The organism is Palleronia marisminoris, from assembly GCF_900172315.1.
Classification (GTDB): domain Bacteria; phylum Pseudomonadota; class Alphaproteobacteria; order Rhodobacterales; family Rhodobacteraceae; genus Palleronia; species Palleronia marisminoris.
Genome location: NZ_FWFV01000002.1, coordinates 56715 through 112925, shown reverse-complemented (window position 1 = coordinate 112925; position 56211 = coordinate 56715). Strand labels below are relative to the sequence as shown.

Sequence of the window (56211 nt, the reverse complement as noted above, 5' to 3'; positions counted from 1 at the left end):
ATCCTCTACCGCTCCGAACTCGGTGACGCTGGCAAGATCGCCGAGCGCACAGCGGATTACGAGGCGAACTTCGCCAACCCCTTCAAGGCGGCTGAGCGTGGCTTCATCGACGAGGTCATCCTGCCCCAATCCACCCGCCGCCGGGTCTGCCGCGCCTTCGCCAGCTTGCGCGGAAAGCGCGTCGAGAATCCCTGGAAGAAGCACGACAACATCCCCCTCTGACGCGTTAGGGACAATTCGATCGGGCGACTTGTCGGGCGGGGACCGCGATGCCTATGGTGGAATCCGAAGCTCGATCCGGTACGGGGACATTCGGATGTTGCGCCTAGCCATCGCCACGGTCGTGCTGTCTGCCGGACACGGCCACGCCGCCGGAGAGCGGATTCCTCTGCCCTCGGGCCTTGAGGTCGCGTTCATCGAGGTCGTGGGCGACGATCCCGGCTACGGGTACGGTTACGCCTACCAGTTCCGCTTCGTCGCGGCCGATCTGAACCCGGCGCAGGACTATGTTACGACCGAGGCGGACCTTGCGCATCTGTGCCTGTCTTACGCCCTGCCGCGAGTCGCCGATGCCGATCCGCCGGCCCGGTCGATCGTCATTTCGCTGGCCGACCGCGAGGTGCCGTTCGGCGCCTCCGATCCGGACGCGGTCCAGTTCTTCGGGGCCTACACGCCTGAAGGCAGCGAGTGTGTCTGGCAGGCCTTCTAGACGCAATATCGGTGACTTATCGTTCACGAGCCCGCTACCAAGCCGGTATCGGCTCGTGTAACGTGCCGCGGAGTCGCGAACGCGATTCATTTCATCAACGGAGAATTTCATGTCGAAGAGCGTCAAGATCATCATGGGCCTCGCCCTCCTGACCGTCGTCTCGGCCTGCGGCCAGCGTAACGACGAGGTCGTCTACGCCGATCCGGCGCCGGTTGCCCCGATCGTCGCCGAGCCCACCTACTCGAAGTACTGAACACCTGTCGCGGGCGCATCCGACAGGGTCGCCCGCGATACCCCCGGAAGGACGGCGAAGATGTTGAAACATCGGGGATTTCCCGGCCGACTGCCCGGCACCGATTTCCAGTTCACCATCCGCCGCGGTTCGCCGAACGGCGCTACCAAGCTGGTCGCGCGCGAGCGCTACCGCGATCGCAGGCCCGCCGACCGCCTGGCGGACGAAGGGTTTCTCTGGGCGCTCTGGCAGCATTTCGGCGACGCCCCGTTCGAGCGTGGAAACCTGGACGCAGGCCGCCTGTCCTGGTTGTTCGGGCGCGAGGTCGTGCCGGCCGAGGATCCGTTCGACCCCGAAAGCTACGAAGCCCTTCTGCGCATCGACGAGGCGCGCGCACGGGCGAGCTTTCCGGACGCTTTCGAGGATTAGCATCCAGCGGCCGAAGGCGGTTTATCGCCACTGCGATTCGGAAACCGGCGGAAAGGGACCGACTGAAGGGCTGCCGAACTGGAAGCTATCGCCTTTTTCCTTCGAATCGATATCGTTTCAAGTGTCCCCAGTTCCCTGAACTGTTGGATATTATACCCCTTCCCCCTCCGGCCCGGTCTTTTTTTAGTCCGGGCCGTTTTTCATGGGCGGGAACCGCGGGTCATCGTTCGGGTTCCCGGTTCATTAGCTTGTGAAATGAAGGGAACACCCAATGAATCACGTCTTCCGCGCCTCTGTCGCTCTGGCCGCCCTCGCTGTCCTGACGGCTTGCGGCAACACGGATCTGGAGCGGGCCGGTACCGGCGCCTTGGGCGGTGCAGTCGTTGGCACCGCCGTCAATGAGCCGGTCGCAGGAGCGGCGATCGGTGCCGTTGGCGGCGCCCTCATCGACGATTTCTGATAGTCCTTCGCAACACGGAAACGGACGCAGCTCGTTTCCGTGAGGGGGGCGGCTCAGGGCCGCCCGTTGCGGATCAGGTCAAGCACCTTCGCCGCCGCTTCGGGAATGTTCGTGCCGGGTCCGAAGATCGCCGCGACGCCGGCCTCTTTCAAGGCCGTATAGTCGCGGGCGGGGATGACCCCCCCGCAGATCACCAGGATGTCGCCCGCGTTGCGCGCGCGCAATGCATCGATCAGCTTGGGCGCGTTGGTCATGTGCCCCGCGGCCTGGCTCGACAGCCCCACGACGTGTACATCGTTGTCGATGGCGTCCTGGGCGGCCTCTTCCGGCGTCTGGAATAGCGGTCCCACATCGACGTCGAAGCCGATATCGGCGAAGGCTGTCGCGATCACCTTGGCGCCCCGGTCGTGCCCGTCCTGGCCGACCTTCACCACCAGCATCCGGGGCCTGCGGCCTTCTTCTTCGGCGAAGGCCTCGACGTCCTTCCGAATCTTCTCGTAACCCGCATCGCCCTCGTAGGCCGCGCCATAGACGCCCGAGAGGGTGCGCACCTCGGCCCGATGGCGGCCGAACACCTCCTCCAGCGCCATGCTGATCTCGCCCACGGTTGCCCGCGCGCGCGCCGCCTCGACCGCCAGCCCCAGCAGGTTGCCGTCGCCCCGCGCGCCCTCAGCCAGCACTGCAAGCGCGGCATCGCAGGCAGCTTGATCGCGAGTGTTCCTTAGGTCATCCAGTCGCTCGATCTGGCTCTGCCGCACGCCGGCATTGTCCACCACGCGGATATCGAGCTCCTCTTCCTGCGGCAGGCGGAACCTGTTGACGCCGACGATGACCTCTTCGCCCCTGTCGATGCGCGCCTGCTTGGCGGCGGCGGCTTCCTCGATCCGGAGCTTCGGCATCCCCGACTCGACGGCCTTCGTCATGCCGCCCAGTTCGTCCACCTCGGCCATCAGCGTGCGCGCCTGCGCGATCAGGTCGGCGGTCAGCTTCTCGACGTAGTAAGAGCCCGCCAGCGGATCGACCACGTTCGTCACGCCGGTCTCATGCTGCAGGATCAGCTGCGTGTTCCGCGCGATCCGGGCCGAGAAGTCGGTGGGCAGGGCGATCGCCTCGTCGAAGCTGTTCGTGTGCAGCGACTGGGTTCCGCCGAGGACCGCGCTCATCGCCTCGTAGGCGGTGCGGACGATGTTGTTGTAGGGGTCCTGTTCGGCCAGGCTGACGCCGCTTGTCTGGCAGTGGGTGCGCAGCATCTTCGACCGCTCGTCCCTGGCGCCGAGCTCGGTCATGATATCGTGCCAGAGGAAGCGGGCGGCGCGCAGCTTTGCGGCCTCCATGAAGAAGTTCATGCCGATGGCGAAGAAGAACGACAGGCGCGGCGCGAAGGCGTCCACGTCCATGCCGCGGGCCATCGCCGTCTTCACGTATTCCTTGCCGTCGGCGAGGGTGAAGGCCAGCTCCTGCACCAGGTTCGCCCCGGCTTCCTGCATGTGGTAGCCCGAGATCGAGATCGAGTTGAAGCGCGGCATCTCTTGCGCCGTGTAGTCGATGATGTCCGCCACGATCCGCATCGAGGGTTCGGGTGGATAGATATACGTGTTGCGGACCATGAACTCCTTCAGGATGTCGTTCTGGATGGTCCCCGACAGCTGCGCGCGGTCCACGCCCTGTTCCTCGCCCGCGACGATGAAGCTCGCCAGCACCGGGATAACCGCTCCGTTCATCGTCATCGAGACGCTGACGTCCTGAAGCGGGATGCCGTCGAAGAGCACCTTCATGTCCTCGACCGAGTCGATGGCCACGCCGGCCTTGCCCACGTCGCCCTCGACCCGCTCGTGATCGCTGTCATAGCCGCGGTGGGTGGCTAGGTCGAAGGCGACGCTGACACCCTGCTGCCCTGCCGAGAGGGCACTCCGGTAGAAGGCGTTTGACTCCTCTGCGGTCGAGAAGCCCGCATATTGGCGGATGGTCCAGGGCCTTCCAGCATACATCGTGGCCTTCACACCGCGGGTGAAGGGCGGCTCGCCGGGCATGGAGCCCATGTGCTCGTGATCCTGCGCAGGTCCATGGACGGGGGCGATGTCGATCCCCTCGGCGGTGCGCCAGGTCAGCTCGTCGAGTGAGCGGCCGCGCAGCTCTTTTTCGGCCCGGGTCTTCCAGTCGCTCATCGGCTTGGCTCCTCCTCGTTGCGCAGCTCGACGCATCTTTCACGCGCAGCGGGGCCAGCCGCAAGCCGCTGGTCGATTGCAGGGCGAGGACAGAGCGCCTATATTGACAGGCAGGAGGGTCCACCCATGGCCAATCGCGACATTCCCTACACGCCGATCCCGGTCACCGGCCGCTCGGGTCCGCGTCCCGGCTACTGAGCCGCGCGGCGGTCTTTTCAGCCGCCGACTTCCCGCCTTCCGCGAAGGAGGCGATCAGGTGCAGCGCGTAATCTCCGTAGAGGAACGCCTGCGTCTTCATCCCGATATAGTCCCGATAGATCGCGATGCGCCGTTCTGCCGACAAGCTTGCGAAGGCCGGACCCCGCATGTCCTGCACCAGCGCCGTGACCGCCTGCATCTGGCTGTAATAGGCCACGATGGGGTCGATCGTTACCCGCGGCAGGATGTGGACGTGCTCGACCAGCCCTTCGAAGACCGGCATCGGGCGCTCGCTGGGGACGAAGGGCACGAAGTCGGGTTCGGACTCCATCCTCGCAACCATGGTCGTTTCGTGCGCCTCCAACACATCGGGACCGCCGAGCGCGTCGAGGTTCGTCCCGATCTCGGCATAGAGCGCGCGGTGGCTGTCGCGCAGGCGTTCATGGCGGCGCCGGGCGGCTTCGCGCCTGTTCTGCCAGCCGTTGACGATCCAGCCGAGCGCAAGAAACGCACCGGCCACGATGGCCTGCCAGATCCGGGGGTCGATGCCCAAGGGGCCGGGCTCCATCGTTGCCTCGCTGGTTGTGGGGCGGATCGCTCTATTCGAACTCCAGGATCACTTCGTCCACGGCAAGGCTGTCGCCCTCGGCCGCGTTGATCTTCGAAATCTTGCCCTTCTTCTCGGCGCGCAGGATGTTCTCCATCTTCATCGCCTCGATGGTGCAGAGCGCCTGACCCTCCTGCACCTCGGCGCCTTCCTCGACATGCAGCTTCACGACGAGGCCCGGCATCGGGCACAGGAGCATCTTCGACGTGTCGGCCTCGGCCTTCTCGGGCATCAGGCGGGCAAGCTCGGCCTGCCGGGGGGTGAGGACCTTCACCACCAGGTCGGCGCCGCGGGTGCGGACCCGGTAACCCCCGGTGATGCGGTTCACCTTCAGGACCAGAGGCGCGCCGTCCACCTGCAGGATCGCCAACGGCTCGCCCGGGCGCCAGTCCGAGGTGACCCGGTGGGCGCTGCCATCGTCGAACCTAACGGTCGCGCCATCGCGGTCCGCTTCAACGATGGCGGCCGTCTCGTGTCCGCCGATCACGACGACCCACTCGTTGCCGATGCGCCGCTCGTGATTGTCCATCCGCCCCGAGATGCGCGTGCGACGGATGTCGACCACGCGGTTCATAGCCGCGGTCGCCGCCACGATGCGCGAGAGTTCGGCTTCGGGAAGTTCGGCCCCCGAGAAGCCGTCGGGATATTCCTCGGCAATGAAGGCGGTGGTCATGTCGCCCGAGGTGAATTTGGGGTGGTCCATGACCGCGGAAAGGAAGGGCAGGTTGTGGCCGATTCCCTCGAGCTCGAACCGGTCGAGCGCCAGCCGCATCCCTTCGATCGCCTGCGCGCGGTCACGCCCCCAGGTGCAGAGCTTCGCGATCATCGGGTCGTAATACATCGAGATCTCGCCGCCCTCGAAGACGCCGGTGTCGTTCCTGACGGCCGTTTCGCCCGCGGGCGCGTCGGCTTCGTGCCACTTGCCGGCCTCGGCCAGCGGGCCGGCGGCGACCTCCTGCGGTGGGCGGTAGCGGGTGAGGCGACCGATGGAGGGAAGAAACCCGCGATAGGGGTCCTCTGCGTACAGCCGGCTCTCCATGGCCCAGCCGGTCAGCGTCACGTCTTCCTGCGCCAGCGACAGCTTCTCGCCCGCCGCTACGCGGATCATCTGTTCGACGAGGTCCACGCCGGTGATCAGCTCGGTCACAGGGTGTTCGACCTGCAGGCGGGTGTTCATCTCGAGGAAGTAGAAGTTGCGGTCGCCGTCCACGATGAACTCGACCGTTCCGGCGCTGGTGTAGCCGACGGCCTGCGCCAGCCTGACGGCCTGTTCGCCCATGGCCCGCCGCGTCGCCTCGTCGAGGAAGGGCGACGGTGCCTCTTCGATGACCTTCTGGTTGCGCCGCTGGATCGAGCATTCGCGCTCGCCCAGGTAAATGCAGTTGCCGTGCTGGTCGGCCAGGACCTGGATCTCGATATGGCGCGGCTGGGTGACGAACTTCTCGATGAAGATGCGGTCGTCGCCGAAGCTGTTGGCGGCCTCGTTCTTCGAGGACTGGAACCCCTCGCGCGCCTCGTCGTCATTCCAGGCGATCCGCATCCCCTTGCCGCCGCCGCCCGCGCTGGCCTTGATCATCACCGGGTAGCCGATCTCGGTCGCGATGCGCGCGGCCTCGTCGGCATCCTCGATCAGGCCCATGTGGCCGGGGACGGTGGACACCCCCGCCTCGTCGGCCAGCTTCTTCGAGGTGATCTTGTCCCCCATCGCCTCGATCGCACCCTGGGGCGGCCCGACGAAGACGACCCCTTCCTTCGCCAGCGCGGCGGCGAATTTCGGGTTCTCGGACAGGAAGCCGTAGCCGGGATGGACCGCCTCGGCGCCGGTGTCGCGGATCGCCTGCATGATCCTGTCGATCACGATGTAGGACTGGTTGGCCTGCGGCGGGCCGATATGGACCGCCTCGTCGGCCATGCGGACATGCAGCGCGTTGCGGTCCGCGTCGGAATAGACGGCGACGGTCTGAATACCCATCCGGCGCGCCGTCTTGATGACGCGGCAGGCAATCTCGCCCCGGTTCGCGATCAAGAGCTTCTTGAACATCGGGTCCTCAATATGCGCAGAGCTGCGGCACCACGCCCTTGCAGGGATCGTCCGGGGCGTATTGCGGGCCGCCGGTAGTCCCGAAGATTCCGCCATCCTGGGGGATGGGCTGGCAGGCGGCGCCAAGCAGCGCCAGGCAGAGCGCTGCGGCGATGCGGGCCGGAAGTTGCGTCATCGGGGTCCCTCCGTTTCCATCCATTGGATGCCATCATATTGCTTCACGATACAGCCCTTTATGCAAGATCTTGCGTCTTCGTGGATGGGATCTTCGGACGGCGCGATGCCGAGGGGGAACGCAGCCGAACGGGTCCCGTGGACGGAGTCGTCACCGCCGCGCGCGCCGTTGGAGCCATCCGTCACTTGCAGCGCGCCGGTGCCCGGCCGCTCGATCCGGGCGACATTCCACATGTCCTGCCCCGCCATCAGCCGGCGTCCGGTCGACCGGTTCGGTCATTCCCTTGCCCCCGTCTGTTCCCCACGGGGTCACAGGATAGGTGGAAACACGGCAAGGTCACGCGCCGGCAGGCGCTATCGTCACGACAGGCGGGCGTGGTGATCCAGAATGGCCGCGGCAACGGCTGCCGGAGCCTCGATCATCGGCAGATGGCCGACCCCCTCGATGTCGCGGCAGGTGGCGCCGGGGATCGCATCGGCGAGGCCGTGGACCACATCGGGCGGGCTCGCGAGATCTTCGGTTCCGGCGAGGCACAGCGTGGGGACGTCGATCTCGCCGACCCGGTCGCGCAGGTCGGTGTCGCGGATGGCGGCGCAGGCGGTGGCGTAGCCATCGGCCGGGGTGCGGGTCAGCATGGCGCGGTAGCCTTCCAGATCGACCGGGTGCTCGGTGCGGAAGCGATCGGAGAACCAGCGTTCGAGCACCGCATTCGCCATGCCGGCGAGGCCGATGCGGTCGAGCGTATCCAGCCGATCCTGCCAGCTTTGCGTGTCGCCGAGCCTGGCCGCGGTGTTCGACAGGATCAGGCCGGCGACCAGGTCAGGCCGAGACAGCGCGAGTGACTGAGCGATCATCCCGCCGATCGACACGCCGCAGATCAGCGCGCGCTCGATCCCGCACAGCGCCATCAGGCCGGCGGCGCATCGGGCGTAGCCCTCCATCGTCGTCGCGGCCGCCTGGCTGAGACCGTGGCCCGGCTTGTCCATCAGCAGAAGCGGCAGCTCGGCGGGCAGGCGGTCGATCACCCCCTCCCAGATGCGGAAATCGGTGCCGAGGGAGTTCAGAAATACCACTGGCAGCCCCACGCCCTCGCGGTGGCGGTAGTGGATCACCGTCCCGTCGATCCGCGCGAAGCTCATCCTAGCCCCAGAATTCGCCGCGCCTCGTCCGGCGCCGCAACGCTGCGGCCGTGGCTGCGGACGATCTTCGCGGCCCGCTCGACCAGCGCGGCGTTCGAGGGGGCAAGCGTGTTCCGGTCGAGGCGGATATTGTCCTCGAGCCCGGTGCGCAGGTGCCCGCCCGCTTCCGCGGCCCACTCGTTGATCTCGGCCTGGTGACGCCCGATCCCGGCGGCGCACCACGGCGCGTCCGGACCGAAGAGCGTCCTCACCGTCTCGACATAGAAATCGAAGACCCGCTTGTCGGCGGGCATGGCGTTCTTCACGCCCATGACGAACTGCACGTAGGGGCGCGAGGTCAGCTCTCCCCGGTCGTGCATCGCCTTCGCCTGGTAGATGTGGCTGAGGTCGAAGGCCTCGATCTCGGGCACGACGCCGTGCTCGCGCATTTCTGCGGCGAGCCATTCCACCAGGTCGGGCGGGTTCTCGTAGACGCGCGTCGGGAAGTTGTTCGACCCGACCGAGAGGGACGCCATGTCCGGCGCCAGCGACAGCATCCCGCCCCGCGCCTTGCCCGCGCCGGAGCGGCCGCCGGTCGAGAGCTGGACGATCATGCCCGGGCAGGCCTCTTCGATTCCGGCCTTGAGGTCGGCGAAGCGGGCGGGGTCGCTGGTCGGCTTCCCCTCGTCGTCGCGGACGTGGCAGTGGGCGATGGTCGCGCCCGCCTCGAACGCTTCGCGGGTCGAGGCGACCTGCTCGTCGATCGTCACCGGCACGGCCGGGTTGTCGGCCTTGGTCGGAACCGAACCGGTGATCGCGACGCAGATGATGGCGGGGTTGGGCATCAAGGTCCTCGGGCGTCAGATGTCGAGAAAGACGGTTTCCTGCGGGCCCTGCAGGTGGATGTCGAAGCGGTAAGCGTTCTCGCCCGTGGCCGAGGCGACCAGGGTGGCGCGGCGGTGAAGGTGTTCCACCATGCCAAGCAGCGGGTCGTCGTCATTCTCTTCGTCGGGGAAATACATCCGGGTGTGGAGGCCGATATTGATGCCCCGCGCCACGATCCAGATGTTCAGGTGCGGCGCCTGCGGCCTTGCATGGCGCCCGGGGATCACGCCGGGCTTGATCGTCTCGATGGTGAAGGTGCCGGTGTCGAGATCGGTGTGGCAGCGTCCGAACCCGGTGAAACCCTCATGCACCTCGTTCACGCGCGGATCCTCGGGATGGGCGTAGCGGCCTTCCGCATCGGCATGCCAGATCTCGAGCAGCGCGTCCTTGATCGGCGTGCCGGTCCCGTCGAGCACGCGACCCTCGATTGTGATGCGCGTGCCGGGCACGCCCTCGGCCGCGGGCACTTGTCCCAGCTCGGTCTCGAACACCTCGAAGCCGGCGACGCGGGGCATCATACCGATATGGACGAAGGGGCCGGCGGTCTGGGAAGGCGTTTCCTTGGGATATTCCAGCGGCATCACGCGCCCTCCAGCTTGTTTTCGAACATGGTCTGCCGGCGTCCCCGCAGCACGATGTCGAAGCGGTAGGCCAGGCTGTCGAGCGGCACCGACGCCTCGAGGTCCAGGGGCGCCACCAGCCGGTCGATGGCGGCCTGGTCGGGCACCGTGTTGGCGATGGGATCCTGGGCGCGCAGGGGGTCGCCCTCGAAATACATCTGGGTGATGAGGCGCTGGGTCATGCCGGCGCCGAAGATCGAGAAGTGGATATGCGCCATCCGCCACGAGTTCGAGAAACTGCGGAACGGGTAGGCGCCCGGCTTGACCGTGCGAAAGAAGTAGTAGCCGTCCTCGTCCGTGAGGCACCGCCCGCAGCCGCCGAAATTCGGGTCGACCGGGGCGAGGTAGCCGTCCTTCTTGTGCCGGTAGCGCCCGCCCGCGTTGGCCTGCCAGACCTCCAGAAGCGCACCCTTCACGGGGCGACCGTTCTGGTCCAGCACGCGGCCATGGACGATCGTGCGCTCGCCGATCGCTTCCTCGCCGGTGAAGTTGCGGATCAGGTCGTGGTCAAGCGGCCCCAAACCCGCGTGGGAGAAGGTCGGGCCGGTGATTTCGGACAGCGAGTTCTCGACCGACAGGAGCGGCAGGTTCGGGCTGCGCGCCACGGTCGTCTTGTAGTCGGGCGTGTAGGCGGGCGGGTGCCAGCGACGGTCGCGCTGGAAATACTCGGCAGTCATGGCTGCTCCTTCATCTCGGCGAACGTCTCGCGGGCGATCTTCAGCGCGTGGTTCGCGCGCGGCACTCCAGCGTAGATGGCGACATGCTGCAATGCCTCGGCGATGTCCTGCGGGCTTGCCCCGGTGCGGGCGGTGGCGCGGACATGCATGGCGATCTCTTCGAAATTGCCGGTGGCGGCAAGCAGGGCGATGGTCAGCATCGACCGCTCGCGCCGGCTGATTGCGTCCGAGGCCCACACCGTCCCCCACGCGCTTTCGGTGATGAGGTCCTGAAACGCGCTGTCGAACTCGGTCCGTTTCGCCTCGGCCCGGTCCACGTGGTCGTCGCCCAGAACGGAACGGCGCACGGCCATTCCCTGCGCGTGACGGTCTGTCATGTCCGGCGCCTCCATCTTTTTACCTCGCGGCTATATTGGCGCGTAGGAAACGGCATGGAAAGTGCGGTTTCGCGCCCTGGTCCATAGCCTGCGAGGTATGCTTCAGAAGGGGAGGCCCACGTAGTTCATCGCCATGGCGCGACGGGCGGCGTCGAGGTCGCGGAGGTTTTCAAGCTCCATTTCCTGCATTTTCTGGTCGAAATCGTCCTGATCCGGGAAGCGGTGCAGGATCGACGTCATCCACCACGAAAAGCGGATCGCCCGCCACACGCGCGTGAGCGCACGGTTTGAATAGCCGTCGAGTCCGCTGCCATCCCCCCGCTTGTAATGCGCGATCAACCCTTCGCTCAGGTAGTGCACGTCCGACATCGCCAGGTTCAGCCCCTTGGCGCCCGTGGGCGGCACGATATGGGCGGCGTCGCCGGCGAGGAACATCTTGCCGAACCGCATCGGCGCGCAGACGTAGCTGCGCAGCGGGGCGAGGGATTTCTCGATCGAGGGACCGGTCTCGAGGCCCTCGGCCACGTCATCGGGCAGACGCAACTTCAACTCCGTCCAGAAGGCGTCGTCGGACCAGTTGTCCGGCGAGTCGTCCATCGGGACCTGGATATAGTAGCGCGACAGCTGCGGGTTGCGCATCGAGGCAAGCGCGAAGCCGCGCGGGTGGTTGGCGTAGATCAGCTCTTCGGCGGCGGGGGCGGTGCGGGACAGGATGCCCAACCAGCCGAAGGGGTAGATGCGCTCCAGCTCGCGCTTCTTGTCGCCGGGAATCGCCTTGCGCGAGGCGCCGTGGAACCCGTCGCAGCCGGCGATGAAGTCGCAATCGATCCGGTGGGTCTCACCGTCCTTTTCGTAGGTGACATAGGGGTCGCCGTCGATGTCATGGGGTCTGACGTCCAGCGCCTCGTGGATTGCGTGCGCCCCGAGCGCGTCCTGCCCCGCATAGAGGTCCTGCGTCACCTCGGTCTGGCCATAGACCATGACGCTGTGGCCGCATTGCTCCTGGAAATCGACACGGAACTTGCCGCGTTCGGTGGACAGGTAGCAGCCCGCGTGGGGGTGACCCTCGCGCTCCATACGTTCGGCGATGCCGGCCCGGTGCATCATCTCGACCGTGCCGTGTTCGAGGACACCGGCGCGGATGCGCGACAGCACGTATTCACGGCTGCGCCGTTCCAGCACCACGGTCGCAATGCCCGCCCGGTTGAGCAGTTGCGACAGCATGAGGCCGGCGGGCCCGCCGCCAATGATCGCGACACTCGTGCGCATGGACTCCTCCCTCGTTCTCACCGCAAGGGTAGCGCCCCGCGGGTGCGACAGAATGGACGGGGCCGCCGAACTCTTGTACTTTCCCGGCATGAGCCAAGCTTCGGACTCCATTCCGGCCTATGATCTCTATGGCGAGACGCGGCTCTTTCCCGACATCATGCATTGCGAGCGGATCGTGGACCGTGCCAGCGGGCTCGGCTGGACGATCGCGCCGCACCGGCACGGCATCCTCCACCAGTTCTTCCACCTGGACGGGGCAGGGGCCGAGGTTTCCCTGGATGGCCACCGGATTCGGATCGAACGCCCGAGCCTCATCTCGGTGCCGCGTTTCGCCGTCCATGCCTTCCGCTTTCCCGGCGGGCAGGAGGGGCACGTCCTCAGCGTCCTGCCCGACACGCTGCCGGAACTGTTCGGCGATGCCCCGGAACCGTTGTCGCAGTGGCGGATGGTGCACGCGCCGGCGGGAATCGGCGCACTGTTCGACGCGATCCGCGGCGAACTGGCCGGGGCGCTGCCGCTCCGCAACGCGGTGCTGCGCGCGCGCGCGGTCGAGATCGCGGCGGCGGTCCTGCGATCCGAGGGCGAGGGCGGCGGCGACGCCCCCCCTCCTGCCCTGCGCCACATGCGGCGGTTCGAGGCGCTGATCCGCGCCGACCCGGCCGCGCGGCGCCCGGTCGGGGACTATGCTCGCGAGATCGGCGTCTCGGCCGAGCATCTGGGCCGGATCACGCGGGCCATGGCCGGCCAATCCCCAGCCCAATTCATCGATGCGCGGCGCATGCAGGAGGCGCGGCGGCACCTTGCCTATACCCGCCTCTCGGTCGCGTCGGTGGCCCATGCGCTTGGCTACGACGATCCGGCGTATTTTTCCCGCGCGTTCCGCCGGGCCGAGGGGGTCAGCCCCAGCGCCTACCGTGCCTCGCGGTCCGAGACTGCCTGACCGGGTCGGGGTGGGGCCGCGGCGCTCAGCGCGTCGTGCAGAAGGCGCAGGCCGGGGCTGTGGCGCTCGTTCGCCCGCGTTGTCATGCCGACCGCACCCGCAAGGAAAGGCGCGTCCAGCGGCCATGACACCAGCGTCCGGCGCTGCAATTCCCGTTCGACCACGCCGCGCGAGATGAACCACAGCATCTCCGACCCTTCGAGGAACCGCAGCGCGGGCGCGAGCGAGACCGTCTGCACCGAAACCTCGGGCTGCGTGACATGGATGGCGGTCAGGTAATCCTCGACCGCGCGTCGTATGATGGCGCTCTCGGGCGGCAGAATCAGCGGTGCGCGGCGCAGCGCCTCTTCGGCGGGACGCTCGCGAAGGGGGTGGTCCGGCCGGGCGACCAGGACGATTTCCTCGTCGTAGAGCCAGTGGAAGCGCAGCCCCGGCATCTCGGCCGTGTCGGGCATCCGCCCCAGCATCATGTCGATCCGGCCGGCACGCAGCTCTCCCAGAAGGTGAAGGTGCGATCCGGTGGTGATCGACAGCCGCATGTCGGGATGCTGCTTCAGGAACGGCAGCGCCACGTCGGGAAAGAAGCCGCCCGCTACGGTCGGCAGGACGCCGACCGACACCCGCCCCGGCGCGGCCCCCCGGACGGCTTCGGATCCGGCGTCGAGCGATTTGAGCGCCTGCGCGGCGTGGCGGCGGAACGTGTCGCCCCGCGTGGTCAGCGCGACCCCGCGCCCGGCCCGTTCCAGAAGCCGCGCGCCCACCATCGCCTCGAGGTCGGCCAGCGCCTTCGACACCGAGGGCTGCGCGATGCCCAACGCACGGGCTGCGGCCGAGATCGAGCCGGCCTCGGCAATTGCCAGAAAAATCCGCAGATGCCGCAGCTTCACGCCGGGATGTATAGTCATCTTGCTATGCCTCGCCGGTGGAATTTTACAGGTATGGCGGTCGAACCTGTGCAAATCTCGTCACGGGGGCCTACCGTCCCCCAAGACGAACCAGATTCTCGGGAGGATATCCATGTCGTTCAAGGCGCTCGCCCTCGGGGCTTCACTCTCCGCACTCATGGCCGGAGCGGTCAACGCGCAGGAGCATCAGTTTACGCTCCATCACTTCCTCGGGCCGCAGGCGCCCGCCCATACTCAGATGCTGGAGCCCTGGGCCCGTCAGGTCGAGGAGAACTCGGGCGGGCAGGTCGCCATCGAGATCTTCCCGTCCATGACCCTCGGCGGTCGTCCGCAAGAGCTGGTCGGCCAGGTTCGCGACGGCGTGGTCGACATGGCCTGGACGCTGAACGGCTATACGCCGGGCCTCTTCCCGCGCACCGAGGTGTTCGAGCTGCCGACGGTTTACGAGAACGACCCCGCCGCCGCCAACCTGGCGATGCGCGAGGTCTTCGACGAGCATCTGGCCGAGGAGTATCAGGGCCTCGAGGTCATGTTCCTGCATGTCCATGCGGGGCAGGGCATCCATACCGGCGACATCGAAGCCCGCGCGCCGTCGGACCTTGAAGGGACGTCGCTGCGCATCCCCTCGCGCTCGGGCTCTTGGGTGATCGAGGCGCTGGGGGCCCAGCCGGTCGCGATGCCGGTGCCGGAACTGCCGCAGGCGCTGCAGAAGGGCGTGGTCGACGGCGCGCTGATCCCGTGGGAGATCATCCCGGCGCTGAAGATCTTCGACCAGACCGAATACCAGATCGAAGGCCCGAACAAGGAGCGCCTCGGCACGTCCGTCTTCCAGGTCTCGATGAACCAGGGCCGCTGGGACGGGTTGCCCGAGGACATCAAGCAGGCCTTCCGCGATGCCAGCGGCGAGGACTTCCTGCGCGAGATGGGCGAGGTCTGGCGCCAGGCCGACGAGAACGGCATCGCGGTCGCGGTCGAGAACGGCAACACCCACATCCAGCTGACCGAAGAGGAATGGTCGGCCTTCGAAGAGGCCGTCGCCCCGGTCGTCGAGCGCTGGACCGAAGAGACGTCGGGACAGGGCATCGACGGTCAGGCATTGGCGGAAACCGCCCGCAACGCCATCGAGGCTGCGCAGACCGAATGAACGACGCCCGGAACACGCCGGCCGAGGGGATCCTCGGCCGGATCGTCATCGCCTGGGCGCTGGTCGGCTGCGGGCTTCTGGCCGTGGTCGTCGCCGTCAACGTCTGGGCGGTGATCGGCCCCCTCGTCGGCCTGCCCTTCGCCGGAGATTTCGAGCTGACCGAGATGGGCGTGGCCGTCGCCGTCTTCACCTTCCTGCCTTACTGCCAATTGACCGGCCAGAACGTGTCGGCCGACATCTTCACCGCGCGGGCCGGCAGGCGGGTCGTGGCGGTGCTGTCGGCGGGCGGGTCGCTGCTGGCGCTGGGCTTCGGCGCTGTTCTGCTCTGGCGGATGTGGGCGGGGCTTCTGGACCAGAAGGCCTATTCCTACGCGACCACGATCCTGCAGGTGCCGGTCTGGTGGGCCTTCGTGCCGATCCTGATCTCGCTTTTCATGCTGATGCTCGCCGCGATCGCCACCCTTACCCACGACCTGTCGGAGGCCCGCTGATGGATCCCGTCTTCGTCGGGATGATCGGACTGTTGGTCCTGATCGCCCTGATCGCCCTGCGGATGCCCATCGGCTACGCGATGATCCTCGTCGGGGCAGGGGGCATCATATCGCTTAACGGCCCCGGCATCCTGCTGAGCCAGCTCAAGACGCTCGCCTACGGGCAGTTCTCGATCTACGACCTGTCGGTGGTGCCAATGTTCATCCTGATGGGGGCGCTGGCGACCCGGACGGGGTTGTCGCGCGACCTGTTCCGGGCGGCGAACGCATGGTTCGGGTGGATGCGGGGCGGCACGGCCATGGCCTCGATTGCCGCCTGCGCGGGGTTTGGCGCGGTTTGCGGCTCGTCGCTGGCGACCGCCTCGACCATGGGCAAGGTCGCGCTGCCCGAGCTGCGCCGCTTCGGCTATTCGCCCGCCCTCGCCACCGGCTCCATCGCCGCCGGGGGGGTGTTGGGCATCCTGATCCCGCCCTCGGTCGCGCTGGTGGTCTACGCCATCATCGTCGAGGCCAACATCGTCTCGATGTTCGCCGCCGCCCTGTTCCCGGGCCTCATCGCGGTGCTGATGTTCCTCGTGACCATCGCGATCTACGTCCGCATCTTCCCGGAATCCGGACCGGCCCACGGGGCCGAGGACAAGGCCGCGTTCTGGGCTGCCACCCGCGGTATCGTGCCGACGCTGGTCGTGTTCGGCATCGTGATCGGCGGCATCTACGCCGGCCTCTACAACCCCACGCCGGCTGCGGCGATCGGGGTCTTCGTCGTCTTCGTCTTCGGGCTGCTGCGCGGGTCGATGTCGTGGCAGGACATGCGCGAATCCGCGCTCGAGACGGCGGCGACGAGCGGCATGATCTACCTGATCCTGCTGGGGGCAGAGCTTCTCAAGATCTTCATGTCCCGCGCCCGGGTGCCGCAGGCGGCGGCGGAGTGGGCGGTGAACTCGAACCTGACGCCGATGATGGTGCTGCTGATCCTGCTGATCGCGCTGATCCTGCTGGGCTGCCTGATGGACTCGCTGTCGATGATCCTGCTGGTGCTGCCCTTCTTCTGGCCGGTCCTGTCCGAGATCAACGGCGGCGCGCTGCAAGGCGCCGAGGGTGCCGCCTTCGGCATGTCCACTGAAGAGCTGAAGATCTGGTTCGGGATATTGGCGCTGGTGGTGGTCGAGCTTGGCCTCATCACGCCGCCCGTGGGGATGAACGTCTTCGTCATCTCGTCGCTGGCGCGGGACGTGCCGATGATGACCACGTTCCGCGGGGTCGCCCCCTTCTTCGCGTCCGAGATCGTGCGCGTCGTCATCCTGATCGCGTTCCCGACCCTGTCCCTCTGGCTGCCGAGGGTGCTTTCGGGCTAACCGTGCCTGGCGTCCCGGACCGCGCGCTCGATCTCCACCCGGCGGCGCATGTCGGTCTCGGCGATCTCGGCCAGGATCGCGCGGCGCTTCGTGCGGTCGGTCTCGGCCGAAAGCGTGGCGCGCAATGCCTCCAGTTTGCGGGCCAGGACAACCACGGGAGGCGTATAGCCGCTCTCGCGCAGGGATTTCGGCACGACCGGGTCGCCCGGCTCGAATGGCAGGCGCTCGCCCGCGTGCGGCAGGTCGTCGAACGCGCCTTCTTCCATGGCGCGTTCGATGCGCTCGAGAGCCAGTCTTTCGAAAAACAGCATGGGCGCAATGTTGTTCGGCCCATGCCGCGGTGCAAGATCAGACGCGCACGAAACCCAGGCTGTAGGGGTGGATTTCGAAGGTCGGGTGCTGCTCGGCCCCGACGATCGCGCTGTCGTAGTGCCGATAGGTCGCGCGCCAGTAGGGCTGGATGACCACGCCTTCCTCGCGCAGGATGGTCTCGAGCTGCGCCATCAGTTCGGACCGCGCGCCGGCATCCGCGATGCCCTGCGCCTCTTGCAGGATGCGGTCGAACTCCTCGTCGGAAAACGCGGTCTCGTTCCAGGTCGCGTCGGACTTGTAGGCCAGCGACAGCGTCTGGATGCCCAGCGGGCGGTGCCCCCAATCGGTGGTGGACAGGGGATACTGCAACCAATTGTTCCAGAACGTCGTGCCCGGCACCACGCTGCGCTCGACCGACATGCCCGCATCGCGCAGCATGGCCGCCGTGGCATCCGCCGTGTTCCGGCGCCAGTCATCGTCGAGCGAGATGATCTCGAACACGTGGTCGGTCTGCCCTGCCTCTTCCAGCAGCGCCATGGCGCGCTCGGGATCGTATTCCGATGGCCCGATATCGGCATAGTCGGGCTGGATCGGCGCCACATGGTGGTTCGCGGCGACCTCGCCGCGCCCGGAATAGCCGAGTTCGAGCAGCGTCGTATTGTCGGTGGCCAGTTGCAGTGCGCGGCGGACCCGCACGTCGCCATAGGGTTCGTGGTTCTGGTTCGCACGGATGACGAGGGTGCCCGAGGTGACGGCCTCGGACCGATCCCAGCCCAACGTGTCGAAGAGGTCGATGAATTCGCCCACCGTCTCGTAGACCATGTCCACCTCGCCGGCATCGGCGGCGGCGAACCACGAGGCAGGATCGGTGCCGTAGTCGATGAACTCGATCCGGTCGAGCGTCGCCGGCCCATACACCTCGGTGCCCCACCAGTCGTGATCCGTGTTCTTCTCGATCGCGCCCCGCACGCCGACCTCGTATTCGGCTGGGCGATAGGGACCCGTTCCCTTGGTTTCCAGCGGGTCGCCGCCGAAATCCTGCGGCACGATCGCGGCAGGGAAGTCCGAGAACGAGGCGATCAGCGTGACGTCGGGAAAGCTCAGGGACAGGCGGACCGTGTCATCGCCCTCGACCGTCACGGCATCGTCGCGGACCTGGTTGGTCTCTTCGTCGACCAGGGCGCTGAAGCGGGTCGCCATGGCATTCTCCGCGGCCGTGCCGTCGCACCAGCGGCGGATGTTGAAGGCGACGTCCTCGGCGGTGAAGGCGGTGCCGTCCGACCAGGTGACGCCGGGGCGGACGCGCAGGACGTAGCTGGTGGCGTCGTCGTCGATCTCCCAGCTTTCGAGCAGCATGGGGGTGAGCGCACCGTCGCGCTCGTAGCGGACGAGGTATTCGAGCCACCCGCGGGTGATGTTGGCCAACTGCGGCCAGTCATAGGCTCGGGGGTCCTTCAGGGCGCGGACGTCCTGCTGGATACGCAGGGTGCCCCCCTCCTGGCGCTCCTGCGCCTGGGCCCGGGGCGCCGACAGGCCGATCAGGCCATAGGCGGCGCTGGCCGTCAGGCCGAGCGAGGTCGCGCGTGTCAGGAATTCACGGCGCGACAGCCGCCCCCCGGCGACCTCCGCGGCGAGGGTGAGGGCATGGGGGTGGCGCATGGGTCCGCTCCGCGTTTTGTCGGGTCCACGAACGAGTTAGGGTCGAGACCGCGCGCGTCGAGCGGAAAGCCGCCGCAGGTCCGGGAAAACGAACGTCGCGCCCGGCGCCCGCAGCCGTGACTTGACCCCGCCGCCCTGATCCCCCAAGCCTCCGCCGACCTTTGGACGGACCCCAGACCATGGCGAACCCCGCCCCCTTTTCGCGTTTCGAGTGGATGATCGCCTGGCGCTACCTGCGCGCCCGCCGGGCCGAGGGCGGCGTGTCCGTCATGACCTGGATCAGCCTGATCGGCATCACGCTGGCCGTTTTCGCCCTGATCGCGACTCTTGCCGTGCGCTCGGGCTTCCGGTCGGAATTCGTGGACACGATCCTTGGGGCGAACGCCCACGCCACGATCTATTCGGCGGGTCAGGGGACCGAGGGCGCGGCCGGCACGCGCTACATCGAGGATTACGCCGCGATGGCCGACCGCATCCGCGAGGTGCCGGGGGTCGAACGGGTGGCGCCGCTGGTCAAGGGGCAGGTCATGACCAGCTTCAACGGCGCCACCTCGGGCGTCGAGGTTCACGGCATCCGCGCCGAGGATCTGCAGGGTGTGCGCCGCGTGGTCGAACCGATCGAAAGCTGGGGCGACCTGTCCCGCTTCGGGGCCGAGGGCGTGGCCGGCATCGCCATCGGCTCGGGCGTGGCGCGCGAGTTGAACGTGGCGGTTGGCGACGTGATCCGCCTGATCTCGCCCGACGGGGCGCAGACGCCCTTCGGAACCACCCCCCGCGTATCGAACTACGAGGTCCTCTACGTCTTCACCGCCGGGCGCTACGACATCGACCGGACCCGGGTCTACATGCCCTTCGCCGAGGCGCAGACCTACTTCAACGCAGACGGCGTGGCGACCGAGCTCGAGGTGATCGTCGACGACCCCGAGGCGATCGACGCCTACACCATGCCGATCCTGCGAGCGGCCGGGCCGGACGCGATCCTGTGGACGTGGCGCGATGCGTCGGGGTCGTTCCTGCGCGCGCTCGACATCGAGGACAACGTGATGTTCGTGATCCTGTCGATCCTCGTGCTGATTGCCACGATGAACATCGTCTCGGGACTCATCATGCTGGTGAAGAACAAGGGCCGCGACATCGGCATCCTGCGCACCATCGGCCTGACCGAAGGCTCGATCCTGCGGGTGTTCTTCATCTGCGGCGCGTTGACGGGGGTAATCGGCACGGCGCTTGGCGTGGCTTTGGGGTGCCTTTTCGCGCTCTATATCGACCCGATCTTCTCGGCCGTGAACTGGATGTCGGGGGGCAACGCGTGGGACCCGTCGATCCGGGGGATCTATGCCCTCCCGGCCGAACTGCAGTGGGGCGACGTGCTGTCGGCGGTGGTGCTGTCGCTCGGCCTCAGCTTCGTGGTCACGATCTTTCCCGCCCGCCGCGCGGCGCGGATGAACCCGGTGGAGGCGCTGCGCTATGAGTGAACCCGCGCTGGAGCTTCGCGACATCCACAAGGGCTACAACCACGGCACCCCGAAGGAGGTGCAGGTCCTGCGCGGCGTGTCCCTGCGCGTGGCCCAGGGCGAGGTCGTGTCGATGGTCGCGCCCTCTGGGGCCGGCAAGTCCACGCTTCTGCATATCGCGGGGCTGCTGGATTCGGCGGACGAGGGGCGCGTCATCCTCGGCGGCGAGGACATGACCGACCTTGGCGACCGGCGCCGAACGCGGGCGCGGCGCGATCACGTCGGCTTCATCTACCAGTTCCACCACCTCCTGCCCGAGTTCACGGCAGAGGAGAACATCATCCTCCCCCAGCTCGCCGCGGGCACGTCGCAGGCCGAGGCCGCCAGGCGCGCGCGCAACCTTCTCGAGATCGTGGGCGTGGGGCACCGGGCCGATCACCGTCCCTCGGCGCTGTCGGGTGGCGAGCAGCAGCGCGTGGCGTTCTGCCGCGCGCTTGCCAACGAGCCGCGCGTGCTGCTGGCGGACGAGCCGACCGGTAACCTCGATCCCGGGACATCCGAGACGGTGTTCGGCGCGCTGATGGACCTCGTGCGTGAGACGGGGCTGTCGGCCCTGATCGCCACCCACAACCTCGAACTGGCGGCGCGCATGGACCGGTCGCTGCGGCTGACAGAGGGCCGGTTCGCCTGATCAGGCCAGGGCGGCGTCGATGGCGTCGGTCACACGGTCGGCAAGCGTCTCGATCTCGGTCTGCGAGATGATGAAGGGCGGGGCGAGAAGGATATGGTCGCCGCGCCGCCCGTCGATCGTGCCGCCGGCGGGATAGCAGATCAACCCGCGTGCCATCGCTTCAGCCTTCACCCTCACGTGCAGCTTGCGATCGGGGTCGAAGGGCGCCTTGGTTTCGCGATCCGCGACAAGTTCGATGCCCCGAAACAGGCCGCGGCCGCGGATGTCGCCGACATGGGCGTGACTGCCCAGCCGGTCGGTCAGTGCCGCCACCAGCGCCTCGCCCTTCGCGGGCACCCCTGCAACGAGCCCGTCATCCACCAGCCGCTGAAGAACCGCATGGGCCGCGGCGGCGGCGAGAGGATGCGCGTGATAGGTGTGGCCGTGCTGGAATGCACCCGATCCACCCTCGATCGCGTCGTGGATGCGCTGGCTGGCCAGCATCGCGCCGATTGGGACGTAGCCGGCGCCGAGGCCCTTGGCGATGGTCACGAGGTCGGGGGCGATGCCGTCCTGCTCGCAGGCGAAAAGGGTGCCGGTGCGGCCCATCCCGCACATCACCTCGTCGAGGATCAGGAGCACCCCGTGGCGGTCGCAGATCTCGCGGATGCGCTTGAAGTAGCCGGGCACGGGGGCGAGGGCACCGGCCGTGGCGCCGACGACCGGCTCGGCGATGAAGGCCATCACCGTCTCGGGGCCGAGGCGCTCGATCTCGGCCTCGAGCTCGTTCGCCGCGCGCAGCCCGTAATCTTCGGCGCTCTCGTCCGGGCGCTGGTCTCGGTAGGGGTAGCAGGGCGCGATGTGGTGGCACTCGATCAGCAGGGGCGCGTATTTCTCGCGCCGCCATGCGTTGCCACCCGCCGCCAGCGCGCCCAGAGTGTTGCCGTGATAGCTTTGCCGGCGGGCGATGATCTTCGACCGCTGCGGCTCGCCGACCTCAAGGAAATATTGCCGGGCGAGCTTCAGCGCGGCTTCGACGGCCTCGGACCCGCCGGACACGGGGTAGACCCGCGCGATCCCCTCGGGCGCGTTCTCGATCAGCTTGGCCGCCAGCGCCTCGGCCGGTTCGGAGGTGAAGAACCCGGTATGGGCGAAGGACAGACGCTCGATCTGGGCGGTCATGGCCGACCGCACATGGGCGTCGGAATGGCCGAGGCAGGACACCGCCGCGCCGCCCGAGCCGTCGAGATATCGCTTGCCCTCGGCGTCGATCAGCCAGCAGCCCTCGCCCGCGACCGCCATGGGCAGCGCCTTGGACGATCGGCCGAAGACCGCGCTAACCACGGACGATGAAGACGGACTGCGGGGCGTGGCGCACGACCCGCGCGGCGTTCGGGCCCAGCAGGTATTCCGACACGTGCGGCTTCTTCGCGCCGATGACGATGGTGTCCACGCCAAGCCGGGCGGCCGCGCGGATGATCTCGTCATAGATGCGGCCGTGGGTGACGTGGGGGTGCACCTCTTGTTCGTCGGGGATGTGCGACCGGGTCCAGTCCGAAAGCTGTTCGCCCACGTCGTGCAGCGCCCGCTTGATGAAGCCCTCGCCGAAGTAGTTGCCGACCATCGACATGCCGAAATTCGGGATGACGGTCTGGACATGCAGCACCCCGCCCGACGCAAGGTCGAGCGCGCGGGGCAGGGCGTTCTCCCACGTGGCGGAATCGGTGAGGTCGATGGGCAGGAGGATGGTCTGGGTCATGTCAGAAGGCCGGCTTTGTCTGGCGCCGGCGCTGCAGCCAGATCACGAGGGCAAGCAGCAGGAGCGCGGGGATGTAGAAGATCTGGGCGGGCAGACGGTTGTCGTTCGACGCGAGGATCTGGCTGATGCGTACGGGGTTCTCGGCGTAGAAGTCGAAGCTGGACAGGCTTTCCTGCAGCGACGTGCCGAACATCGGCTCTTCCAGCGCGGCGGTGTTGTCGCCGGGGCGCAGCATCAGTCCGGTGGCGTCCATGCGGGCCTGCGCATCGCCCTCGGGTACGATGACCGAGACGGTGGTCTCTGCCTCGTTCCCCGTGGCGAAGTCCGGTCCCGAGATCCGGAGCCTGAGCCGGGACTCGGCCGGCGCCTCGGCCAGCACCTCGCTGAAGGTTGCGGGATCGGCCTCGATGAAGCGGGGCTGGACCTGGTTCAGCCAGAAGTTCGGCACGAAGAGCGTGAAGGCCACCAGGAGCAGCGCGGCGCTTTCGTAGACCTTCGACCGGGCGAGGAAGTAGCCCTGCGTCGCCGCCGCGAACAGCAGCATGGCGAAGGTCGCGACGATGAACACGAAGACCGCTTGCGCGATGCCCGAGTAGGTCGTCAGGTCCACCCCGTAGAGGATCAGCGTCGGATTGTAGATGAAGAGGAAGGGCAGGGCGACGGTCCGTAGCGAATAGAAGAAGGCGGTGAAGCCCGTCTTGATCGGATCGCCCCCGGACACGGCGGCCGCGGCGAACGAGGCAAGCCCCACCGGCGGCGTCACGTCCGCCATGATCCCGAAGTAGAAGACGAAGAGGTGCGCGGCGATCAGCGGGATGATCAGCCCCTCCTGCGCGCCGAGGCTCACGACGACCGAGGCCATCAGCGACGACACCACGATATAGTTCGCCGTGGTGGGCAGCCCCATGCCAAGGACGAGGCTGAAGAGGCCGATCAGGATCAGCATGACCAGCAGGATGCCCCCCGACAGCGCCTCGACGAGGCTGGCAAGTTCCGTCCCGATGGGGGTCTTGGTCACGGTCGCCACGATGATACCGGCGGCCGCGGTGGCGACGCCGATGCCGATCATGTTGCGCGCGCCGGTGATCAGCCCGTCGATCAGGTCGCGGGCACCCTCTTTCCACGCGTCGGCCTGGCCTTGCCCCTTGCGGAACATTGCCTTCAAAGGCTTTTGCGTGATGATGATGAGCAGCATCAGCGCGGTGGCGTAGAAGGCCGATTTCGCAGGGCTCTGCTGTTCGACCATCAGGAACCAGACCAGCACCAGGATCGGCAGGACGTAGTGCAGGCCGGTCTTCCAGACATCCGCGACCTGCGGCAGCTTGATCTGTTCGCTGGTGTCGTCGAGCGTGTCGGGGTCGAGGTCGGTCTGCCGCGCCGCGATCCAGACCAGCCAGACATAGACGGCGGCAAGGGCGATCATGGCGATCGGGCCGGCAAGTCCCGGCAGCACCGCGTTGAGGCCGGCGATACCGTAGATCAGCGCCGTGAAGCCTGCGCCGAAGACCGCGAAGCCGATGCCGAAGTTCAGCGCCATGCGCGGCAGCGAGGCTCCCTCGCCAAGGGCCGGCATGTCCTTCTTCAGTGCCTCGAGATGCACGATGTAGACCAGCGCGATGTACGAGATCACGGCGGGCACGAAGGCGTGCTTGATGACCTGCACATAGGAGATCCCGATGAACTCGACCATCAGGAAGGCGGCCGCGCCCATGACCGGGGGCATGATCTGGCCGTTGACCGACGAGGCGACCTCGACCGATCCGGCCTGCTCGTTGGTGAAGCCCACGCGCTTCATCAGCGGGATCGTGAAGGTGCCGGTGGTCACGACGTTGGCGATGGACGAGCCCGAGATCAGGCCGGTCATGGCCGAGCCCACGACCGCCGCCTTGGCCGGTCCGCCGCGCAGGTGGCCGAGGCCCGCGAAGGCGAGCTGGATGAAGTAGTTGCCCGCTCCGGCCTTGTCCAGAAGCGACCCGAACAGCACGAAGAGGAACACGAAGGCCGTCGAGACACCCAGCGGGATGCCGAAGACGCCCGCCGTGTCGAGCCACTGCGCGTTGATGAGCGAGGTGAGCGATATTCCCTCATGCGCGATCAGGTCCGGGATCAGCCAGCCCTCGCCGAACCACGCATAGGCGAGGAACAGGGCGCCCACTATGGTCAGGGCGGGGCCGAGCGCGCGCCGTGATGCTTCGAGCAGCAGCACGAGGCCGACCGCGCCGATCCAGAGCTGCGTCTCGGTCGGCAGCCCCGAGCGGGCGGTCGAGGCGAGCTGGTCGGCGAAGAGGAAGACGTAGAAGGCCGTGCCCGCTCCGACGATGGCGAGCGCCCAGTCGAACAGGGGCACGCGGTCGCGGGGCGAGGATTTCAGCGCGGGATAGCACAGGAACGCGAGGAAGATCGCGAAGGTCAGGTGGATGGGCCGCGTCTCGGACGAGTTGAGGACGGGAAGGTAGGCCCCGAACCACAGCATCGGCTGGGCGATCCACAGCTGGAACAGCGACCAGCACAGCGCCACGCCACCGATCAGCAGCGCGACCCACCGCGTCGTCGGCGTCCGCGCGCCGGCATCCGAGGACGAGACAAGATCCTGCAGTTCGTCGTCGGTGAACTGGCGCTTGTCGGTTTGCTCTGCCATGGGCCCCGTCCTCTGCTTCGGCCCGCGGGCCATGGAAGTCGAGGGTAGGCTGGTTTTTTCCATGCCACAATCTTTGTGAACACGGTCGCGCCGCCGGGAGGCGAAAGCGCACCAGAAAGAAGCACCGCGCGTTTCTCGGCGGTCGTCCCTGCCGCAAACGAAGAACGGCCCGGCGGAGTGTCTGCCGGGCCGTCGAAGATCGCTGCGTAATGCCGCCTTACTGGGCGGTTTCGCTGCCCTCGGTCTCGGCGCTCTCGGCGTCCGAGCTTTCCGAACCCGAGCCGTCGGACCCGTTCAGCAGGCCGGCTTCCTGGTAGTAGCGCTCGGCACCGGGGTGCAGCGGCGCCGAAAGGCCGTCATTCGCCATCTGCTCTTTCTCGAGGTTGGCGAAGGCGGGGTGCAGGCTCTTGAACTGGTCGAAGTTCTCGAACACGGCCTTGACCATCTCGTAGACGACGTCCTCGGACACCTCGGTCGAGGTCACGAGGGTCGCGCCGACGCCGAAGGTCGTCGTGTCCTCGTCGTTGCCGCGATACATGCCGCCCGGGATCGTGGCCTGGCGGTAGTAGTCGTTGTTTTCGATCAGCGCCTGGCTGGCTTCGTTGTCCACGGGGACGAGGACGGAATCGCAGGCGGTCGTCGCTTCCTGGATCGAGCCGGAGGGGTGGCCGACGGAATAGACCATCGCGTCGATGTTGTTGTCGCAGAGCGCCTGCGACTGCTCGGCGGCCTGAAGCTCGGAGGCGAGCTGGAAGTCGCCGGTGGTCCAGCCCATCTCTTCCATCAGGCGCTCCATCAGCACCCGCTGGCCCGAGCCGGGATTGCCGATGTTGACGCGCTTGCCCTCGAGATCGGCGAAGGTCTCGATCCCGGCATCGGCGCGGGCGACGACGGTGAAGGGCTCGGGGTGGATCGAGAAGACCGCGCGCAGGCCGTCATAGGCGCCCTGGTCCTCGAACTGCTCGGTGCCGTTGTACTTCTGATACTGCACGTCGGACTGGGCGACGCCGAATTCCAGCTCGCCCTGCTCGACGGCGTTGACGTTGTAGACCGAACCGCCGGTGGATTCGACCGAGCAGCGGATGCCGTGCTCGGACCGGTCGCGGTTGACCAGCCGGCAGATCGCGCCGCCGGTGGGGTAGTACACGCCGGTCACGCCGCCGGTGCCGATCGTGATGAAGTTTTCCTGCTGCTCTTGCGCGGCGACCGGGGCAGCGAAGGTCGTTGCCAAGGCCGTGGCGCCGAGGATGCGGATCATCTTCGTCATGAGTCTCTCCCTGAGAATGGTTGCCCCTGAACGGGGTCATCATGCGATGGTGGCACACTTGGCCGCCGTGGCAAGGGCTTGCACGGGAGACAGAGGGTTTCGATGCCGCAACCTGCCCGGGCCGACCGCGGCAAAAGGGTCGCATACCGAAGCGTGATGGCGCCTGCGGTGGTCTCTGGGTCCGCTCGCGATATACTCGAGCCGATACCGCCCGGGGGCGGTGCCCGAGGACGGAGCTGCCACATGGACGGGACCGATGCCGACGTGCCCGCGGGCGTGCCGCTCGACGAGCTGATCGCCTGCCCGCAATGCGACGCCCTCTACCATGCGCGCCTGCCCGAGGATGGCACGCGCGCGGTGTGCCACCGCTGTCACGGCGTGCTGATCTCGCCACGGCGCGACGCGTTCCTGCGCGTCGTCGCCTTCGCTGTAACGGTCGTGGTCCTGATGGCCGGAGCGATCTTCTTCCCGTTCCTGGGGGTCAACGTCGCGGGCTTCTCGAACCGGGCGTCGGTGGTCGATACCGCGCTGGCGTTCCTCGACGGGGGATGGATGACGGGGCTGTCGGTCTTCGTGGTGTTCTTCATCATCATGATCCCGGCGCTGCGCGCGATTCTCGTGATCTACACCCTGGCGCCGCTTCTGGTGGGGCGGGCGCCGCTTCGTGGCGCACGCAAGGCGTTCCGGTGGGCCGAGGACATGCGCCCCTGGTCGATGGCCGAGATCTTCATCATCGGTTGCGCGGTGGCGCTGGTGAAGGTGGCCGACCTCGCCCGGGTGGAGTTCGGCCCGGCGTTCTTCATGTTCGGCGCCCTCGTGATCGTCACCGTCCTTCTGGACGGCAGCTTGGACAGGTGGAGCATTTGGAAAGCGTTGGACCGCACATCGTGACCGCACGCGAGCGGGGCCTCGTCGCCTGCCGCCGCTGCCAGAGGGTCTGGCCGATGCGGCAGGAGAGGTGCGAGCGCTGCGGCAGCCACCTCCAGTCCCGCGACTGGGGGTCGCTGCAACGCGTCTGGGCGTGGCTGGTCGTGGGGATGATCTGCTACGTCCCGGCGAACCTGTTCCCGATGCTGCGCACGCAGGTGCTGTTCAACACCTCCGAGGACACGATCGTCGAAGGCGCGATCGAGCTGGCGAGCCACGGCAACCTGGGCATCGCGCTCATCATCCTGCTGGCCTCGGTCGCGATTCCCGTGGGAAAATTCATCGCGATCGCATACCTTGCGATCTCGGTCGCGCGGCCGGAACGGTTGCGGCCGAAGCAGCGGCACAGGCTCTACCACTTCGTGGAGTTCATCGGTCGCTGGTCGATGATCGACGTATTCGTCGTTGCGATCCTGTCGGCGCTCGTGCAACTCAACTTCGCGGCGTCGATCAATCCCGGCCCCGCGGCCATCACCTTTGCGCTTTCGGTGATCTTCACGATGCTCGCGGCGATCAGCTTCGACCCGCGCATGATCTGGGACAATGACGGACGGGGACCCCGCGCCTGATGAGTGACGAGAACCAGCACGGCGAGGCGACCGAGCCCGCCATGGAACGCAACCGCCGTGGGCTGTTCAGCCGCGTCTCCGTCGTGTGGGCGGTTCCGATCCTCGCGCTGCTGATCTCGCTCGGCGTGGCCTGGCGCAGCTATTCCGACCGCGGCGTCATCATCGAGATCGCGTTCCCGAACGCCGCGGGCGTACGCGCCGACGAAACCCAGCTGCGCTATCGCGATGTGGTCGTGGGCATCGTCGAAGCCGTGCGCTTCACCGATGACCTGGGTGAGGTCGTGGTCGAGGTCATGGTGGATCAGGACCTCGCCCCCTACATCGACGCGGAGGCGCGGTTCTGGATCGTGCGCCCCGAGGTGTCGGCGCAGGGCGTCTCGGGCCTCGATACGGTTCTGAGCGGCGTCTATATCATGGGCAGCTGGGACGGCACGGCCGGCGTGGAAGAGAGAGAGTTCGAAGGACTGGGCAGCGCGCCCCTGGTCACCAACGGCGAGCCGGGCCTGACCTTCGAGCTGCGCGCAAGCGATGTCTCGGGCCTGGCCGAGAACGCCCCGATCCTCTATCGCGGCATCACCGTGGGCCGGGTGGGCAACCTGCGCCTGGCCGAGGACGGCGTGTCGGTGATCGCCGACGCCTTCGTGCGCGAGCCGGAAGCGCGTCTCATCAATACTGCGACGCGGTTCTGGGACATTTCGGGCTTCACCTTCAACCTCGGCGCGCAAGGTGCGCAGCTCAACGTCAATTCCCTCGCCTCGCTGGTCTCGGGAGGGGTGGAGTTCGGGACCACGGTCTCGGGCGGTGAGGACTTGGCCGAGGACCCGGTCTTTCGCCTCTATCCCGACCAAGAGGCCGCGCGATCCTCGGTTTTCGACGCGAATGCGGATGGCGAGCCGGTCAACTTCACGGTGATCTTCGACGATTCCGTTCCGGGCCTCGAGGTCGGCGCGGATGTCGAATTCGGGGGCATCGTCGTCGGCCGCGTGTCGGGCCTGACCGGCGTCCTGGACGAAGAGACCTTCGGCGACCGCGGCGTACGCCTTCTGACCACGATCGAGCTTCGGCCCGGCAAGATGGGCCTCGATCCCGACGCGACGCAGGAAGAGGTTCTGGATTTCATGCAGTTCGCCGTCCAGAACGGGTTGCGCGCGCAGCTTCAGTCGGCCTCGTTGCTTGGCGGCCTGCAGATCGCGCTGGCCCAGATGGACGACGTGCCCGATGCCGAGATCGACCTTTCGACCGAACCCTATCCGCAGATCCCCTCGATCGAGGCCGATCTGACCGACTTCGCCGATACCGCCGAAGGGGTGTTCAACCGGGTGAACAACCTGCCCATCGAGGAACTGCTGGATAATGCCATCCTCGTCATGCAGTCGGTCAACCGGGTACTGAACACCGAAGGTATCCAGGAAACGCCGGACGAGGTTCTGGCCCTTCTGGGCGACGTGCGCGCCTTCGTGAATTCCGAAGGGATCCAGTCCATCCCCGGACAGACCGGCGAGACGCTGGCGTCGTTCAACCAGACGGCCGCGCAGCTCGAGGATCTCGTGACCCGCCTGAACGAGGCCGGAGCGGTGACGGCGCTGGTCGATGCGCTCGAAGCGGCGGAAGAGGCGGCCGATTCGGTCTACGAGACGATGGAGGACGGCCCCGAGACGCTTGAACAGGTGAACGCCGCCGTGGCCGAGCTGGAGGCGCTGATCGCCGAGGTGAACACGCTGCCCCTGTCCGAAGTCGTGGCCGAGGTCGAGGGCACCCTCGAGGCGCTGCGCACCTTCCTTGCCTCGGACGCCACGCAGGGCCTGACCGGCGACGTGTCGGCCCTTCTGGCCGAGGTCGAAGGCCTGGTCGCCGAAGTCCGCCAGTCGGGCCTTGTCGAGACGGCGAACCAGACGCTCGCGACGCTGGAATCGACGGTGGTGAACCTGGAAGAGGAAGCGCTACCGATCCTCGCCGAAGCCCGCCGCGCCATCGCCTCGGCGCAGGGGTCGATCAGTGCGCTCCCCACGCTTCTGGGCAATGTCGACGCGCTGGTCGCGAGCCTGAACGACGTGGCGCAGGACGTGAGCGCGCTGGACCTCGACCAGACGTTGGGCAACGTGGACAGCATCCTGACTTCGGTGAACGCGCTTGTCACCTCGGACGCGGTGACGGACCTGCCGGCCGACGTGCAGGGCGCGGTGTCGGATCTGCGGACCGTCCTCACCTCGCTGGCCGGCGAGGGCGGCACGATCCCGCGCGTCAACGGCCTGATCGACGAAGGCACTGCAACGGTCGCCGACGTGAATGCGGCCGTCGATACCGTCGTGGCCGATCTGCAACCCGTCCTGACCGAGCTGCAGGCGACGCTCGCCGCGGCGCAGGAGCCGATCGAGGAACTGCCGGGCGTGCTCGCCAGCATCGACGATCTCGTCGTCAGCCTCGACGCCGTGGCCGAGGATATCGGCGCGCTGCCGCTGGATCAGGCGGTCGCGAACGTGAACGACCTGGTCGTTTCGCTCGACACGCTGATCTCGTCCGAGGCCGTCGCGGCCCTCCCGGCCGACGTGCAGGCGACGCTGACCGACCTGCGCCGGGTCTTCGCGGCCCTCACCGCAGAGGACGGCGTGCTCGAGAACGCGAACGACGTCCTGGTCTCGGCGGACGGTGCCGTGTCGGACATCCGCGGCGCGCTCGAGCCGCTTCTGCTGGACGTCCAGCGCGCGGCCGCCGCCGTGGCCGATGCCGCCGACGTGGCCCCCGAGGTCGCCGCCCGTGCCAAGCGCGTCGCCGACCAGATCGAGCTGCTGGTCAACGACGTGGGCAACCTTCCCATCGAAGAGATCGGCGAACGCGCCTCCAGCGTGCTGGCCTCGGCCGACGAGCTGATCTCCTCGCCCGAGACGCAGAGGGTGCCGACCGCGCTTGCGGATACGCTGGAAGAGGCGCAGCGTCTGCTGGTCGAGATCCAGGAGGGCGGAATCATCGAGAACGCCAACGCCACTCTCGTCTCGGTGCAGGAGGCCGCAGACCGGCTGCCGACGCTGCTGGACGAAGTGGGCGGGCTGCTGAACCAGACCGGGACGGTGGTCGAGGGCTACAACGCCCGCGGCGCGCTGGGAGCCGAGGTGCAATCGACCCTGCGCGACATCCAGTCGGCCGCTTCCGCCATCGACAGTCTCGCCCGCGAGATCGAACGCAACCCCAACTCGCTGCTATTTGGACGCTGACCCATGATGAGACTTGCCGCTGCCACGGCCCTTGCCCTTCTCGCCGCATGCGGTGGCCAACCGCTTCGCTTCGACCTGCCCGAAACCGAGGTGACGCAGAAGATCCCCGTCTCGGTCGGCTCGGTCGAGGTGGTCGACGTGTCGCTGCCCCTCTATGCCGACCAGGAGGTCATCTTCTTCGAGGACGAGACGAGCGCCCTTGTCAGCGACGACAGCCTCCTGTGGGCCGACGATCCGCAGCGCAGCTTTACCGAGGGGCTGGCGCTTCAGCTTGCGGCGCTGACGAACGCGCGCGTGGCCGCCGAACCGTGGCCGTTCTACGACCGCGCCGATGTGCGCGTCGACGTGCGCTTCAGCCGGGCGCTGCCGGGGCGGGACGGGCTGTATCGCATAGCGGGCCAATACTTCGTCGCGTCCACCGAGGGCACGGCGCAGGAACGGGCACGGCGCTTCGAACTGGCCGCACCCTTCCAGACCCTCAGCGCACCGTCGATCGCGGCGGCGAAAGCGGCGGTGATCGCCGAACTCGCGACGTTGATCGCGCGCGACGGGCTCTAGGCCAGCTCGGTCCGCCGGGGCGGGTTGGCGCCCGCGCGACCGACCGTGACCGCGGCCGCGCGCACGCCCAGCGTCAGCGCGGCCGCCATGGCCTCTTCGGGCAAATCGCGCAGCGCGGTCTTCGTCAGCACGCCCTGTTCCGACAATGACGCGAGGATGCCGGCGTTGAACGTGTCCCCCGCGCCGACCGTATCGACCACCTCGGCGCGCGTGGCGGGAACCGAGACCTGCCGCTCCGCGGTAAAGGCCACGGCCCCTTCCGCCCCCTGGGTCAGGCAGACGAGCGCCGGCCCGCGCCGCAGCAGCGCCTGCGCGCGCGCTTCGAGCGTGTTGCCCGGAACCAGCCATTCGAGATCCTCGTCCGAGACCTTCACGATGTCCGCCCTTTCGATCATCGCCTCGATCCGCGCGCGGTAGCGGTCGGCGTCGCGGATGAAGTCCGGCCGGATGTTCGGGTCGATCATCATCGGCATATCCGGGGCCAGCCGTTCGGACAGCACCGCATACGCATCCGCACAGGGTTCGACCGCGAGGGAGATGCCGCCGAAGAAACAGGCCGAGGCGTCTACGTGCCGGGGCAGGTCGCCCTCGGACAGCATGCGGCCGGCGGTGTTCTCGTCGTAGAAGGCATAGCGCGCCTGCCCGTCGGTCAGCGTCACGAAGGCCAGCGTCGTGGGCCGATCCGATCGCGCGGCGAGCGAGATATCGACCTTGTCTTCCTCGAGCCGCTGGACGATCCGGGCCCCGAAGAGGTCGGTCGAGAGGCCCGAGAAGAACCCGCAGGGCGCGCCGAGCCGGGCGAGCGCGACGGCGGTATTCAGCACGGCGCCGCCCACATGGGGGGCGAAGGCGGTCGTGCCGTCCGGCGTCTCGCGGGGGAGCATGTCGATCAGGGCTTCGCCGGCGCAGAGGATCATCGGGCGGGTCTCTTTCCTGGGATGGTTGCGCTCACTTTGCCGGGTGCCGTGCTGCTTCGCAACGTGCGAAGGGGGCGGCTGCCCCCTCTTGGCCTACGGCCAATTCACCCCCGGAGTATTTCGGGCAGGATGAAGTCGGGTGTGACGCGTAGAAGCGAATCAGGCCGAGGGCAGGATCTCGCGGGCGATCTGTTCCACGATCGGGCGCGCCTCTTCGAGGGTCATTCCCGGGCGCAGGCGCGGGTCGTAGAGGATCGACAGGAGTTGCTCGTCCATGTCGGTCAGAAGCGCGAACTCCTCGTCGTCGTTGAAGATCGACGGACGGGCGCGCGGGCTGTCATTGGCCAGACCCAGCCCCTGCGCGATCTCTTCGTGAAAGCACGACAGGCGCAGCAATTCGGGATGCTCGGACCGGATGATCGCGACGGCTCGGGTGTAGCGCCCGGTCTCGCCGCGATCCACGGCGAAGACGACGCAATAATTCCGGCGTGGCAGGTCGATGACCGTGGCGAGCGCGGCCTCGGGAAGCTCGGGGGCGAGCTGGCGCAGCGCGGGGGCCAGGGCACGGCGATCGGATTCGCGCACGACGTACACGATGAAGTTGCCATCGGTGGAGGTGGTCGAGATCGGGTGGCCAGTCGCGGCGCCAAGACGGCGGACGAGGGAGCCGATGGCGTTGGCGTCCGTGATCCTCTGCCTCGGAGGCACGTCGTCTCCGAAGCGGGTCTCCACGCGCACCGGCACCTCCCAGCGGTGGAGTTTGGACCGCGTCTCGCGCGCGACGCCGACGCCGGCATTCGGGGCGTATTCCTCGAAGAAGGCGAGGCGCAGGAAGGTCTCGGCCAGGCGATCGGCGTCGTAGGGGGTGTCCACCCCGCCGCCGTCGCGGCGCAGCAAACCCTGCGCCAGCAGGCCGCGCTGGACCCGTGCATAGTAATCGCGCAGGTCGGCGCTCAGGTCTGCCGTCGGCGGTTCCGGCTCGGCCCTGGGGGTCGGTGCACGCGGAGCAGGGGGCGCCGACTGTGCGGGCGGAACGGGTACCGGTGGCGCGACCGGCTCGGGACCAGCGCAGGCGGCGACCAGCAGCGCAGCTGACAGGAGGGCAAGAGCCTGGCGCACGTCAGACGGATCCCTTCACGGCGTGGGACTTGGCACCGGCGAGCGCGTCGCGCAGATCGCTCTCCATCCGCTGGAGGTCGCTTTCGGCCTCTGCACGTGCCTGCCTGCCCTCGTCCGCGATCTGGAGCGATTCCTCGATGGTGGCGATCAGCGTATCGTTGGCAGCCTGCACGGCCTCGATGTCGAAGACGCCGCGCTCCATCTGGGTGCGGACCTTCGCGTTGGCGTCGCGCAAGTTCTCGGCATTGGCGCGCAGCAGGTCGTTGGTCAGGTCGCCCGCCTCGCGCACGGCATCGGCGGCCCGCTCGGAGCGGTGGATGGTGACGGCCTGTGCAAGCTGCGTCTCCCACAGGGGCACCGTGTTCACGAGGGTCGAGCCGATCTTGGCCACGAGGGACTTGTCGTTCTCCTGCACGAGGCGGATCGAGGGCAGGGACTGCATCGTCACCTGCCGCGTCAGCTTCAGGTCGTGGACGCGACGGTCGAGGTCGTCGCGCGCGGCGCGGAGGTCGCGCAGGCGCTGGCTGTCGATCATGTCGTCGCCCTGGCCGTCGGTCGCGGCGGCTTCGGCGTCGGGGATGGCCTGCTCGTCCAGGCGACGCAGCGCTTCTTCCCCGGCGGCGATGTAGAGGCCAAGCTCGTCGTAGAAGTTCAGCGTCTTCTCGTAGAGCAGGTCGAGCGACTTGATGTCCTTGAGAAGCTGATGCTCGTGCGCGTGCAGCCGGCCGGTAATGTCGTCGATCTGGGCCTGCACGTCCTCGTACTTCGCCAGGAAGCGCGAGAGGGGGGCTGCGCGGCCCAGCATCTTCTCGAAGAAGCTGCGCTTGCGGCGCATGTCCAGCTCGGATGTCGAGAAGCCGCGCAGGGCGCCGACCATTTCTCGCAGGGAATCGCCGGCCGGGCCGACCTCCTTGTTCTTGACGTCAGCCAGCATGGACTGGCTGATCTTCTGCAATTCGTCCTGCGCGGCCGAGCCGAAGGCCAGGATCGAGCCGGTGTCGGTCGGATCGAGCTCGGCCATACGCTGTTCGATGGCCGTGCGCATCTCGGGATCCGTCGTGTCGAGAGGCGGGGTCCCCTCGCGCGGCTCCGCCAGATCGGCCTGAAGCGCGGTTTTCCTCGTCACTTCCGACATGCCTCAGTTCCCTTTCGTCCCCGTGCCAACACCCTCGCGCGCCAGACGCTCGCGCAGGACGTCGATCTCGATATCGAGATCCGAGCGGTCGTCCAGCAGCATCGCTTCGGAGCGACGGGCGAACCCGTCCTCCAGATCGTCGAGCAACGCAACGAACTCGGAACGCGCGGGACCGTTATCCTGTTCTTGCGACAATTCTGCATATTTTCGGGCCGCATCGCGAGCCCCCAAAAGATACACGCCGAGCCAGCGGCGCGCCTGCGGCAGGTCGCGGGGGTCGCGCTCGACCCGGCGAAAGAGCGCGCGGGCCGTGTCGGCGAAGCGGTCGACACGGGCCAGAAGCGGGCGGTCGCCGGTGCGGGCGATCGCGGCGCGCATCTCGGCCAGGTGGGCCTCGGCCTCGTCCACGGCGGCAGTCACGCGCTCGGACTGCCAGGCGGGGGCGCCCTCGGGGTGCTTGTTGCGCAGGGGGTCGATGCCGAAGGCGGCGACATGCAGCGCGACGCCCAGGATCGCGAGGATGATCGCGCCGCCCAGCACCGGCAGCCCGGCCAGCGCCAGCCCGAGACCCGTCAGCCCGGCACCCAGCAGCTTGCGGGGCAGGGCGGGGCGGCGGGCGGCCTCGCGCGCGGCGTAGGCGTCCTCGGCCCGGAGCCCCTCGCGCGTCATCCAGGCGGCACCCATCAGCGTGAAGAACGCGGCCAGATCCAGCGCCAGCCCCGCCGGGCCCTGCCCGAACGCGGTGAACAGAAGCGGGATCGGCGCGATGTAAAGCGCGTTGGCCCTCGCACCGACACGGCTGCGGCGTCGGCCGGTCCAGCCGCGGCTCGTTCCGTCGGCCATTAGCCGGCCCCCCAGATCGCGGCGTAGAAGATCAGCGCGACGAGCAGGACGAAGGACAGGCGTTGCATCGGGCTTTCTCCCAGGGGCAGGTCGCGCAGGCGCGCGCGGGCGGTCGAGGCGGTGTCGGTCAACTGGCGGACCGCCATCGACACGAGCGTCACCACGATGGCGATCACGAGCGCGGCAAGAAGCAGGCGGGCCATGGACACTCCGACGGACAGGCAGCCTTGGATATATGAACGCGGCCGCGTGCCTTCCAGACGTTTTCCCGCGGATCAGCGTCCGCGGGGCTTGGGGGGGCGGGGTGCGCCGGTGCGCTTGACGCCGCGCTTGGGCGCCTTCTTCTCGGCAAACCCTTCGGTCGACAGGCCAAGCTGGTCGCGCAGGACGCGCGCCTTGACCTCTTCGACCGCGCCGGGTTTCAAGTCGCCCAACCGGAACGGCCCGAACGAGACGCGCAGAAGACGCGACACAGGTAGGCCGACGGTTTCCATGGCGCGGCGGATCTCGCGGTTCTTCCCCTCGCGCAGGCCGATCGTGACCCAGGCGTTCGCGCCCTGCTGCCGGTCGAGATGCACTTCCATCGGCAGGAATCTCTGCCCGTCGATCACCATCCCGCGGCGGAGCGGTTCGAGATCCTCGTCCTTGGGGCTGCCGTGGACGCGGACGCGGTATTTCCGCAGCCAGCCGGTGGCGGGCAGTTCGAGCTTGCGCTTGATGCCGCCATCGTTGGTCAGCAGCAAAAGCCCCTCGGAGTTGAGGTCGAGCCGCCCGACCGAGACCACGCGGGGCATCCCCTCGGGCAGGTTGTCGAAGACGGTGTCGCGGCCCTTCTCGTCGCTGGTCGTGGTCACTAGGCCCGAAGGCTTGTGGTACAGCCACAGGCGCGGGGTGTCGGGCGGGCCGATCACGGTCCCGTCGACCTCGATCCGGTCGGATTCGGTGACGTTCAGCGCGGGGCTGTCGATGGTCTTGCCGTTCACCTTCACCCGCTTCTCGGCGATCAGGCGTTCGGCCTCGCGGCGCGAGGCGCGGCCGGCGCGGGCGATGACCTTGGCGATGCGATCGCCGGCGGGGGGTTCGGGGCTGGACATGAGGGGCCACCTAAAGCCAGATCGCGCCCATGCAAAGTGCATTCATGTCCGAAGCGCTGGCCGAGGCCCGTGCCGCCGCCGCCCGCGGAGAGGTTCCGGTGGGCGCCGTTGTGGTCGTGGACGGCCGGATCGTCGGCCGCGGGGGCAACGAGACGCGCGCGACCTGCGACCCCTCGGCCCATGCCGAGGTGCAGGCGATCCGCCGCGCCTGCGCCGCGCTGGGGGTAGAGCGTCTGCCGGGCGCATCGCTTTACGTCACTCTGGAGCCCTGCGCGGCTTGTGCGGGGGTCATCGCGGCGGCCCGGATCGCGCGGCTGTATTACGGCGCGGCGGACCCGAAATCCGGCGGCGTGGCGCACGGGGCGCGCGTCTTCTCGCATCCGCAAAGCCACCATGTTCCCGAAATCTACGCGGGGATTGCCGAGGCCGAGGCTGGGTCGCTGCTTCGGGGCTTCTTCGCGTCTCGCAGGGGGTAGACCTTGCCGCCGAAACGCGGCCTTCTGCGGGGATGACAGACCAGCCCGATCTCGCCCGCCTCATCGCCGCCGGAAACGGTGACATCCCCGCCGACCTCGTCCTTCGGGGGGCCGAAGTTCTCGATGTCGTCACCGGAGACCTGATCGAGGGCGATGTGGCCATCGTCGGCGACCGCATCGCCGGGATCGGTGCCGCGTATGACGGCCCGGTGCGCGACCTCTCGGGCCTGACGCTGGTGCCCGGTTTCATCGACACGCATCTGCACATCGAAAGCTCGCTGGTGACACCAGCCGAATTCGCGCGCCTCGTCGGCCCGCGCGGCATCACGACGGCGATCTGGGATCCGCACGAGATCGCCAACGTGCTGGGTATCCCCGCGCTCGACTGGGCGCTGGCCGCCGCCGCCGCCGCGCCTATCGACATCAGGGTGATGCTGTCGTCCTGCGTACCGTCCTCGCACATGGAGACCTCGGGCGCCGAGATCGGGGCCGACGACCTTGCGCGGCTGGCGGACCATCCGCAGGCGCTCGGGTTGGCCGAGTTCATGAATTATCCCGGCGTGATTCATCGCGATCCGGGCGTCATGGCGAAGCTCCAGGCCTTCGCCGAGCACCATATCGACGGCCACGCACCGCTTCTGTCGGGCAAGGGTCTCAACGCTTATGCCAGCGCGGGCATCCGCACGGAACACGAGGCCACCACGGCCGAGGAAGCGCGCGAGAAGCTGTCGCGCGGGATTCGCATCCTGATCCGCGAGGGGTCGGTGTCGAAGGACCTGCACGCCCTGATCCCGCTGATGACCGAGCGGTTGTCACACTACCTCGCGCTCTGCACCGACGACCGGAACCCGCTGGATATCGGCGAAGAAGGGCATCTCGACCACATGATCCGAACCGCCATCGCCGCTGGCGTGGACCCGGTGGTGGCCTACCGCATCGCCTCGCTGTCCGGGGCCGAGGCGTTTGGCCTGAAGGATCGCGGCCAGATCGCGCCGGGCAAGCGGGCAGATATCGTGGCGGTTGCGTCGCTGGAGGCCTGCGATGCGCAGGCCGTCTGGGCCGGGGGCATGGAACTGACCGAGGCAGCGTTCGGCGGGCCCGATGCCGGGATCGGGCGCGGGTCAGTCTCGATCCCCGCCGTGACGCCGGACACGTTCCGGCTGTCGGGAAAGGGTGCAACGCCGGTTATCGGTGTGCGCGAGGGGCTGATCCTGACCGACCGCTTGTCCGAGGACATCGCCGCCACCGACGGCGACCGCCGCCCCGATCCCGCGCGCGACCTCGCCCGCGTCACGGTGATCGAACGCCACGGACGCAACGGCAACGTCGCGAACGGCTTCGTCCGGGGCTTCGGCATTCAGCGCGGGGCCATCGCCTCGACCGTGTGCCACGACCACCACAACCTGATCGCCGTCGGCGTGAATTACGACGACATGGCCTTGGCCGCGCGCCGGCTGGCCGAGATCGAGGGCGGGTTCTGCGTGGTCGAAGGCGGCGAAATCCGCGCCGAACTGTCCCTGCCGGTCGCGGGCTTGATGAGCCCCGAAGGGTTCGAAACGGTGCGCGGCGGCCTCGAACATCTACGCGCGGCGGCCAGGAAGCTAGGCGTGACCCTGAACGAGCCGTTCCTGCAGTTGGCCTTCATCGCCCTGCCGGTGATCCCGCATCTGAAGATCACGGATCGCGGCATGGTCGACGTGGACCGCTTCGAGCTGATGAAAGAAGTCTGACGGATGGAGCGGGCGAGGCGATTCGAACGCCCGACCCTAACCTTGGCAAGGTTATGCTCTACCCCTGAGCTACGCCCGCGCGCCAACCGTCTGTCCCAATGGAGCGGGCGAGGCGATTCGAACGCCCGACCCTAACCTTGGCAAGGTTATGCTCTACCCCTGAGCTACGCCCGCATCATCATTGGTGAGCGCGGATTTAGCGACACCGTTCGCCGGGCGCAAGAGGGTGTGCACATTTTTCGCCTTACTCTGCCTGCAGGCTTTCCACGTAATCCGCCACACGGATCAGCGCGGCGGGCGTGGGGGTGAGGATGCCGTCGCCGATGTCGTAGGGCACAAGCTGGCCAGCGGCCATCTCGGGCCCGAATTGCGGCATGACCTGCCCTGCATCGTCGCGGAAATAGCCGTCGACATAGCCCATGATATGGGCACGGGGGAACGCGTCGCCGTCGGCCAGTTGCGTCAGGTCTGCCGGCCGCCGGTCGAGCCGCTGCGCCAGCGGGCCGTCGCCGCGCCCTTCGGCCCCGTGGCAGGCGGCGCATTGCGTCTGGTAGACCTGCTCGCCGGTCGGAGTCGTGGCGGCGTCGTCACCGATCGTCGGCGCGACGCAACCCGTCGTCAGCAGAAGAAGGGCCGTGGCAAGCGCGGCGCGGTTGGTGTTCATAGTAGATCCTCCGTTGATCTTCGCGCCGAGGAGACCACGGACCACCGAACCGCGCCTTGATCGAGGTCAATCGGCGTCGGGGCCGACGCGGATCAGGGTCTTGCCGAAATTGCCGCCGTTGAGCATCGACAGGAAGGTCGCCGGCGCGTTCTCCAGCCCCTCGGTCACGTCCTCGCGGTAGCGGATCGTGCCGTCGGCGATCTTCGGTGCGACCTCGGACAGGAAGGCGTCGAAGCGGTCCCAGTGGTCGGCCACGATGAAGCCGCGCACGGTCAGGCGGTTCTTCAGGATCGTCCCCCAGGCTGCGGGCAGCGGCATGGACTGGTCCATGTTCTTGCCGTTGTACCAAGCGACCATCCCGCACAGCGCGACGCGGCCGAAGGTGTTCATGTTGTTCAGGACGCCCACCAGCGTCTTGCCGCCGACATTCTCGAAATAGCCATCCACACCGTCGGGGGCGGCGGCTTTCAGCGCCTCGGCCATGGCCTTGCCGTCTTCATGGGCGTGGTGGTCGATGCAGGATTCGTAGCCAAGCTCGTCCTCGGCGTAGCGGCACTTTTCGGCGCCACCGGCGACGCCGATCACGCGGCAGCCGCGCGCCTTGGCGATCTGTCCGGCGACCGAGCCCACGGCGCCCGTCGCGGCCGAGATCACGACCGTCTCGCCCTCCTTCGCGCCGATCAGTTCCGAAATACCGGTCCAGGCGGTCATGCCCGGCATCCCCAGAACCCCCAGCGCCGACTGGATCGGGGCGCGTGAAGGGTCGATCTTGCGCAGGCCCGCCGCCTTGGTATTGGCGTGCGATACCCAGCCGGTGAAGCCGGTGACGATGTCGCCCTTGGTGAATCCTTCGGCGTTCGAGGCGATGACCTCTCCCACCGTCTGACCGGTCATCACGCCGCCGATCTCGACCGGGTCGGCGTACGATGGCCCGGCATCCATCCGGCCGCGCATGTAGGGGTCGAGCGACAGCCAGATCACGCGGACCTGTACCTCGCCCTCGGCGGGGTCGGGCAGGTCGCGCGTCTGGGTGCGGAAGTTGTCCTCGGTCGGTTCTCCTTCGGGGCGGGCGGCGAGGTGGATGCTGGTGGCTTGGGTCATGGGTGGCCCTCCTTTCTCTCCGTAGGTGGGGTGGCGGGGACCTGCGTCTAGGATGACGGCGCGTCGGCGAGAGGCGGGCCTGGGGCATCAGGCAAAGCGCCCTGTTCGCGCGGAACGGGTCGCTCAGCCCCGGATTCTATTTGGTGCCGAGCGTGAAGTCTCCACGCCGCGCAGCGGATTGGGGGGCCCTGTGCGAAGGGTCACTCGCTTTCGTATTCCACCAGCAGATCCTTGGCGTCGATCTGCGCCCCCGGCGTGACATGGACCGCCTTGATCACTCCGTCGCGGTCGGCGTGGAGGCCGGTTTCCATCTTCATCGCCTCGATCGTCAGCAGCATGTCGCCCTGCTTGACGGTCTTGCCCGCCTCGATGGCGATCGAGGCCACGACGCCGGGCATCGGGGCGCCGACATGGGCCGGGTTGCCGATTTCGGCCTTGGGTTTGGCTGCGGCGCTGCCGCCGAGCTTGCGGTTCGGGACGCGGGCGACGCGAGGCTGGCCGTTCAACTCGAAGAAGACGCGGACGAGGCCGTCCTCGGCGATCTCTCCCAAAGCCTGGCAGCGGATTTCGAGCGTCTTGCCCGGGTCGATCTCGGCCGAGATCTCCTGCCCCGGCTCCATCCCGTAGAAGAAGGTGGGCGTGGGCAGGGTGTTTACCGGGCCGTACTCCTCGTGGCGCTTGCGGTAATCCACGAACACCTTGGGATACATGAGGTAGCCGAAGAGATCCTCGTCGTCGATCTCGACCCCGCCGCATTTATGGGAGGCCTCGGCGCGCGCGAGTTCGATGTCCACGGGCTTCAGGTGCTTGCCGGGGCGATCCTCCAGCGGCTTTTCGCCCTTGAGGATCTTCTTTTGGATCGCCTCGGGCCACCCCCCCGGCGGATGGCCGAGCGAACCGCGCATCATGTCGACCACCGAGTCGGGGAAGGTGACGTCGGTCGTCGGGTCCTCGACCTGCTCGCGCGTCAGGCCCTGTGCGACCATCATCAGGGCCATGTCGCCCACGACCTTGGACGACGGCGTGACCTTCACGATGTCGCCGAACATCTGGTTCACCTGCGCATAGGTATGCGCGACCTCGTGCCAGCGATCCTCGAGCCCCATGGAACGCGCCTGGGTCTTGAGGTTGGTGAACTGCCCGCCCGGCATCTCGTGCAGGTAGACCTCGGATGCGGGGGCCTGCATGCCGGATTCGAACGCGGCGTAGTGGTTGCGCACGCCCTCCCAGTAGTTCGAGATCTCGCGGATCGCCTCGATGTCGAGGCCGGTGTCGCGTTCGGATCCGGCCAATGCCTCGACCACGGTGCCCAGCGTCGCCTGAGAGGTGTTGCCCGACAGCGAGTCCATGGCGCAATCGACGGCATCGACCCCGGCATCCGAGGCGGCGAGGATCGTGCCCGCGGCGATGCCGGCGGTGTCGTGGGTGTGGAAGTGGATCGGCAGCCCGACCTCTTCCTTCAGCGCCTTGAAGAGGATGCGCGCGGCGCCCGGCTTCATCAGGCCGGCCATGTCCTTGACGCCGAGGATATGCGCGCCGGCGGCCTTCAGCTCCTTCGCGGTGCGGACATAGTAGTCGAGGTCGTATTTCGCGCGGTTCGGGTCGCGCAGGTCGCCGGTATAGCAGACGGTGCCTTCGCAGACCTTGTTCTGCTCGATCACGGCGTCCATGGCGACGCGCATGTTCTCGACCCAGTTGAGGCTGTCGAACACGCGGAACACGTCGATCCCGCTGATCGCGGCCTGCTTGACGAAGCCCTGCACCACGTTGTCGGGATAGTTCGTGTAGCCGACCCCGTTCGAGCCCCGCAGCAGCATCTGCGTCATGATGTTGGGCACGCGCTCGCGGATGCCGCGCAGGCGCTCCCACGGCGATTCCTGCAGGAAGCGGTAGGCCACGTCGAAGGTGGCACCCCCCCAACATTCAAGCGAGAACAGCTCGGGCAGGTTGTGGGCATAGGTCGGTGCAACGCGGATCATGTCGATCCCGCGCATCCGGGTGGCCAGAAGCGACTGGTGCCCGTCGCGCATGGTGGTGTCGGTGATCAGCAGTTGCGGCTGGTCGGCCAGCCAGTCGGCCACCGCCTGCGGTCCGAAATCGTCGAGGATCTGACGCGTCCCGGACGCGGGCCCGTCAGTCTTCTTGCGGGGCGGAACTGGGGTCTTGGCCTCGGCCGGGGGCAGGGCGCGGCCCTCGGTCTCGGGATGGCCGTTCACCGTGATGTCGGCGACGTAGTTCAGAAGCTTCGTCGCCCGGTCGCGGCGGGGGGCGAAGTCGAAGAGTTCGGGCGTCTGGTCAATGAACTTGGTGTGATACTCGTTCGACAGGAAGGTCGGGTGGCGCAGAAGGTTGATGACGAAGTCGATATTCGTGCTGACGCCGCGGATGCGGAACTCGCGCAGGGCCCGGTCCATCCGCGCAATCGCGGCCTCGGGGGTGGGGGCCCAGGCGGTGACCTTTTCCAGCAGGCTGTCGTAGTAACGGGTGATGACCGCGCCCGAATAGGCGGTGCCACCGTCGAGGCGGATGCCCATGCCGGTGGCGCCGCGATAGGCCGTGATGCGGCCATAATCGGGGATGAAGTTGTTGGTCGGGTCCTCTGAGGTGATGCGGCACTGGATCGCGTGGCCCGACAGCTCGACATCGTATTGCGAGGCGGTGCCCGTCGCATCCATCAGCGACTTGCCCTCGGCGATCAGGATCTGGGCGCGGACGATGTCGATGCCGGTGACTTCCTCGGTCACGGTATGCTCGACCTGGACGCGGGGGTTCACCTCGATGAAGTAGAACTCGCCCGTGTCCATATCCATCAGGAACTCGATGGTGCCGGCGCACTCGTATCCCACATGCTCGGCGATCTTCTTGCCGAGGTTGCAGATCCGCTCGCGTTGCGCGCTGCTGAGGTAGGGGGCAGGGGCGCGCTCCACGACCTTCTGGTTGCGCCGCTGGACCGAGCAGTCACGCTCCCACAGGTGGTAGATGTTGCCGCGACTGTCGCCGAGGATCTGAACCTCGACATGGCGCGCGCGCTTGATCATCCGCTCGAGGTAGCCCTCGCCGTTGCCGAACGCGGCTTCCGCCTCGCGCCGGCCCTCGCGCACCTTGTCCTCAAGCTCGTCCGGGCCGAGGATCGCGCGCATCCCGCGCCCGCCGCCGCCCCAGGACGCCTTGAGCATCAGCGGATAGCCGATTTCCTCGGCCCAGGCGCGCGCCTCGTCCATGTCGCCCGTCAGCACCTCGGAGGCGGGGACGACCGGCACCCCGGCCTCGATCGCGACGCGCCGGGCCGAGGCCTTGTCGCCCAGCTTGCGCATCGTTTCGGCCTTGGGGCCGATGAAGGTGATCCCGGCCTCGCGGCAGGCATCGACGAAATCGGGGTTCTCGGACAGCAGGCCGTAGCCCGGGTGGATCGCGTCGGCGCCGCATTCCCGAGCGACGCGGATGATCTCTTCGATGGACAGATACGCCTGGACGGGTCCCATCCCTTCGCCGATGCGGTAGGCCTCGTCGGCCTTGAACCGGTGGAGGGACATCTTGTCCTCGTCCGCGTAGATCGCGACCGTGCGTTTCCCCATCTCGTTTGCCGCACGCATCACCCGGATGGCAATCTCGCCGCGGTTGGCGATGAGGATCTTCTTGAAATCGGTCATGATCGAAAGGCCTTCATTTCGCAGTTGCAGCGAAACGATAGTGCGCGTCCGCCGCACTGTCCATGAAGGCTAGAGGCGCGCTTTCGCTTCGGCCGGGGACGCGATGGCCAGCTGCCCCATATCCGCGATCAGCCCTTCGCGCAGGACATGGATCGCGTGGTCGATCCCCGCTTGTCCGAACGCGGCGTACCCGTGGTGAAACGCGCGCCCCAGCATCACCATGTCGGCCCCCAGCGCGATCAGCCGCAACACGTCCGTCCCCGACCGGACGCCTCCATCGGCGATCAGCGGCATGTCCGGCAGGGCATCGCGGATCGCGGGCAGGACGGTGGCGGCGGCGGGTGCAGCCTCGAACTGGCGGCCCCCGTGGTTCGAGACCCAGACCGCGTCCGCCACCCCGTCCAGCGCCTGGGCGTCCGCCGGATGTAGGACCCCCTTGACGACGAGGGGGCCGTCCCACTCTGCGCGCAGCGCCTCGAGATAGGCGCGGTCGGGCGAGACGCGCAGTTGATAGCCGATATGCCCCGTGGTCCCGCCGGGCGCGTTCCGAACATAGGGCTCGAGCGTCTTCAGCCGTGGAACGCCTGCTCGCAGCGTCGCGATCGACCAGGCGGGGCAAAGGGCCGCCTGCGCCACGATCCACGGCGTCAGGCGCATCGGGTTCGACAGGCGCGCGCGCCGTTGCCGCTCGCGGCGCGAGGGGGTGCCGACATCGGCGGTCAGGATCAGCGTCTCGAACCCTGAGTCCCGGGCGCGGGCCAGCATGTCGCGCCTTATGCCCGAATCGCGGGGCGGGTAGAGCTGGAACCACCCGCGCCCGCCGGTCAGGGGGCCGATCTCTTCCGGCGTGGCCGAGGCGACGGTCGACAGGCAATAGGGGATGCCGGCCCGATGGGCCGCCCCCGCCAGCGCCGATTCGGCACCGGGCCAGACCAGCCCCGACATGCCCACAGGCGCCATCCCGACCGGCAGAGCCCAATCGTGCCCAAGCACCTTCGTGGTCAGGTCGGCCTCGACCGGCGACAGCACGCGCGGCACCAGCCTGACCGCGTCGAGTGCTGCCGTGTTCCCGCGCTTGGACGTCTCGTCGCCGGTCGCACTGTCGAGATACTCCCACACGAAGCGCGGCACTCGCCGGCGGGCGATGGCAGAGAGATCGGCGAGAGAGGGGGCGCGGTCGTCGAGATCCATGGCGTCTTCTAGCGGCTCGCCGCGCACGCCTCCAGACCTGCTCATGGGTCGGTCTCCGAAGGCGAGTATGATAAACAATGGCTGCCGGACAGGAACAAGTAGGGAACATGGCGCTTGTGATCGGAGGCTCCGGCGCGGTATGGTGAGGCATGACGAGTTACGACGAAGACAACGCCTTCGAGAACGCGGTCAGCCTGTCGCAGCGCGCCGCCGCCGCGCGCGCGCAGCCTGACCGCTATTTGGATGACCTGAATTCCGCGCAGCGCGAGGCGGTTGAGACACTCAACGGCCCACTGTTGATCCTGGCCGGAGCGGGAACAGGCAAGACGAAGGCGCTGATGGCGCGAATCGCGCACCTACAGAAGACAGGCCGCGCGAGTGCAAATCAGATTCTCGCTGTGACCTTCACTAACAAGGCGGCACGGGAGATGAAGAGCCGGCTGGAAAAGACTCCCTTCAACCAACGGGAACCAGTTCGTTGGATGGGTACCTTCCACGCAATCTGCGCCAGGCTTCTTCGCGAGAACGCCGAGCTGGTGGGCCTCAAGGATAGCTTTACGATCCTCGACACAGACGACCAGTTGCGGCTGTTGAAGCAGCTCATCGTTGCCGAGAACATCGATGAAAAGCGCTGGCCGCCCCGGATGCTACTGGGGTTGATCGACAGTTGGAAGAACCGCGCTCTGAAGCCTGCGAAGGTTCCGGCCAGCGAGGCGAGTGAATTCGACCACCGTGGGTCAGAACTTTATGACTACTACCAGCGCCGCTTGATAGAGCTGAACGCTGTCGATTTCGGCGACCTGTTGCTGCACATGGTAACGATCTTCCAAGAGCACCCGTTCGTGCTGCTGCGTTATCAAAACAGGTTCCGCTACATCCTGGTGGACGAGTACCAGGACACGAACGTCGCGCAGTACCTGTGGCTTCGGCTACTTGCGCAGGGGCACAAGAACATCTGCTGCGTGGGCGATGACGACCAATCGATCTACGGCTGGCGCGGTGCCGAGGTTGGCAACATCCTGCGGTTCGAGACCGACTTCCCCGGCGCCAAGGTCGTGCGGCTCGAGCAGAATTACCGCTCGACCCCGCACATCCTGGCCGCCGCGAGCGGTGTCATCGACGCCAACAAGGGGCGTCTCGGCAAGACGCTGTGGACGGCGGAAGAGCAGGGCGAGAAGGTCCGGCTGATCGGCCACTGGGACGGCGACGAAGAGGCCCGCTGGGTCGGCGAAGAGATCGAATCGATGTCCGCGGGCACGCGGGGGCTACGGCCCATGAGCCTGGACGAGATGGCCATCCTCGTGCGTGCCTCGCACCAGATGCGCACGTTCGAGGACCGCTTCCTGACCATCGGGCTGCCCTACCGCGTCATCGGTGGCCCCCGCTTCTACGAGCGGATGGAGATTCGCGACGCGATGGCCTATTTCCGCCTCGCCGTCTCGCCCGACGACGACCTCGCCTTCGAGCGGATCGTGAACACGCCCAAGCGCGGCCTCGGCGACAAGGCGCAGCAGAAAATCCAGCTCGCCGCGCGGGACAACGGCGTCAGCCTTGTCGACGGCGCGCGGATCCTGCTGCAGGACAAGGGGCTCGGCGGCAAGGGCGGGGCCGAATTGCGCGTGCTGGTTGACGGCATCGCCCGGTGGCACGACGCTGTCCGCGACCCCGACGGCGATCATATCGCCCTGGCCGAGGCGCTTCTGGACGAGTCCGGCTACACCGCGATGTGGCAGGACGCGAAGGACCCGGACGCGCCGGGGCGGCTCGAGAACCTCAAGGAACTGGTGAAGGCGCTGGAAGGGTTCGAGAACCTTCAGGGCTTCCTCGAACACGTCGCGCTCATCATGGACAACGAGAGCGAGGCCGAGGGGGCCAAGGTCTCGATCATGACGCTTCACGCGGCGAAGGGGCTCGAGTTTCCCGCCGTCTTCCTGCCGGGGTGGGAGGATGGGCTGTTCCCCTCGCAGCGGTCGATGGACGAATCGGGGCTCAAGGGCCTCGAGGAAGAGCGCCGCCTTGCCTATGTCGGCATCACCCGCGCCGAAGAGGTCTGCACGATCTCGTTCGCGGCGAACCGGCGCGTCTACGGACAGTGGCAATCGGCGCTGCCCTCGCGCTTCATCGACGAGTTGCCCGAGGCGCATGTCGAGGTTCTGACGCCGCCGGGCCTCTATGGCGGCGGCTACGGTGCGGCCGGCATGGCGGCGAGCGCCTCGCCGCAGATCATGGCGAGCCAGCAGTCGGACCTGCATGACAAGGCGAGCCGGGCGGATGTCTACAACTCTCCGGGGTGGCGGCGGATGCAGGCGCGCAGCCAGAGCCGCCCGATGAGCCAGCCGCGCGAGCAGCGCAACATGGTCGTGGATGCCGAGGCGATCTCGGCCTTTGCGGAGGGCGACCGGGTGTTCCACCAGAAGTTCGGCTACGGCACCGTGACGGCGTTCGAGGGGGACAAGATCGACGTCGCCTTCGACAAGGCGGGCTCCAAGAAGCTCCTGGGCCGCTTCCTGGTCGAGGCCGCGCAGGCAGGCGACGTCCCGTTCTGATTTTCAGGGTCTGAAAGACAAAAGCGGCGATGCCCGGGAGGAGGTGGGCATCGCCGCCATTGACGTGCGCCGGGGAGGAGGTCGGCGCGCGTATGCTGATCTTGTAGCGGCGACATTCGGGAGGAGGTGAATGTCGCCGCTCTATACGTACGCCCGGGAGGAGGTAGGCGTTACGCATCCGGTTGTGGCGGCAGCGCTCGGGAGGAGGTGAGCGCCGCCGCCAGATACGTGCACCGGGGAGGAGGTCGGCGCCCGTATGTCAGGTTCGGCGGCGATACCCGGGAGGAGGTAGGTATCGCCGCCTGAAACACAGCACCGGGGAGGAGGTCGGCGCTGCGTAATCTGTGGCGACGACACCGGGGAGGAGGTCGGTGTCGTCGCCGAATACGAGGCGCCCGGGAGGAGGTGGGTGCTCGTATGTCACGTGTGGCGGCGACGTCCGGGAGGAGGTGGACGTCGCCGCCGAATGCTCACGCCCGGGAGGAGGTAGGCGCTCGCAATCTTGTTCTTGGGGCGGCGGCACCGGGGAGGAGGTCGGTGCCGCCGCTAGTTCGGGACGCGCGGGGGAGGAGGTCCGCCCGGCCCGAAATCGGAAATCAGTTGCCGTAGGCCGCTTCGAGAGCCACGGCACGGATGCCGGAGCGATGCAGGCCCAGGTCGTTGAGCTCGCGGTCCGAGAGGGCGCCGAGTTCGTCGCGGGTCTGGCGGTACACCTTCCAGGCGCCGTAACGGGCACGCATTTCCTGGCGGAACGCATCGAAACGGTTCTCTGCGAAGGGAACGTGAAGGATGTTCGACAGTGTCATTCTATTCTGGCCTCTTGTTGGCATCGTCGTCGCCGGCGTTGACCCCTAAATAGCCGTTTGCTGCGAGTGCACAATCTGGGGCATCGTCAATGCCGCTATGCAGCACGCGCAATGCCCCGCGACCGCTAACTGCACCCGCATCCCCTCATGAGGTCAGGTCTCCGGTCTGATCTGCGGGACGCGGCCTTCGCGCGCCAAGGGTGGGGGAATCGGAAGCACCCCGCTTATTGGGAAATCATGGGACCTGCCGCGGGATTCGGGGGAAACCGCTTCTGAAGCGCCTCGAGCCGTGCGTGTGGCGGCCCTGATCACGGCGTTCAGTCGGGCGGGGCCTCATTTGCGCCACATTCGGGTCGGAAATTTTTCCAACCACATGTGGTGTTCGAGATCCGGGGAGAGACCACATATTCCAGATCAAACACGAAAGAATCACGAGACTGTGTGGTCTAGGCCATACTTTCCCAGCCGGTGGCGCAGGCGAGCGAGATTTGTGGTTGTCGCCCATGAATTCCCATGGAATACCTAACCCATCGAAGGGCGGTAGGCGAAACGGGCGACGAAGACCCGAACGTCAAAGCAAAGATGGCAGGCTTCATACAGGCAGCTCAAAACAAAAAACTACGCGGTCACTTCGACAATAAGATCCGGTGCGCGAGCGAGCAGACATCCCCCCAGGTGGCGCGCGCTATCGGACGAACCCGGTAAACGGGATTGACGGCGATCCGAACCGTGGCAGCAGTTCGGGTCGCCGTTTTCCGTCGCGGGAAATCTGTCCACAGAATCAGCTGAATCACGTGTCGGCTGGTCGGTCAAGGAGAAGCCTTTTTGTTCGACGTGTTCATCGGCCAACACGAGAACAAGATCGACGCCAAGGCGCGTCTCTCCATTCCTGCCGACTTCCGGAAAGTGATCGACCAAGGCCACCAGGACCGCGAGCCAGGCACCCCCGCAACCTTCCTTCTGGTCTTCGGCGACGAGCGGACGCCCTACCTCGAGGGGATGACCCTCGCGCGGCTCAAGAAGATCACAAAGCAGATCCGGCGGATGCCCAAGTCCGATCCCCGCCGCAATCAGCTCGAGGAGGCAATCTACGAGAAGTCGCAGCAGCTCGTCCTCGACGATACGGGTCGTATCGTCCTTCCGGCTCGCGGGCGCGACAAGCTGGGGATCTCCGCGAACGATACCGTGGTCTTCGCCGGGCGCGGCGACAGCTTCCGCCTCTGGAAGCCCGACGCTCACGCGACGGCGACCGAACGGCCGCCCGCAGACCCGGCGATCGACTACGATCCCGACCGGGATCCGATGGACTACCTCGATGGTGACGAAGACGACGAGGAGTGATCCATGGCGCCGCACATCCCGGTTCTTCTATCCTCGATCATAGCTGAATGCGCGCCGATCCAAGGTCTCTGGATCGACGGCACGTTCGGGGCAGGGGGCTATGCGCGCGGGCTGCTGGCCGCCGGCGCTGACGCCGTCGTCGGCATCGACCGCGATCCGACCGTTTTCGCCATGGCCGCCGAATGGGCGGATGAGTATGGCGAGGCGCTTCATCTCGTGCAGGGGACGTTCTCGGACCTCGACACGCTGGCGGGGGCGCCGGCCGACGGGGTTGTGCTGGATCTCGGGGTGTCATCCATGCAGCTCGACCAGGCCGAGCGGGGGTTCTCGTTCATGCGCGACGGGCCGCTCGACATGCGGATGGGTGACGAGGGGATGACGGCGGCCGACGTCGTCAACGATGCGCCCGAGGGCGTGCTGGCCGACATCATTTACCATTACGGCGAAGACCGCGCCTCGCGCCGCATCGCGCAGGCCATCGTCGAGGCGCGCGCGATCAGTCGCATCGTGACCACCGGGCAGCTCGCCGGGATCGTCCAGCGCGTCCTGCCGCGCCCCAAGCCGGGACAGAGCAATCCCGCCACACGCACCTTCCAGGGCCTGCGCATAGCCGTGAACGACGAGTTCGGGCAGCTCGCCCTCGGGCTCGAGGCGGCCGAGCGTGCGCTGAAGCCCGGCGGCTGGCTGGCGGTGGTCAGCTTCCACTCGCTCGAGGATCGGGTGGTCAAACGGTTCCTGCAATCGCGGTCCAGCAAGGGGGGTGGCGGCAACCGCTATGCCCCGGCCCCCGATGCAGAGACGCCACGGTTCACGGATCTCTCCAAGGGCATTGTCGCGGATCACCGCGAAGTGGATCAGAATCCGCGCGCACGTTCGGCGCGTCTGAGGATCGCGCGCCGCACCGACGCCCCGGCCGGTCCCAGCGACCGCAAGGCGCTCGGGTTGCCCAAGTTCGATCCCGGAGTGTTGTAGATGCGGACGATCCTGTTTGTGCTGCCGGGCCTTGCCGTCATGGCCCTCGCCTTCTGGGCCTATTCCGAGAATTACGAGACCCAGGAATCGCTTTCCCGGGTGAACGACCTGCAGCGCCGCATCGGGGCCGAGCGCGAGACGCTTGCGATCCTGAAGGCCGAGTGGGCTTACCTGAACCGGCCCGAACGTCTGCGCGGCCTCGTCGACCTCAACTTCGAGCGTCTGGCCCTGCTGCCGCTGCAACCCTTCCACTACGCCGGCGTGGACCAGATCCCCTATCCCACGCCCGACCTGGAAGACATCGTCGAGATCATTCCCCTGATGGGAGAGCTTCCCTGATGACCCGCACCCCCCTGCGCCCGCTCGCCCGCGTCATCGAAGCCCGGCAGCGGGGCGAGAACCCGGACGTGATCGAGCGCGAGAATCGCCGCCGCCGCCACGACGAGATGCGTGACAAGTCCCGACGGCAGGCCGAGGGGCGGCTGGTCCTGATGGCGGCCTTCTTCCTCTGCGCCTTTGCGGTGGTCGGCGTTCGGATGGGCATGATGGCCGTGGCCGAACCGACCGAGCCCCGAAGCCAGGTCGCGGGCTCGTCAGCCGTTCCGCAGCGCGCCGACATCGTCGACCGCCACGGCCGGACGCTGGCGACGAACCTGGCGACCTATGCGCTCTACGCCCAGCCGCCGCATATGACCGACAAGGCGCGCGCCGCGCACGAACTGGCGGCGATCTTCCCCGATCTGGACGAAAAAGAGCTCTACGAGGATTTCACCGGCAAGCGGAAGTTCCTGTGGATCAAGAAGCAGGTCAGCCCCGAGCAGCGCCAGGCCGTTCACGATATCGGCGATCCCGGCCTTCTCTTCGGCCCGCGCGAGATGCGCCTTTATCCGAACGGCAAGCTGGCCGCGCATATTCTGGGCGGCGCGCGATTCGACAAGGAGGGTGTCTCTTCGGCCGAGGTCGTTGGCGTCGCCGGCATCGAACGCGCGATGGATGCCGAGCTGCGCGACCCGGCGCGGGCAGGAGAGCCGTTGGCGCTGTCCATCGACGTGAGCGTGCAATCGGCCATGCGCGAGGTGCTTTACGGCGGGATGCGCCTGATGAACGCCAAGGGCGCGGCCGGCGTCTTGATGGATATCCATACCGGCGAGATCGTGTCGATGGTCTCGCTGCCCGACTTCGATCCGAACGACCGCCCCCGCCCTTTGACGACGGGCGACGCGGGGGACAGTCCACTCTTCAACCGGGCGGTGCAGGGGGTCTACGAGCTTGGCTCGACCTTCAAGATCCTTGCCGTCGCGCAGGCGATGGAGTTGGGCCTCGTCACGCCGGACACCATGGTCGACGCCGACGCTCCGCTGCGGTGGGGCCGTCACACGATCCACGAGTTCGAGCGCAAGAATTACGGCCCCCTCCTGTCGGCCACCGACGTGATCGTCAAAAGCTCGAACGTCGGGACCGGAAACATTGCGCTCGAGATCGGCGGCGCGCGCCAGCAGGAGTTCCTGCGCAGCTTCGGCGTCTTCGACCCGTCCCCGGTCGAGCTGGTCGAAGCGCCCTATGCCAAGCCGCTCGTGCCGTCGAACTGGTCCGAGATCGTGACGATCACCGCCTCTTACGGTCACGGATTCGCGGCGTCGCCGTTGCACTTGGCAACAGCCTATTCGTCACTGCTGAACGGTGGCACCAAGGTGACGCCGACGCTGCTGAAGCGCGACCGCGTCGAACCCGGACCCCGCCTCGTCCGGCCCGAGGTCTCCAGGGCGTCGGCCGAGATGCTGCGCCAGGTCGTGCTGCGCGGCACGGCCAGCTTCGGCGCCGTTCCGGGCTACGAGGTCGGAGGCAAGACCGGCACCGCGAACAAGCCGCTCGAGAATGGCCGGGGCTATCACCAGGACAAGAACATCAACACCTTCGCCAGCGTCTTCCCGGCCTCGGACCCGAAATACGTGCTGGTCGTGTCGCTGGACGAGGCCTCGGACAATTCGGGCTCGGAACCGCGCCGCACCGCGGGCTGGACGGCCGTTCCCGTCTCGGCCGAGATCATCCGGCGGACGGCCCCGCTTCTGGGCCTCAGGCCAATCATTGAACCCATCGAGACATCCGCGCTAATACCCGCCTCGAACTGAAGGGGGGCCGACATGGCACACCGCACGAGGACATTGGCCGATCTGGGCCTCAGCGCGCAGGGCGGCCGCGACGCCCGGATCACCGGCATCTCGGTCGATAGCCGCGAGACTCGCGAGGGGCACCTGTTCGCCGCGCTGCCGGGGACATGCTCGCACGGGGCGACCTTCGTAGAGACGGCGATCGGGATGGGCGCGACGGCGATCCTGACCGACCGCGAGGGGTTGGCGATCGCGCGCCCGGCGCTCGACGGCACCGACGTCGCGGTGGTGGTGGCCGAGACCCCTCGCCAGGCGCTCGCCTATGCCGCGGCGCTCTGGTTCGGCACCCAGCCCGAGACGATGGTCGCCGTGACGGGCACCAACGGCAAGACTTCGGTCGCCAGCTTCACCCGCCAGATCTGGACCGCCCTCGGCCATCGGGCGGTGAATATCGGCACGACCGGCGTCGAGGGCTCGTGGGAGACCCCCCTGCGCCACACCACGCCTGAACCGGTGACCCTGCACCGCGTGCTCTGCGAAGCCGCGGCCGAGGGCATCACGCACGCCGCGATGGAGGCCAGCTCCCACGGGCTCGACCAGTACCGGTTGGACGGGGTGACGCTGCGCGCGGCGGGGTTCACCAACTTCACGCAGGATCACCTCGACTATCATGCCGATTTCGAGGAGTATTTCGCGGCCAAGGCAGGGCTCTTCGACCGCGTCCTGCCCGAGGACGGCACCGCGGTCATCAACGTCGAGGATGAGAAGGGCGATGCCGTCCGCGCCATCGCCGAGGCGCGCGGGCAGGACTCCCTGACCGTCGGCCGGCGCCCCGACGCGGCGCTGCGCATCATCGCCCAGCGGTTCGACCCCACGGGTCAGCATCTGCGCTTCGCCTGGAATGCCGAGCCACGGCAGGTCCGCCTTGGCCTGATCGGCGGGTTCCAGGCCGAGAACGTCCTTCTGGCAGCGGGCCTCGCCATCGCCAGCGGCAGCGAACCGCGTGACGTGTTCGAGGTCTTGCCCCAGCTCTCCACGGTGCGCGGGCGGATGCAGCTTGCCGCCACGCGTGGAAGCGGGGCAGCCGTGTTCGTCGACTATGCCCACACCCCCGCCGCGCTCGAGACCGCGCTGAAGGCGTTGCGCCCCCACACCATGGGCCGACTCGTCGTCGTCTATGGCGCGGGTGGTGACCGCGACCGCGGCAAGCGCCCCCTGATGGGGACGGCGGCGCGCGACCATGCGGACGTGCGGATCGTGACCGACGACAATCCCCGCTCGGAAGAGCCTGCCTCGATCCGCGCGGAAATCCTCGCCGCCGATCCCGAAGCCATCGAGATCGGCGACCGCGCCGAGGCGATCCTGCGCGCCGTCGACATGCTGGAAGACGGCGACGCCCTTCTGATCGCGGGCAAGGGGCACGAGACCGGCCAGATCGTCGGCGACACGGTCTATCCCTTCGACGATGCCGAACAGGCGAGCGTCGCCGTCGCAGCCCTCGACGGTCGGTTCGCATGAGTCTCTGGACCTCTGCCGATGCCGCCCGTGCGACGGGCGGGTGCGCCACGACCGAATGGGCGGCGGATGGCGTGTCGATCGACACCCGAACGCTGGCCCCGGGCGACCTGTTCGTCGCCCTGACGGCAGCGCGGGACGGGCACGAATTCGTCGCGCAGGCGCTGGCGAAGGGGGCCGCCGCCGCGCTCGTCTCGCGACTCCCCGAGGGCGTGAGCGAAGATGCGCCGTTGCTGATCGTGGACGACGTGCAGACCGCGCTGGAAGGTCTCGGCCGTTTTGCGCGCGACAGGTTGCAGGGCCGGGTGCTCGCGATCACCGGGTCGGTGGGCAAGACGACGACCAAGGAAATGGCGCGGGTTGCCTTCTCGGGGCAGCGTCGCACCGAAGCGGCCGTCGCCAGCTACAACAATCATTGGGGCGTGCCGCTGACGCTCGCGCGCACCCCGCCCGAAACGGAACTGCTGATCGTCGAGATCGGCATGAGCCACGCCGGCGAAATCGCACCGCTGTCTCGCCTCGCGCGCCCGCACGTGGCGATCGTCACCACGGTCGCCGCCGCGCATCTGGAAGCGTTCGGGAACCTCGAGGGGATCGCGGCCGAGAAGGCGTCGATCTTCGAAGGACTCGAATCCGGCGGAGTCGCGATCTACAACGCCGACCTTCCCACGACCCCGATCCTGACCGCGGCGGCCGGAGATTCGGGGATGACCTTCGGCCTGACCGACAGCGCGGATTTGCACATTCGCGACGTTACGCTCGCCGACGAGGCGACTATCGTGCGGGCCAACCACGAAGATTACGACATCCTCTATCGCATCTCGGCACCGGGGCGGCACCTGGCGCTGAACGCGGCCTCGATCATCCTGGCTGCCAAGCCGCTGGGGGCCGATCCGGATGTGACCGCGCAGGCGATCTCGGCGTGGCAGCCCCCAGCGGGGCGCGGCGCGCGCGAGACGGTGACACTCGACGCGGTGGAAGGGCGCAGCCTGACGCTGATCGACGACGCTTTCAACGCCAACCCCGCCTCGATGGCCGCAGCACTCGACCGGATCGCCGCGGCCGAGCCCGAGAAGGGCGGCCGGCGCATCGCGATCCTGACCGACATGCTGGAACTCGGCCCCGAGGCGCGCAGCCTGCACAAGAGCCTTGCCGACCATTCCGGGATGAACCGCCTGGCACAG

Annotated in this window: 53 protein-coding genes and 2 tRNA genes (2 of these 55 running past the window's edge); 24 read left to right on the top strand and 31 right to left on the bottom strand. The window is 67.5% G+C overall.

The features are described from left to right. The 5 genes from PAM7066_RS04175 to PAM7066_RS04160 all read left to right on the top strand — a co-directional run. Window positions 1–222: the 3' portion of an acyl-CoA carboxylase subunit beta gene (locus PAM7066_RS04175; protein WP_085852894.1), read on the top strand. It extends 1311 nt beyond the left edge of the window; the window shows 222 of its 1533 coding nt (coding positions 1312–1533); the start codon falls outside the window, past its left edge; the stop codon is at window positions 220–222. 94 nt (window positions 223–316) lie between these two features. Continuing rightward, the gene (locus PAM7066_RS04170) at window positions 317–709 is read left to right on the top strand and encodes a DUF6497 family protein (protein WP_085852893.1); all 393 of its coding nucleotides are present in this window, start codon (window positions 317–319) and stop codon (window positions 707–709) included. Between the two features lie 109 nt (window positions 710–818). Beyond that, on the top strand, window positions 819–962 hold the full coding sequence (locus PAM7066_RS18855; RefSeq protein ID WP_175484574.1) for a hypothetical protein: 144 nt from the start codon (window positions 819–821) through the stop codon (window positions 960–962). A gap of 60 nt (window positions 963–1022) precedes the next feature. Beyond that, window positions 1023–1370, top strand: coding sequence for a hypothetical protein (locus tag PAM7066_RS04165; protein WP_085852892.1), 348 nt, complete (start codon window positions 1023–1025; stop codon window positions 1368–1370). Window positions 1371–1641: 271 nt separating this feature from the next. After that, window positions 1642–1830, top strand: coding sequence for a hypothetical protein (locus PAM7066_RS04160; RefSeq protein WP_085852891.1), 189 nt, complete (start codon window positions 1642–1644; stop codon window positions 1828–1830). Between the two features lie 53 nt (window positions 1831–1883). On the opposite strand, the gene scpA is transcribed toward PAM7066_RS04160, so the two are convergent. The 11 genes from scpA to pobA all read right to left on the bottom strand — a co-directional run bounded on the left by scpA (window position 1884) and on the right by pobA (window position 11962). Beyond that, entirely contained in the window at window positions 1884–3995 is a 2112-nt protein-coding gene (scpA, locus tag PAM7066_RS04155; protein ID WP_085852890.1) for a methylmalonyl-CoA mutase, read from the bottom strand. Window positions 3996–4158: 163 nt separating this feature from the next. Beyond that, on the bottom strand, window positions 4159–4746 hold the full coding sequence (locus PAM7066_RS04150) for a hypothetical protein (protein ID WP_139214952.1): 588 nt from the start codon (window positions 4744–4746) through the stop codon (window positions 4159–4161). Window positions 4747–4792: 46 nt separating this feature from the next. Further along, the gene (locus PAM7066_RS04145) at window positions 4793–6841 is read right to left on the bottom strand and encodes an acetyl-CoA carboxylase biotin carboxylase subunit (protein WP_085852888.1); all 2049 of its coding nucleotides are present in this window, start codon (window positions 6839–6841) and stop codon (window positions 4793–4795) included. Between the two features lie 7 nt (window positions 6842–6848). Beyond that, window positions 6849–7016, bottom strand: coding sequence for a hypothetical protein (locus PAM7066_RS18850; RefSeq protein ID WP_175484575.1), 168 nt, complete (start codon window positions 7014–7016; stop codon window positions 6849–6851). Continuing rightward, window positions 7013–7264 carry a hypothetical protein gene (locus tag PAM7066_RS04140; protein WP_085852887.1) on the bottom strand — a complete coding sequence of 84 codons (252 nt, stop codon included), beginning with the start codon at window positions 7262–7264 and terminating at the stop codon, window positions 7013–7015. The genes PAM7066_RS18850 and PAM7066_RS04140 overlap by 4 nt, the downstream gene beginning before the upstream one ends. A 111-nt stretch (window positions 7265–7375) precedes the next feature. Next, window positions 7376–8155: a 3-oxoadipate enol-lactonase gene (gene pcaD, locus PAM7066_RS04135; RefSeq protein WP_085852886.1), complete on the bottom strand. Its 780-nt coding sequence runs from the start codon at window positions 8153–8155 to the stop codon at window positions 7376–7378. Beyond that, window positions 8152–8979 (bottom strand): 3-oxoadipate:acetyl-CoA acetyltransferase, encoded by an 828-nt coding sequence (locus tag PAM7066_RS04130; RefSeq protein WP_085852885.1) that lies wholly within the window; start codon window positions 8977–8979, stop codon window positions 8152–8154. Before PAM7066_RS04130 ends, pcaD begins: the two co-directional genes overlap by 4 nt. 15 nt (window positions 8980–8994) lie before the next feature. Further along, window positions 8995–9600, bottom strand: a complete 606-nt coding sequence (gene pcaG / locus PAM7066_RS04125) for a protocatechuate 3,4-dioxygenase subunit alpha (protein WP_085852884.1) — start codon at window positions 9598–9600, stop codon at window positions 8995–8997. Further along, window positions 9600–10316 (bottom strand): protocatechuate 3,4-dioxygenase subunit beta, encoded by a 717-nt coding sequence (pcaH, locus tag PAM7066_RS04120; protein WP_085852883.1) that lies wholly within the window; start codon window positions 10314–10316, stop codon window positions 9600–9602. The genes pcaG and pcaH overlap by 1 nt, the downstream gene beginning before the upstream one ends. After that, entirely contained in the window at window positions 10313–10693 is a 381-nt protein-coding gene (pcaC, locus tag PAM7066_RS04115) for a 4-carboxymuconolactone decarboxylase (RefSeq protein WP_085853275.1), read from the bottom strand. Before pcaC ends, pcaH begins: the two co-directional genes overlap by 4 nt. Window positions 10694–10795: 102 nt before the next feature. Then, a complete protein-coding gene (gene pobA / locus PAM7066_RS04110; protein ID WP_085852882.1) occupies window positions 10796–11962 on the bottom strand; it encodes a 4-hydroxybenzoate 3-monooxygenase in 1167 nt (388 codons plus the stop codon). 88 nt (window positions 11963–12050) lie between these two features. On the opposite strand from pobA, the gene PAM7066_RS19505 reads away from it, so the two are divergent. Next, window positions 12051–12902, top strand: coding sequence for a helix-turn-helix domain-containing protein (locus PAM7066_RS19505; protein ID WP_276326062.1), 852 nt, complete (start codon window positions 12051–12053; stop codon window positions 12900–12902). Here PAM7066_RS19505 and PAM7066_RS04100 read toward each other — a convergent pair. Continuing rightward, window positions 12872–13807 carry a LysR substrate-binding domain-containing protein gene (locus PAM7066_RS04100; protein WP_085852881.1) on the bottom strand — a complete coding sequence of 312 codons (936 nt, stop codon included), beginning with the start codon at window positions 13805–13807 and terminating at the stop codon, window positions 12872–12874. The genes PAM7066_RS19505 and PAM7066_RS04100 overlap by 31 nt on opposite strands. A 112-nt stretch (window positions 13808–13919) precedes the next feature. Between PAM7066_RS04100 and PAM7066_RS04095 the strand changes: the two genes are divergently transcribed. From PAM7066_RS04095 to PAM7066_RS04085, 3 genes are read left to right on the top strand one after another with little or no spacing between them, the layout of a single operon-like run. Beyond that, entirely contained in the window at window positions 13920–14951 is a 1032-nt protein-coding gene (locus PAM7066_RS04095; protein ID WP_085852880.1) for a TRAP transporter substrate-binding protein, read from the top strand. Next, window positions 14948–15442, top strand: a complete 495-nt coding sequence (locus tag PAM7066_RS04090) for a TRAP transporter small permease (RefSeq protein WP_085852879.1) — start codon at window positions 14948–14950, stop codon at window positions 15440–15442. The genes PAM7066_RS04095 and PAM7066_RS04090 overlap by 4 nt, the downstream gene beginning before the upstream one ends. Beyond that, on the top strand, window positions 15442–16797 hold the full coding sequence (locus PAM7066_RS04085; RefSeq protein WP_085852878.1) for a TRAP transporter large permease: 1356 nt from the start codon (window positions 15442–15444) through the stop codon (window positions 16795–16797). The genes PAM7066_RS04090 and PAM7066_RS04085 overlap by 1 nt, the downstream gene beginning before the upstream one ends. Here PAM7066_RS04085 and PAM7066_RS04080 read toward each other — a convergent pair. Both PAM7066_RS04080 and PAM7066_RS04075 read right to left on the bottom strand, forming a co-directional pair. After that, the gene (locus PAM7066_RS04080; RefSeq protein WP_085852877.1) at window positions 16794–17108 is read right to left on the bottom strand and encodes a DnaJ family domain-containing protein; all 315 of its coding nucleotides are present in this window, start codon (window positions 17106–17108) and stop codon (window positions 16794–16796) included. The two genes, PAM7066_RS04085 and PAM7066_RS04080, sit on opposite strands and share 4 nt — an antisense overlap. Window positions 17109–17145: 37 nt before the next feature. Beyond that, window positions 17146–18768 carry an ABC transporter substrate-binding protein gene (locus PAM7066_RS04075; RefSeq protein WP_085852876.1) on the bottom strand — a complete coding sequence of 541 codons (1623 nt, stop codon included), beginning with the start codon at window positions 18766–18768 and terminating at the stop codon, window positions 17146–17148. 179 nt (window positions 18769–18947) lie between these two features. On the opposite strand from PAM7066_RS04075, the gene PAM7066_RS04070 reads away from it, so the two are divergent. Together PAM7066_RS04070 and PAM7066_RS04065 are read left to right on the top strand one after the other, a co-directional pair. Next, a complete protein-coding gene (locus PAM7066_RS04070) occupies window positions 18948–20243 on the top strand; it encodes a lipoprotein-releasing ABC transporter permease subunit (protein WP_085852875.1) in 1296 nt (431 codons plus the stop codon). Beyond that, entirely contained in the window at window positions 20236–20913 is a 678-nt protein-coding gene (locus tag PAM7066_RS04065) for an ABC transporter ATP-binding protein (RefSeq protein WP_085852874.1), read from the top strand. Before PAM7066_RS04070 ends, PAM7066_RS04065 begins: the two co-directional genes overlap by 8 nt. Here PAM7066_RS04065 and PAM7066_RS04060 read toward each other — a convergent pair whose 3' ends face one another. The 4 genes from PAM7066_RS04060 to PAM7066_RS04045 all read right to left on the bottom strand — a co-directional run bounded on the left by PAM7066_RS04060 (window position 20914) and on the right by PAM7066_RS04045 (window position 26556). Further along, a complete protein-coding gene (locus PAM7066_RS04060) occupies window positions 20914–22236 on the bottom strand; it encodes an aspartate aminotransferase family protein (protein WP_090928756.1) in 1323 nt (440 codons plus the stop codon). After that, window positions 22229–22651, bottom strand: coding sequence for a universal stress protein (locus PAM7066_RS04055; RefSeq protein WP_085852872.1), 423 nt, complete (start codon window positions 22649–22651; stop codon window positions 22229–22231). The genes PAM7066_RS04060 and PAM7066_RS04055 overlap by 8 nt, the downstream gene beginning before the upstream one ends. A 1-nt stretch (window position 22652) precedes the next feature. Continuing rightward, complete coding sequence (locus tag PAM7066_RS04050) at window positions 22653–25289, bottom strand: TRAP transporter permease (protein WP_085852871.1); 2637 nt, start codon at window positions 25287–25289, stop codon at window positions 22653–22655. 217 nt (window positions 25290–25506) lie between these two features. Then, entirely contained in the window at window positions 25507–26556 is a 1050-nt protein-coding gene (locus PAM7066_RS04045; RefSeq protein ID WP_090928760.1) for a TAXI family TRAP transporter solute-binding subunit, read from the bottom strand. 243 nt (window positions 26557–26799) lie between these two features. Between PAM7066_RS04045 and PAM7066_RS04040 the strand changes: the two genes are divergently transcribed. Genes PAM7066_RS04040 through PAM7066_RS04025 form a run of 4 tightly spaced genes read left to right on the top strand, consistent with a single transcriptional unit; the run spans window position 26800 to window position 31819 of the window. Beyond that, entirely contained in the window at window positions 26800–27447 is a 648-nt protein-coding gene (locus PAM7066_RS04040; RefSeq protein WP_085852870.1) for a paraquat-inducible protein A, read from the top strand. A gap of 53 nt (window positions 27448–27500) precedes the next feature. Next, entirely contained in the window at window positions 27501–28052 is a 552-nt protein-coding gene (locus PAM7066_RS04035) for a paraquat-inducible protein A (protein ID WP_085852869.1), read from the top strand. After that, entirely contained in the window at window positions 28052–31261 is a 3210-nt protein-coding gene (locus PAM7066_RS04030; protein WP_085852868.1) for an MlaD family protein, read from the top strand. Before PAM7066_RS04035 ends, PAM7066_RS04030 begins: the two co-directional genes overlap by 1 nt. A gap of 3 nt (window positions 31262–31264) precedes the next feature. Then, window positions 31265–31819 carry a PqiC family protein gene (locus tag PAM7066_RS04025; RefSeq protein WP_085852867.1) on the top strand — a complete coding sequence of 185 codons (555 nt, stop codon included), beginning with the start codon at window positions 31265–31267 and terminating at the stop codon, window positions 31817–31819. Here PAM7066_RS04025 and PAM7066_RS04020 read toward each other — a convergent pair. The 6 genes from PAM7066_RS04020 to PAM7066_RS03995 all read right to left on the bottom strand — a co-directional run bounded on the left by PAM7066_RS04020 (window position 31816) and on the right by PAM7066_RS03995 (window position 36927). Continuing rightward, the gene (locus tag PAM7066_RS04020; RefSeq protein WP_085852866.1) at window positions 31816–32736 is read right to left on the bottom strand and encodes a carbohydrate kinase family protein; all 921 of its coding nucleotides are present in this window, start codon (window positions 32734–32736) and stop codon (window positions 31816–31818) included. The two genes, PAM7066_RS04025 and PAM7066_RS04020, sit on opposite strands and share 4 nt — an antisense overlap. A gap of 159 nt (window positions 32737–32895) precedes the next feature. Continuing rightward, window positions 32896–33855: a DUF2927 domain-containing protein gene (locus tag PAM7066_RS04015; protein WP_085852865.1), complete on the bottom strand. Its 960-nt coding sequence runs from the start codon at window positions 33853–33855 to the stop codon at window positions 32896–32898. 1 nt (window position 33856) lies between these two features. Beyond that, on the bottom strand, window positions 33857–34990 hold the full coding sequence (locus PAM7066_RS04010; RefSeq protein WP_085852864.1) for a toxic anion resistance protein: 1134 nt from the start codon (window positions 34988–34990) through the stop codon (window positions 33857–33859). A 3-nt stretch (window positions 34991–34993) separates the two neighbouring features. After that, on the bottom strand, window positions 34994–35833 hold the full coding sequence (locus tag PAM7066_RS04005) for a 5-bromo-4-chloroindolyl phosphate hydrolysis family protein (RefSeq protein ID WP_085852863.1): 840 nt from the start codon (window positions 35831–35833) through the stop codon (window positions 34994–34996). After that, on the bottom strand, window positions 35833–36036 hold the full coding sequence (locus PAM7066_RS04000; protein ID WP_085852862.1) for a hypothetical protein: 204 nt from the start codon (window positions 36034–36036) through the stop codon (window positions 35833–35835). Before PAM7066_RS04000 ends, PAM7066_RS04005 begins: the two co-directional genes overlap by 1 nt. 72 nt (window positions 36037–36108) lie before the next feature. Then, window positions 36109–36927, bottom strand: coding sequence for a pseudouridine synthase (locus tag PAM7066_RS03995; protein WP_085852861.1), 819 nt, complete (start codon window positions 36925–36927; stop codon window positions 36109–36111). A gap of 29 nt (window positions 36928–36956) precedes the next feature. Here PAM7066_RS03995 and PAM7066_RS03990 point away from each other — a divergent pair, with 29 nt between their 5' ends. Together PAM7066_RS03990 and ade are read left to right on the top strand one after the other, a co-directional pair. Beyond that, entirely contained in the window at window positions 36957–37403 is a 447-nt protein-coding gene (locus tag PAM7066_RS03990; RefSeq protein WP_085852860.1) for a nucleoside deaminase, read from the top strand. 32 nt (window positions 37404–37435) lie between these two features. Continuing rightward, window positions 37436–39133 (top strand): adenine deaminase, encoded by a 1698-nt coding sequence (gene ade / locus PAM7066_RS03985; protein ID WP_085852859.1) that lies wholly within the window; start codon window positions 37436–37438, stop codon window positions 39131–39133. Between the two features lie 4 nt (window positions 39134–39137). Here the strand turns inward: ade and PAM7066_RS03980 are convergent. From PAM7066_RS03980 to PAM7066_RS03955, 6 genes are all read right to left on the bottom strand, one after another. Then, window positions 39138–39212: transfer RNA gene (locus tag PAM7066_RS03980), tRNA-Gly, on the bottom strand. A gap of 20 nt (window positions 39213–39232) precedes the next feature. Continuing rightward, a tRNA-Gly gene (locus tag PAM7066_RS03975) sits at window positions 39233–39307 on the bottom strand. Window positions 39308–39377: 70 nt separating this feature from the next. Continuing rightward, window positions 39378–39797 carry a c-type cytochrome gene (locus tag PAM7066_RS03970; protein WP_085852858.1) on the bottom strand — a complete coding sequence of 140 codons (420 nt, stop codon included), beginning with the start codon at window positions 39795–39797 and terminating at the stop codon, window positions 39378–39380. 66 nt (window positions 39798–39863) lie between these two features. Then, on the bottom strand, window positions 39864–40898 hold the full coding sequence (locus tag PAM7066_RS03965) for an NADP-dependent oxidoreductase (RefSeq protein WP_085852857.1): 1035 nt from the start codon (window positions 40896–40898) through the stop codon (window positions 39864–39866). A 200-nt stretch (window positions 40899–41098) separates the two neighbouring features. Further along, window positions 41099–44548 (bottom strand): pyruvate carboxylase, encoded by a 3450-nt coding sequence (locus tag PAM7066_RS03960; RefSeq protein WP_085852856.1) that lies wholly within the window; start codon window positions 44546–44548, stop codon window positions 41099–41101. A gap of 69 nt (window positions 44549–44617) precedes the next feature. Continuing rightward, entirely contained in the window at window positions 44618–45784 is a 1167-nt protein-coding gene (locus tag PAM7066_RS03955) for an alpha-hydroxy acid oxidase (RefSeq protein ID WP_245749596.1), read from the bottom strand. A gap of 104 nt (window positions 45785–45888) precedes the next feature. Between PAM7066_RS03955 and PAM7066_RS03950 the strand changes: the two genes are divergently transcribed. Further along, window positions 45889–48285 (top strand): ATP-dependent helicase, encoded by a 2397-nt coding sequence (locus PAM7066_RS03950; protein ID WP_085852854.1) that lies wholly within the window; start codon window positions 45889–45891, stop codon window positions 48283–48285. A gap of 596 nt (window positions 48286–48881) precedes the next feature. Here the strand turns inward: PAM7066_RS03950 and PAM7066_RS03945 are convergent. Beyond that, window positions 48882–49091 carry a DUF1127 domain-containing protein gene (locus PAM7066_RS03945; RefSeq protein WP_085852853.1) on the bottom strand — a complete coding sequence of 70 codons (210 nt, stop codon included), beginning with the start codon at window positions 49089–49091 and terminating at the stop codon, window positions 48882–48884. An 834-nt stretch (window positions 49092–49925) separates the two neighbouring features. On the opposite strand from PAM7066_RS03945, the gene PAM7066_RS03940 reads away from it, so the two are divergent. The 6 genes in view from PAM7066_RS03940 to PAM7066_RS03915 are tightly spaced (at most 12 nt apart) and all read left to right on the top strand, a layout consistent with a single transcriptional unit that may run on beyond the window. After that, entirely contained in the window at window positions 49926–50432 is a 507-nt protein-coding gene (locus tag PAM7066_RS03940) for a division/cell wall cluster transcriptional repressor MraZ (protein WP_245749605.1), read from the top strand. 3 nt (window positions 50433–50435) lie between these two features. Then, window positions 50436–51404, top strand: a complete 969-nt coding sequence (rsmH, locus tag PAM7066_RS03935) for a 16S rRNA (cytosine(1402)-N(4))-methyltransferase RsmH (RefSeq protein WP_085852851.1) — start codon at window positions 50436–50438, stop codon at window positions 51402–51404. Further along, a complete protein-coding gene (gene ftsL / locus PAM7066_RS03930; protein ID WP_085852850.1) occupies window positions 51405–51743 on the top strand; it encodes a cell division protein FtsL in 339 nt (112 codons plus the stop codon). After that, window positions 51743–53533: a peptidoglycan D,D-transpeptidase FtsI family protein gene (locus tag PAM7066_RS03925; protein WP_085852849.1), complete on the top strand. Its 1791-nt coding sequence runs from the start codon at window positions 51743–51745 to the stop codon at window positions 53531–53533. The genes ftsL and PAM7066_RS03925 overlap by 1 nt, the downstream gene beginning before the upstream one ends. 12 nt (window positions 53534–53545) lie before the next feature. Continuing rightward, window positions 53546–55030, top strand: a complete 1485-nt coding sequence (locus tag PAM7066_RS03920) for a UDP-N-acetylmuramoyl-L-alanyl-D-glutamate--2,6-diaminopimelate ligase (protein ID WP_085852848.1) — start codon at window positions 53546–53548, stop codon at window positions 55028–55030. Further along, window positions 55027–56211, top strand: partial view of a UDP-N-acetylmuramoyl-tripeptide--D-alanyl-D-alanine ligase gene (locus PAM7066_RS03915; RefSeq protein WP_085852847.1) — the 5' portion only. The gene runs 231 nt beyond the window's last position; the window shows 1185 of its 1416 coding nt (coding positions 1–1185); it begins with the start codon at window positions 55027–55029; the stop codon falls past the right edge of the window. Before PAM7066_RS03920 ends, PAM7066_RS03915 begins: the two co-directional genes overlap by 4 nt.

Coding starts and splice junctions, on each gene's coding strand:
- PAM7066_RS04170 (WP_085852893.1), top strand. CDS start 317: ATGTTGCGCCTAGCCATCGCCACGGTCGTGCTGTCTGCCGGACACGGC.
- PAM7066_RS18855 (WP_175484574.1), top strand. CDS start 819: ATGTCGAAGAGCGTCAAGATCATCATGGGCCTCGCCCTCCTGACCGTC.
- PAM7066_RS04165 (WP_085852892.1), top strand. CDS start 1,023: ATGTTGAAACATCGGGGATTTCCCGGCCGACTGCCCGGCACCGATTTC.
- PAM7066_RS04160 (WP_085852891.1), top strand. CDS start 1,642: ATGAATCACGTCTTCCGCGCCTCTGTCGCTCTGGCCGCCCTCGCTGTC.
- scpA (WP_085852890.1), bottom strand. CDS start 3,995: ATGAGCGACTGGAAGACCCGGGCCGAAAAAGAGCTGCGCGGCCGCTCA.
- PAM7066_RS04145 (WP_085852888.1), bottom strand. CDS start 6,841: ATGTTCAAGAAGCTCTTGATCGCGAACCGGGGCGAGATTGCCTGCCGC.
- PAM7066_RS18850 (WP_175484575.1), bottom strand. CDS start 7,016: ATGACGCAACTTCCGGCCCGCATCGCCGCAGCGCTCTGCCTGGCGCTG.
- PAM7066_RS04140 (WP_085852887.1), bottom strand. CDS start 7,264: ATGGCGGGGCAGGACATGTGGAATGTCGCCCGGATCGAGCGGCCGGGC.
- pcaD (WP_085852886.1), bottom strand. CDS start 8,155: ATGAGCTTCGCGCGGATCGACGGGACGGTGATCCACTACCGCCACCGC.
- PAM7066_RS04130 (WP_085852885.1), bottom strand. CDS start 8,979: ATGCCCAACCCCGCCATCATCTGCGTCGCGATCACCGGTTCGGTTCCG.
- pcaG (WP_085852884.1), bottom strand. CDS start 9,600: ATGCCGCTGGAATATCCCAAGGAAACGCCTTCCCAGACCGCCGGCCCC.
- pcaH (WP_085852883.1), bottom strand. CDS start 10,316: ATGACTGCCGAGTATTTCCAGCGCGACCGTCGCTGGCACCCGCCCGCC.
- pcaC (WP_085853275.1), bottom strand. CDS start 10,693: ATGACAGACCGTCACGCGCAGGGAATGGCCGTGCGCCGTTCCGTTCTG.
- pobA (WP_085852882.1), bottom strand. CDS start 11,962: ATGCGCACGAGTGTCGCGATCATTGGCGGCGGGCCCGCCGGCCTCATG.
- PAM7066_RS19505 (WP_276326062.1), top strand. CDS start 12,051: ATGAGCCAAGCTTCGGACTCCATTCCGGCCTATGATCTCTATGGCGAG.
- PAM7066_RS04100 (WP_085852881.1), bottom strand. CDS start 13,807: ATGACTATACATCCCGGCGTGAAGCTGCGGCATCTGCGGATTTTTCTG.
- PAM7066_RS04095 (WP_085852880.1), top strand. CDS start 13,920: ATGTCGTTCAAGGCGCTCGCCCTCGGGGCTTCACTCTCCGCACTCATG.
- PAM7066_RS04090 (WP_085852879.1), top strand. CDS start 14,948: ATGAACGACGCCCGGAACACGCCGGCCGAGGGGATCCTCGGCCGGATC.
- PAM7066_RS04085 (WP_085852878.1), top strand. CDS start 15,442: ATGGATCCCGTCTTCGTCGGGATGATCGGACTGTTGGTCCTGATCGCC.
- PAM7066_RS04080 (WP_085852877.1), bottom strand. CDS start 17,108: ATGCTGTTTTTCGAAAGACTGGCTCTCGAGCGCATCGAACGCGCCATG.
- PAM7066_RS04075 (WP_085852876.1), bottom strand. CDS start 18,768: ATGCGCCACCCCCATGCCCTCACCCTCGCCGCGGAGGTCGCCGGGGGG.
- PAM7066_RS04070 (WP_085852875.1), top strand. CDS start 18,948: ATGGCGAACCCCGCCCCCTTTTCGCGTTTCGAGTGGATGATCGCCTGG.
- PAM7066_RS04065 (WP_085852874.1), top strand. CDS start 20,236: ATGAGTGAACCCGCGCTGGAGCTTCGCGACATCCACAAGGGCTACAAC.
- PAM7066_RS04055 (WP_085852872.1), bottom strand. CDS start 22,651: ATGACCCAGACCATCCTCCTGCCCATCGACCTCACCGATTCCGCCACG.
- PAM7066_RS04050 (WP_085852871.1), bottom strand. CDS start 25,289: ATGGCAGAGCAAACCGACAAGCGCCAGTTCACCGACGACGAACTGCAG.
- PAM7066_RS04045 (WP_090928760.1), bottom strand. CDS start 26,556: ATGACGAAGATGATCCGCATCCTCGGCGCCACGGCCTTGGCAACGACC.
- PAM7066_RS04040 (WP_085852870.1), top strand. CDS start 26,800: ATGGACGGGACCGATGCCGACGTGCCCGCGGGCGTGCCGCTCGACGAG.
- PAM7066_RS04035 (WP_085852869.1), top strand. CDS start 27,501: ATGCGGCAGGAGAGGTGCGAGCGCTGCGGCAGCCACCTCCAGTCCCGC.
- PAM7066_RS04030 (WP_085852868.1), top strand. CDS start 28,052: ATGAGTGACGAGAACCAGCACGGCGAGGCGACCGAGCCCGCCATGGAA.
- PAM7066_RS04025 (WP_085852867.1), top strand. CDS start 31,265: ATGATGAGACTTGCCGCTGCCACGGCCCTTGCCCTTCTCGCCGCATGC.
- PAM7066_RS04020 (WP_085852866.1), bottom strand. CDS start 32,736: ATGATCCTCTGCGCCGGCGAAGCCCTGATCGACATGCTCCCCCGCGAG.
- PAM7066_RS04010 (WP_085852864.1), bottom strand. CDS start 34,990: ATGTCGGAAGTGACGAGGAAAACCGCGCTTCAGGCCGATCTGGCGGAG.
- PAM7066_RS04005 (WP_085852863.1), bottom strand. CDS start 35,833: ATGGCCGACGGAACGAGCCGCGGCTGGACCGGCCGACGCCGCAGCCGT.
- PAM7066_RS04000 (WP_085852862.1), bottom strand. CDS start 36,036: ATGGCCCGCCTGCTTCTTGCCGCGCTCGTGATCGCCATCGTGGTGACG.
- PAM7066_RS03995 (WP_085852861.1), bottom strand. CDS start 36,927: ATGTCCAGCCCCGAACCCCCCGCCGGCGATCGCATCGCCAAGGTCATC.
- PAM7066_RS03990 (WP_085852860.1), top strand. CDS start 36,957: ATGCAAAGTGCATTCATGTCCGAAGCGCTGGCCGAGGCCCGTGCCGCC.
- ade (WP_085852859.1), top strand. CDS start 37,436: ATGACAGACCAGCCCGATCTCGCCCGCCTCATCGCCGCCGGAAACGGT.
- PAM7066_RS03970 (WP_085852858.1), bottom strand. CDS start 39,797: ATGAACACCAACCGCGCCGCGCTTGCCACGGCCCTTCTTCTGCTGACG.
- PAM7066_RS03965 (WP_085852857.1), bottom strand. CDS start 40,898: ATGACCCAAGCCACCAGCATCCACCTCGCCGCCCGCCCCGAAGGAGAA.
- PAM7066_RS03960 (WP_085852856.1), bottom strand. CDS start 44,548: ATGACCGATTTCAAGAAGATCCTCATCGCCAACCGCGGCGAGATTGCC.
- PAM7066_RS03955 (WP_245749596.1), bottom strand. CDS start 45,784: ATGAGCAGGTCTGGAGGCGTGCGCGGCGAGCCGCTAGAAGACGCCATG.
- PAM7066_RS03950 (WP_085852854.1), top strand. CDS start 45,889: ATGACGAGTTACGACGAAGACAACGCCTTCGAGAACGCGGTCAGCCTG.
- PAM7066_RS03945 (WP_085852853.1), bottom strand. CDS start 49,091: ATGACACTGTCGAACATCCTTCACGTTCCCTTCGCAGAGAACCGTTTC.
- rsmH (WP_085852851.1), top strand. CDS start 50,436: ATGGCGCCGCACATCCCGGTTCTTCTATCCTCGATCATAGCTGAATGC.
- ftsL (WP_085852850.1), top strand. CDS start 51,405: ATGCGGACGATCCTGTTTGTGCTGCCGGGCCTTGCCGTCATGGCCCTC.
- PAM7066_RS03925 (WP_085852849.1), top strand. CDS start 51,743: ATGACCCGCACCCCCCTGCGCCCGCTCGCCCGCGTCATCGAAGCCCGG.
- PAM7066_RS03920 (WP_085852848.1), top strand. CDS start 53,546: ATGGCACACCGCACGAGGACATTGGCCGATCTGGGCCTCAGCGCGCAG.